Genomic DNA, 56482 nt, shown 5'->3' on the forward strand with positions numbered 1-56482 from the left:
TCGACGGGATTGACCGCCTCGGTTCCACGGCGGATCTCGAAATGCAATTGCGGCGAGGTGACCGAACCGCTGGCGCCCACGGTGGCGATGGCCTGGCCGCGTCTGACCTGATCGCCGCGCTTGACCATCAGCTTCTCGTTATGGGCATAGGCGGTCATCCAGTTGTCGGCATGCTTGACCAGCAGCAGGTTGCCGAATCCCTTCAACTCGTTGCCCACATAGGCCACCACGCCGTTCTCGGCGGCGCGCACCGCCGTTCCCTTGGCGGCCACGATGTTGATGCCGTCGTTGTGCTGGCCCTTGCCGGGCAGCGGGCCGAACTCGGCCACCACCTCGCCCTTGACCGGCCACAGGAAGCTGGACCCGGCCCGGGCCGGCGGCGCGGCGGGTACCGCCATCGCCGGGGGCGGCGGCGGCACCGGGGACGGCGCCTGGACATAGGCGGGCGGCGGGTCGGACCGGGAGGCCGGGGCGGCCCGGCCCTCGCCTGCCGGCGCATTGGGCGAGGCCACCACGATGGAGCCGGTATTGCCCGGCGCCGCCGGGTTCACGGCCACCCGCCCGGCGGGAGCGTCAATGCCCTTGGCGCCGGGAATGGTCAGACGCTCGCCCACATGCAGCACATAGGGCGCCCGCTTGCCGTTGGTGGCGGCCAGGGTGTTGAAGTCCACCTTGAAGCGACGCGCCAGCACCGACAGGGTATCACCTTTCTGCACCACATGGCTCGAACCGACGCCCGGCAGGCGCAGCACCGTGCCGGGCTGCAACTGGTAGGGCGGCTGCAGGCTGTTGGCCTCGATCAGGTCGCGGACCGCCAGGGAATAACGCCGGGCGATGCCGTAGACGGTATCGCCGGCATAGACGGTCACCGTGGCCGGCCGCTGTACCTGCAGCGGGCCGTCGCCGCCGCGCGACACCGGCACCCGCGAGTCGTAGCCGGGCGAGCATGCCGCCAGCAAAGCGGCAAGGCCGAGAACCATAACCAGATGATGTGGCGCATGCCTCATACCCGCACTATAAGCGCGGGAGACAGGCTCGGCAATCATTCACAAGCCATTTATTCTTCCGGCATTCCCTCGACCAGCGGCACGAAGCGCACCGGCAGGAAGGGCTGGATGTCGATGCCGCGGTCGGTCCTGGTGATCCGCACCAGTTCCTGGTCGATGCCGCCCACGTCGCCGAGCGGCAGCACCATGATGCCGTCGGGCTTCAACTGCTCCACCAAAGCGGGGGGGATGTCGGGGGCGGCGGCGGTGACCATGATGCGGTCGAAGGGCGCCTGTTCGGGCCAGCCGCGCGAACCATCGCCGGCCCGGCAGGTGATGTTGTGCAGGCGCAGGTGCCTGAAGCGGGCCTCGGCCTCGGCCAGCAGCGGCTTGTGACGCTCGACGGAATAGAGGCGGCGGCACAGCTTGGCCAGGATGGCCGCCTGATAGCCGGACCCCGTCCCCACTTCCAGCACCTTCATGCGCTCGCCCACCTCGAGCGCCTGGCTCATCAGGCCGACCACCAGGGGCTGGCTGATGGTCTGGGCGCAGGCGATGGGCAGGGCGGTGTTCTCGTAGGCCTGGTCGAGGAAGGGCTCGGCGACGAACAGGGCGCGGGGGATGCGCTCGATGGCCGACAGCACGCGGGTATCGGCAACCCCCATCCGCCGCAACTCCATCAGCAGCCGGATGACGCGGGGTTCGGCCTTCTTCATCAGAAGGCGGACTCCAGCGCCGCCATGTCGCCCCGGTGGGTGAGGTCGAAACACAGCGGCGTCACCGAAATGGCGCCACGGCAGACGGCCTCGATATCGGTGCCGGGGGTCGAGCGTTCCTCGGCCCGCTGGGCGCCGATCCACACATAGGGTTCACCGCGCGGGTCCTGGCGCTCCATGATGTCGTCGCCGATCTTGCGCTTGCCCTGGCGGGTGATCTCCACGCCGCTCACCGACGCGGCGATCACGTCGGGGAAGTTGATGTTGATCAGCACGTTGCGGCTCCAGCCCTTGGCCAGCAGGCGGCGGATGATGCCGGGTGCCCAATGCTCGGCGGTCCCCCACTTCACCGGATGGGGATGGGAGACGTATTGGGAGAGCGCGATGGCGGGAATCCCCAGGATGGTGCCCTCCATGGCCGCCGCCACCGTGCCGGAATAGGTGACGTCCTCGCCCAGATTGGCGCCCCGGTTGATGCCCGACAGCACCAGATCGGGCTTTCGGCCGTTCATCACATGGTTGACGCCCAGCAGCACCGCATCCGTGGGAGTGCCGTCCACGGCGTAGCGGCGGCTTGACACCTTCCTCACCCGCAGGGGGCGGCGGATGGTCAGCGAATGGCCGGCCGCGCTCTGCTCGGTTTCCGGCGCCACCACCCAGACGTCCCTGGACAGCGTCCGGGCGATGCGTTCCAGCACCTTGATGCCCGGGGCAAGGATGCCGTCGTCGTTGGAGATCAGGATGCGCAAGCCCGAGGGGTCGGAAACCGGTTCGAACATCTTAAGAAATGACCTCCAGCCCACCCATATAGGGGCGCAGGGCCTCGGGCACCTGGATGGTGCCGTCTTCCAACTGGTAGTTCTCCATCACGGCGATCAGGGTGCGGCCCACGGCGAGGCCCGAGCCGTTCAGGGTGTGGACGAAGCGGGTGCCCTTCTCGCTCTCGGGGCGGAAGCGGGCCTTCATGCGCCGCGCCTGGAAGTCGCCGCAGTTCGAGCACGACGAAATCTCGCGGTAGCGCTGCTGGCCCGGCAGCCAGACCTCGATGTCGTAGGTCTTCTGGGCGGAAAAGCCCATGTCGCCGGTGCACAGCACGATGGTGCGATAGGCCAGCCCCAGACGCTGCAGCACCGTCTCGGCGCATTTGGTCATGCGCTCGTGCTCCTCGTCCGAGCTGTCCGGATGGGCGATGGAGACCATTTCCACCTTGTGGAACTGGTGCTGGCGGATCATGCCGCGGGTATCCTTGCCCGCCGCCCCGGCTTCCGAGCGGAAACAGGGAGTCAGCGCCGTCATGCGGATGGGAAGCGCCTTGTCGTCGAGAATTTCGTCGCCGACCAGATTGGTCAGCGGCACCTCGGCGGTGGGGATCAGCCAATGGCCGGTATTGGTCTTGAACAGGTCCTCGCCGAACTTGGGCAGCTGGCCGGTGCCGAAGGCAGCGCCGTCCTTGACCATCAGCGGCGGGTCCATCTCGGTATAGCCGTGCTCGCCGGTCTGCAGGTCGAGCATGAACTGGCCGATGGCGCGCTGCAGCCGGGCCAGCGGGCCTTTCAGCACCACGAAACGGGCACCCGACAGCTTGGCGGCGCCGTCGAAATCCATCAGTCCCAGTCTGGCGCCGATGGAATCGTGGTCCAGCGGGGGGAAGGCGAATTCCTTGGGCGTGCCCCACTTGCGCAGTTCGACATTATGCTCCTCGTCGGGGCCGTCCGGCACGTCCGATGCGGGCAGATTGGGGATGGAGGCCAGGATGGCCTCGATCTCGGCGCCCAGCGCCTTGTCCTCTTCCTCGGCCGCCGGCATGCGCTCCTTCAGCGCCGCCACCTCGTCCATCAACCCTTGCGCGTCGCCGCCCTGCTTCTTGAGGGCACCGATCTGCTTGGAGGCGTCGTTGCGCCGCGCCTGCATCTCCTGGAAGGCGGTTTGCGCCGCGCGGCGGCGCGTGTCCAGCTCCAGGATGGCGGCGGCCCTGGGCTCCAGGCCCCGGCGGGCGAGGCCTGCATCGAATCCGTCCGGATTGTCGCGAATGGACTTCAGGTCATGCATGGGGAAAACTTCCGGTTACGCGTTGAAATCGGTCTCGTCGGGGGTGTCATCGCCGTCGTCATCCTGGCCCTCGTCCCGCTTCTTCTCGGCCCAGCGGGCGGAGAAGATGGAAATCTCGTAGAGCCCGACCATGGGGATGGCCAGGGAGAGCTGGCTGACCACGTCGGGCGGGGTGACGATGGCGGCGAAGACGAAATTGCCGACGATGGCGAAGCGGCGCTTCTCGGCCAATCCTTGGGCGGTGACCAGCCCGACCCGGGCCAGCAGGGTCAGCAGCACCGGCATCTGGAAGGCCAGCCCGAAGGCGAAGATCAGGGTCATGATCAGCGACAGCGATTCGTTGACCTTGGCCTCCATCTGGATGGGCAGGGTGCTGGGACCGCCGATCAGGTTCTCGAAACCCAGCAGGTAGGTATAGAGATTGGGCAGCACCAGATAATAGACCATGGCGGCGCCCAGGGCGAACAGGATGGGCGTCGCCGCCAGAAAGGGCAGGAAGGCCTGCTTCTCGTGCTTGTAGAGGCCGGGCGCCACGAAGGCCCACAATTGCCCCGCCCAGATGGGAAAGCACAGCGCGGCGCCGGCGAAGGCCGACACCTTCATGAAGGTGAAGAACGCCTCGGTCGGCGCGGTGTAGATCAGCCGGCGGTTGCCGCCCTTGGCCAGGGCCGCCTTGGAATAGGGCTCCAGCAGGAATTCGTAGATCTCGTTGGAGAAGTAGTAGCAAACCCCGAACGCCACGATGAACGAGACGGCCGACCAGATCAGCCGCCGGCGCAGCTCGATCAGATGCTCGAGCAGCGGCATGGTCTTGTCGTCGTGGGACTCGCTCAAGATGCTTCCTCTAGGGTTCCGGCGGACGGCTCGGGGCCTCGGCGGGCTTGATCTCTTCGGGGACCGGGTCGCTGACCGGGGCCAAAGCCGGCGGAGCCGGTTCGGAAACCGAGGCAAGCACCGGCGGCGCCACGTCCTCTCCACCCTTCAGGTCGAGGACGGGAAGCTCCATGGCCTTGGCCATCTCGCCGGTGGGGTCGATGGCCTTGTCAACTTCCTGGCGCAGCAGGTTGACGTCGGAAACCTTGGACACCTGCTTCTTCAACTCGTCCAGTTCGGATTCGCGTACCATGTCGTCGATACCGCGATGAAACTCCGAGGCCATTTCCCGCGCCTTGCGGGTCCAACGCCCCATCTGGCGCAGAACCACCGGCAGATCCTTTGGTCCGATGACGATCAGGCTGATCACCGCGATCAGCGCCATCTCGTCCCAGCCGATGTCGAACATGCGGCGTTCCGCCCCTTGGCTTAAGGCTTGGGAGCGGAATCGGGGGCGGCGGCCGGCTTGGCGGCCTGGGCTTCCGTAACCTGGGACGGGGGCACCTGGGGCTGGGGAGCGGCGGCGGCCTGGGCCTGCTGCTCGTCCTCGTCCTTCAAGCCGTGCTTGAAGGCCTTCACGCCCTTGGCCATGTCGCCCATCAGCTTCGGAATCTTGTTGGCGCCGAACAGCAGCAGCACGATGACCAGAACGATGAGCCAATGACCGATACTCATGCTACCCATGCCACAACACTCCTCGTACGTCACATTGCCGCCGAATCCGGCCGGCGGCGGATCATCGCAAAAGAATAGGAACACCGCAATGGCGGGATTGCCTAGGAACCCGGCTTGCGGCTGGGTTTCGAGAGGATGAACACCGCCCCCGCCGTGCAGGTGGCGCCCATGGTGACCATGGCCCACCAGGGGGCCTCGGTGAAGCCCGTCACGTAGACGATGCTGACCACCATGCTGCCCAGGGCGAAGACCTTGGCGTAGAGGGGAATCACCCGGTTGATCTCCCAGTCGCGCAAGGGCGGCCCGAACACCGGATGGTGGAACAGCCAGGCGTGGAAACGGTCGGAAGACTTGGCGAAACACCACAGCGCCACCAGCATGAACGGGGTGGTCGGCATCACCGGCAGCACGGCGCCGACCACGCCCAGGCCGACGAAGGCCCAGCCGAAGATGATCAGCGCGATCTTGCGGCCCTTGTCCAAGCTCCCCTACTCCCCGATGCCCAGCAAGCTCTCGTCGTCGAGCAGATCCAACTGGGGCTCGTCCTCCTCGGCGGTGTCCACCAGCCGCGTATCCTCGGCGGCGCGGTTGCCGTAGGCGCCGGCGGCGGCCCTGGCATCCAGCAGGCCGGCGGCCTCCAGTTCCTTGACGCCGGGCAGGTCGCTTAAGGATTCCAGGCCGAAATGATCGAGGAAGCCGTCGGAGGTCGCCCAGGTCAGCGGCCGGCCCGGCGTGCGCCGGCGGCCCTTGGGCCTGATCCAGCCGGCGGCGAACAGGATGTCGATGGTGCCCTTGGACAGGGCGACGCCGCGGATTTCCTCGATCTCGGCCCGCGTCACCGGCTGGTGGTAGGCGATGATCGCCAGGGTCTCGATGGCGGCGCGCGACAGCCGGCGTTCCTGGGTGCGCTCCACCTTCAGGGATTCGGCCAGATCGGCGGCGGTGCGGAAGGCCCAGCCATCGCCGCGCCGCACCAGAGTGAAGCCGCGCGCCGCGTAATGGGTCTCCAGTTCCGCCAGCAGTTGAGGGATATCGGCGCCCTCGGGCAGGCGCTCGGCGATGGCCCGCTCCGAAACCGGCTCGGCGGAGGCGAAGATCAGCGCCTCGACGATGCGTAAGCTTTGCGGGTCGATGGTCATTCCTCCCTCCCCTCGCCCTGGCCGGCCCGGATGTAGATGGGCGAATAGGCGGCACCGTCCTGGCGCAGCACCAGCTTGCCCTGCTTGGCCAGTTCCAGGGCGGCGACGAAGGTGGAGGCCACCGCCGATTTCATCTTCAATTCGTCGCCCTCGATGGCCGGAAGATAGGCCATCAGCACCGACCAGTCGGGCAGGCTGCCGATGCCCAGCATGGCCTCCAGCCGGGCCAGGGCATGCTCCACCGACCACAGATCGGGGGCCTCGACGGTGAGCGTCCGCACCGAATTGCGCACCACGTGGTCGGCATAGGCCTTGAGCAGGTCGTAGAGATCGAGATCGAAGATGGAGCGGCTGATCACCTCGATATCCTCGGGCGCGCCCCGGGCGAAGACATCGCGGTTCAGCAGGCGACGGGTAAACAGATGCGCCCCGGCCTTCTGCATGGCCTCCAGCCGCTGGAGACGGAAGGCCAGGGCGGCGGCCATCTCGGCCGGCGACAATTCCTCGCCGGGATCGGGCTCCGGCTCGGGCAGCAGCAGGCGGCTCTTGAGATAGGCCAGCCACGCCGCCATCACCAGATATTCGGCGGCGAGATCGATCTGCTCGCGCCCGACCTTCTGAACGAAATAAAGGTATTGGTCGGCGAGCTTCAGAATCGAGATCTTGGCCAGATCGACCTTCTGGTCCCGCGCCAGCTGCAGCAGGACGTCCAGCGGGCCTTCCCAGCCGTCGAGGTCGAGCAGCAGCCGTTCGGCCGGGGCGCGGCCGGGACGGTCGTCATCTTCAAAGGTAAAGGGCAGCCCGCCACTCACGGCCCCAGGACCTCGACCAGGAAGCGGCCGATGGTATCCACCGGACCCTGGACCAACCAGCGGAAGACATCGAGATCCATGCCGATCTGGCGGCCCAACAGGGGAAACAGGAACAAGGCGGCGATGAGGATCAGCATCCCGGCCTTTTCCAGACGTGCCAGATGCCAGGCCAGAAAGCGCGGCAGAATGCCCACCGCCACCCGGCCGCCGTCCAGGGGCGGAATAGGGATCATGTTGAACACCGCCAGCAACAGGTTGAAATAGATGGCGTTGTCCAGGTTGAGGAAGTACCAGCCGCGCACCGCCTCGGGTATGACGGGGACCAGACGCACCGCCAGCACCGCCAGGACGGCGAGACCGAGGTTCATGGCCGGACCGGCGGCGGCGACGATCACCATATCGCGGCGGGGATGGCGCAGGCGGTTGAAATTGACCGGTACCGGCTTGGCCCAGCCGAACATCACGCCGCCGATGGCCAGCAGCAGGCCGGGCAGGATGATGGTGCCGAACGGGTCGATGTGGCGCAGCGGATTGAGCGAGATGCGGCCCTGGCGCTGGGCGGTGTCGTCGCCGCAGGCCAGGGCGGCATAGCCGTGGGCCGCCTCGTGCAGGGTGACGGCGAAGATCAGCGGGATCGCCCAGATGGTGATGCCGAACAGCAGCCCACCCAGATCGCCCATCATGGGGACCAGCCGAGGAGACTTTTGACCCGTTCCTCGGCCGCCTTGCGGTCAAAGGGCGTCCGCTGGCGTTTCTGCGCCAGACCATGGGCTACCCGCACCTCGGCCGCCGCGCTCAAGGCGCGCAGTTCGGAAGCGATGGCCGTCATCTCCGCCATGTCGCCGTTACAGTGAAGCACCACGTCGCAACCCGCCTCCAGACTGGCGCGGGTGCGGTCCTCGAAACTGCCGCCCAACGCCTTCATGGACAGATCGTCGGAAATGAGCAGGCCGTCGAAACCGATGGCGCCGCGAATCACCTTGTCGATCACCACCCTGGAGGTGGTGGCGGGATGGGCCGCGTCAAGGGCGGCATAGACCACATGGGCGGTCATGGCCCAGGGGGCGTGGCGATAGGCGTGGAAGGGCGGGAAGTCCTGCATCTCCAGTTCGGCCAGCGGCGTCTCCACCACCGGCAGGTCGAGATGGCTGTCCACCATGGCGCGGCCGTGGCCGGGAATGTGCTTGATCACCGGCAGCACGCCCTCGTCCAGCAGGCCGTCGATCACCGCGCCGGCCAGGGAGATCACCGATTCGGCGGTACGGCCATAGGCGCGGTCGCCGATGACGTCATGGGCGCCGGGAATGGGCACGTCCAGCACCGGGGCGCAATCCACGTCGATGCCCAGATCGGCCAGTTCGGCGCCGATCAGGCGGAAATTGAGGCGCAGAGCTTGGCGGGCGGCGTCGGGGTCGCGGGCGGCCAGGGCGGCGAAGGGCTCGCCCGGCGGCGCGCTTCGCCAGTGGGGCGGCTTCAGGCGCTGCACCCTGCCCCCCTCCTGGTCGATCAGCACCGGCGCGTCGGGGCGGCCCACCGTCTCGCGCAAGGATTGGACCAGCGCCCTGACCTGGGCCGGGTCGGCGACATTGCGGGCGAACAGGATGAAGCCCAGCGGATCGGTCCGCCGGAAGAAGTCGCGTTCCGCCCCGGTCAGGACCAGGCCGGAACAGCCGAAAATGGCGGCGGCGGGGGGAGTCTTAGCGGCGGGCAACGATGCACCCCTGGGACCGGGCGGTAAGTTCGGCGCAGAGCTGGCGGGCGGCCTGTTCCGACAGGGGCGCGGCGCGCACCCGCCAGAAGGTGCCCTTGCCTTCCAGTTCGACGCGGACGATATCGGGCTTCAGCGCCCCCAGCAGGTCGGCATTGGCCTTCTGGATGCGGGTCCATTCCTTGTCGGCCTGATCGGCGGCGCGCACCGCCCCCAGTTGCACCACGAACTCGCCGGAAGCCGGGGCCTTGGCCGCGGCGACCGGGGCCGGAGCGGGCGGCGGAGTCGTGCGCGGCGCCTGGGCCACCACGGCGGGGGCCATGTGCTCAGGCTGGGCGGGCGCGGCGGCGGCCCGCTCCTGCACCGGCTGGTAGGCCGGGGGAATGGGCGCATGGGCCGGCGGGATGGGCGAGGCCTCCATGGGCTGGGCCGCCACCTTGGCCTGGGGCGCGGTCTTGGGGGCCGGCGGCTCGCCGGGCTTGGCCGGAATGGGGGCCGGGCGCTGGGCCACGGGAGCGGGCGGCGGCGGCTCGGCCGACAGCGGCGGCACGGAAATGGTCTTGGGCGGCGCCTTGGCGGATTCGGGCTGGGGCATCAGGCGCTCCACCTTGGGCTCGCCCTCCCCGGCCGAATCCATGCGCTCGTAGACCAGCTTGTCCTGGTTGGGCACCTGCATGCCGCCCCGGTCGTCGGGGCGGGTCTTGATGGGGCGGTCGTCGGCCTTGATCACCGGCACGCCCAGCCCGCCGCCCTTGCGGCCGCCGACGAAATGCAGGCCGGCGGCGACGATGGCGCCTACCGCGATCACCGCGCCGCCGATCAGCACCCAGCTGCGCAGGCGATGGCCGGCCCGGGCCTGATGGGAATCGGCGTCGGCGTCGTAACGCTCAGGGATAATGTCCAGCAGGTCGCGTTCGTAATCGTCGCCGGGACGTTTGGCCATGTCAGCGCATCTCCCCTGTTCAGCGCATCTCTTCCACGGGCGTGACACCGAAGATGCCAAGACCCGAGGCGATCACCCCCACCACCGCGCGCAGCAGGCCCAGGCGGGCCAGCGACAGTTCGCGGTCGTCCTCGATCAGGAAGCGCAGCCTCGTCTCGTCCTTGCCCTTGTTCCACAGCCCGTGGAAGGCGGCGGCCAGATCGTAGAGGTAGAACGCGACGCGGTGCGGCTCGTGGGCCTCGGCGGCGCTTTCCACCAAGCGCGGCCAGCCGGCCAGCAGCCTGATCAAACCAAGCTCGGCCGGGTCGGTCAAGCGGGCCAGCACCTGCACGCCGGGAACCGGCCCCACCGCCTCGGGCCACATGCCGGCGGCGTGGCGCATCACCGAGTGGCAACGGGCATGGGCGTACTGGACGTAGAACACCGGATTGTCCCGGCTCTGCTCCAGCACCTTGTCCAGGTCGAAGTCCAGATGGGCGTCGTTCTTGCGGGTCAGCATGATGAAGCGGACCACATCCTTGCCCACCGCCTCGACCAGATCGCGGAGCGTGACGAAGGTGCCGGCCCGCTTGCTCATCTTGTAGGGCTGGCCGCCCTTCAAGAGGTTGACCATCTGGCACAGCTTGACGTCGAGATCGCCGCCGCCCTCGCTCACCGCCTTGACTGCCGCCTGCATGCGCTTGACATAGCCGCCATGGTCGGCGCCCCACACGTCGATCATCGAGCCGAAACCGCGCCGGTACTTGTCCAGGTGGTAGGCGATGTCCGAAGCGAAATAGGTCCACGACCCATCCGACTTGCGCAACGGACGGTCCACGTCGTCGCCGAATTGGGTGGCCTTGAACAGGGTCTGCGGCCGCGCCTCCCAATCGTCGGGCAGCTTGCCCTTGGGGGGCTCCAGCACGCCTTCGTAGATCAGCCCCTTGGCCGACAGGTAATCCAGCGAATCCTGGACCTTGCCGGCCTCGACCAGCCCACGCTCGGAGACGAACACGTCGTGCTTGACCCCCAGTCCGGCCAGATCGTCCTTGATCATCTCCAGCATGGCGTCGACGGCGAAGCCGCGCAGCTCGGGCAGCCACTCGTCTTCGGGCTTGTCCTTGAGCGCCGGGCCGTACTTCTTCGCCAGGGCCTCGCCAGCCGGCTTGAGGTATTCGCCGGGATAGAGGCCCTCGGGGATCTCACCGATCGCCTCGCCTAGGGCTTCGCGGTAGCGCAGGAAGGCCGAGCGGGCCAGCACGTCCACCTGGGAACCGGCATCGTTGACGTAGTACTCGCGGGTCACGTCGTAGCCGGCCTTGACCAGCAGCGAGGCCAGGGCGTCGCCGAACACCGCGCCGCGGGCGTGGCCGATATGCATGGGGCCGGTGGGATTGGCCGAGACGTATTCCACGTTGACCTTGGCCCCCTTGCCCATGTCCGACTGGCCATAGGAAACCCCGGCGTCCAGTACCTCGGCCAGACGGTCGAACCAGAAGGCATCCGACAGGCGCAGGTTGATGAAGCCGGGACCGGCCACCTCCACCTCGGATACCGCCGGATGGGCGCGCAAGGCGACGGCGATCTTCTCGGCCAGGTCGCGGGGCTTGATGCCCGCCGCCTTGGTCAGCACCATGGCGGCATTGGTGGCCACGTCGCCGTGGCTGGTCTCGCGCGGCGGCTCGGCGGTGACCTTGGAGGTGTCGAGGCCGGGAGCGATGGCTTCAACAGATTTGATGATTTCTTCGCGGAAGTATTTGAACAGGTTCATTTTTCTCAAGGCTTCTCTTGCAGGTCGAACAGCCGGCGATGTTCGTCGAGCGCAAAGCGGTCGGTCATGCCGGCGATGTAATCGGCCACCACGCGGGCGGTCTTGGCGGTGCCCTTGCCGTCGGCCAGCCGCCGCCATTCGGGGGGCAGACATTCGGGCTCGGCGAACAGCAGGCGGAACAGGTCCTTCACCACGCGGCGTCCCTTGCTGGTCATGCGGTTGACGCTGAAGTGGCGGTACATGTTGGTGAACAGGAACTGGCGCAGCGCCGCGTCGTTGGCGCGCATCTCGGCGGAAAACGACGCCAGCGGCCGGCCGAGGCCGCGCACCTCGTCGGCGCTCTGGGGCTTCAGTTCCTCGATGCGGCGTTTCGTTTCCTCGATGAGGTCGAAGATCATGATGCCGATCATCCGCCGCACCACCTCGTGGATGTGAAGCGAGGGGTCGGCGTCGGGATATTCCCTGGCCACCTGATGGAACAGCGGCCCGACCAGGGGCACGTCCCGGAGGTCGGCGATGGTGAACAGCCCGGCCCGCAACCCGTCGTCGATGTCGTGGTTGTTGTAGGCGATATCGTCGGACAGGGCCGCCACCTGGGCCTCCATGCCGGCAAAGCTGTCCAGGCGCAGGTCGTGCAACTGGGCGTATTCGGCGATGGCCCCGGGCAGCACCCGGCCGGGCTTGACCGCCAGGGGGCCGGTCAGCGGGCCGTTGTGCTTGACCAGGCCTTCCAGGGTCTCCCAGGTGAGATTGAGGCCCTCGAACTCCACATAGCGGCGTTCCAGCTTGGTGACGATGCGCAAGGACTGGGCATTGTGGTCGAAGCCGCCGTACTCGGCCAACACCTCCTGCAACGCGTCCTCGCCCGCATGGCCGAAAGGCGTATGGCCCAGATCGTGGGCCAGGGCCAGGGCCTCGGCCAGATCCTCGTCCAGGCCCAGCACCCGGGCGATGGAGCGCGCGATCTGCGACACCTCCAGGGAATGGGTCAGCCGCGTGCGGAAATTGTCGCCCTCGTGATAGACGAACACCTGGGTCTTGTATTGCAGGCGGCGGAAGGCGGCGGAATGGATGATGCGGTCGCGGTCGCGCTGGAACGGCGAGCGGGTCGGGCTGTCCGCCTCCTCATGCAGGCGGCCACGCGATTCCTCGGGCCGGCAGGCATAGGGCGCCAGGGTATGAAAGCGGGACTCGGTCATGTCCGGGACACTACCGCCCAAGCCGGGGGAACGCAACTGCCGGGCGGATGGAAGCGTCGAGGCTTGAATTCGGTATCGGAATACCTAAATTGCGGTAACGATGCTTCCCCCGGGGTGGGGAGAGTGCTACCCTTCGAACAATTCCAATCCTTGCCGCAGAGGACAAGATGGCCGAGGTCGAACACAATTACGCCGCCCGCGTCAGCGTCACCGAAAGCGCCGCCGAGCGCGTCCATACCCTGATCAAGATGGAGGGCAAGCCCAACATGATGCTGCGCCTGGGTGTGTCGGGCGGCGGCTGCTCGGGCTTCTCCTACGGCATCTCCCTCGACGACAAGGTCGGCGACGACGACCGGATGTTCAGCGAATTCGGCGTCACGTTGGTGATCGACCAGACCTCGCTGGACATGCTGGACGGCTCGGTGGTGGATTACGTCGAGGATCTGGCCGGTTCGTCCTTCCAGATCAAGAATCCCAACGCCACCTCCACCTGCGGCTGCGGCAGTTCGTTCTCGGTCTGACGCTCGTCGCTGTCCGGCGCTACCAGCTCGGACACTGCCCGTTGACCCGGCGGTAATTGCCCGGCGTGTCGATGGCGGCGTTGCGGGTCTTCAGCTCGGCGGCGAAGGCCTCGAAGGTCGGCTTCATGGCCGCCGTCAGCTGATCCTTGAACTCGGCGGTGACCGCATCGGGACTGGCCGTGGTGATGCGCGGCAGAATCCGCGCCGCCACCCGATGCAGCACCGTCTCCGCCTGGGGCGTCCAGTGGCGGAAGGCGTCGCGGCTGATGGCCACGTGCTCGTCCTCGTGGGTGCGGATCACCCGGTACTGGCAGCCGCCCGGCGGGTATTCCCGCGCGATGTCCACCTTGATCTCGGTGATCTTCCACACCCCCTCGACGCGGGCCAGCCCCATGCAGCGCCGGCCCTGCCCCAGATCGATCTGCCAGCCCTGGACCCGAAGCTCCAGATTGGTGGTGGTGCGGGTCAGGCCGGTGGTGAAGTCCTTGGAATCGGCACGGCTCAGGCCCGACAGGGCGGTGATGCGCGCCCGGCTTTCAGCGCTGCTGTAGGTGGGTTCGGCCATCCAGGTGGAAAAGGTCACCGTGCGGGCCGGCACATAGGCCCCACCCGGCGGGCAGGCCTGGGCGAAGGCGGCGGAGGCAAGCAGGGTCAGCAGGGCGGCGAGCAGACTAACCCTTCCCCCCCGGTTTGGCCGGCAGGGTGAAGTGGAACGTGCTCCCCTGCCCCGGCACGGACTCCACCCAGATGTGGCCGCCGTGGCGCTCGACGATCTTCTTGGCCACCGCCAGGCCGATGCCGGTGCCGTCATACTCGGTCCGGGTGTGCAGGCGCTGGAAGATGACGAACACCCGCTCGAAATACTTGGGATCGATACCGATTCCGTTGTCGCTGACCGAAAACCGCCAGAAGTCGCCATCACGCACAGCCCCGACATGCACGCGCGGAACCGTCCCGGGCGCCCTGTATTTTATGGCGTTCCCCACCAGGTTCTGCAACAGGCTGACCATCTGGACCTCGTCGCAGTCCAGTTCGGGCAGCGGGTCGCGGGTCAGTTCGGCCCCGGCCTCCTGGATGGCGGCGCCCAGATTGGTCAGAACCGTGTCCAGCACCGCCTCCATGCGCACCGGCTGGAAGGTGCCGCCGTGGGTGGTGACCCGCGAGAACACCAGTAGGTCGGTGATCAAACGGTGCATACGCACCGCGCCGTCGGTGGCGAAGCGGATGTATTCCCGGGCGGCGTCGTCCAGCGTCGCGTCGTAGCGGCGCTGGAGCAGTTGCAGGAAACTGGTCACCGTGCGCAGCGGTTCCTGCAGGTCGTGGGAGGCCGCATAGGCGAATTGCTGCAGTTCGGTGTTGGAGCGCTCCAGTTCGGCGCTGCGCTCGGCCAGTTCCCGCTCGGCCTTCTTGCGGTCGGTGATGTCGTGGATGCTCCAGCGGGTGCCGATGATCGCCCCGCTGTCGGCGAAGATGGGCTGGAAGCTGGCCGTCACCCATTTGACCAGACCGTTGCGGCAGATCAGGCGGAACTCGATGCCGCTCTCGAACGTGCCGGCCAGCGCCGCCTCGCGCAGCCGGCGGATGGTCTCGCGGTCGTCCTGGTGGACCATGGGCAGCGGATAATCCTCCATGGCCAGGCACTGGTCGATGGAATAGCCGGCCAGACGCTCCACCGCCGGATTGACCCATTGCAGCCTTCCGTCCTGGTCCAGCCAGGATTCCCAGTCGAAGGTGTAGTCGGCGATGGCGCGGAAGCGTTCCTCCTTGGCCTGCAACGTCTCGCGGGCCCGCTCCACCTGTTCATGCTGGAGATGGATGATCCTGTCGGCGCGGCGCACGATCAGGAACAGAACCAGATAGAGGCCGGCCAGGATGGCCGCCACCAGCCCGCCCAGCCGCCACACATTGGCCCGCAGGCGCTCCATGGACGGGCTGGTGTCGGAATAGAGCTCCAGCCCGCCGATCACCCGGCCCGACTCGCCGGCCACCGGCATGATGGTCTGCACCACCCAGCGGTCGGCCACCGAGCCGTCCAGGGCCGGCATGCCCGGCTGGAAGGTCATCCTGGTCCAGGCCCGCCCCGTCCCCATGGCCGCCATCGCCCCGGGATTGCCCGCGAAGCTTTCCCCCACCTCGCCGCGGACGGAGGAATAGACCGCGCGGCCTTGGCCGTCGTAGACGCGGATCTTCAGGATGGGCAGCCCGGCCGACAGGCTGTCGAAGGCGATGTCCAGGGCGCGCAGTTCGCCGCGGCGGCGCAGCACCTCGGCCGGAACCGCCGACGTCGAAAGGAAGAACGGCTGGAACTGGCGCCAGAAGGTGTTGCTGAAGCTGGTGGCGAGCCGGGTGTTCTCCTCCTCGGCCGATTGCAGGAATTCCTCCATCTGGTCGTGGCGGTAAAGGGCCGCCAGGACCGATGTGGTGATGATCAGCGCCACCGCGCTGGCAATGGAGTAATAGCGCAGCAGCCTGAACCTGGGGTTGATTCCGTTTTCGCCTGCCACCAGATCCCCCACCCCGCACCACCTGGATTTAGTATGCATGTTCCGCATTTATCCTTATAGCCCGATTCATGCCGGGCTGCCTTGTGGAAACCGCCGGGTCCTGTATCCTCGGGCGCCGTCACAACCCAGCCGGAACGGATGAAACCATGGGCCTGCGCATCGCCACCTGGAACGTCAATTCGGTGCGGGCCCGCCTGGGCAACGTTCTCGACTGGCTGGGCGGCTTCGCCCCCGACGTGGTGCTGCTGCAGGAGATCAAGTGCCAGGACCACGACTTCCCGCGCCTGGAGATCGAGGCCGCCGGCTATCACGCCGCCGTGCACGGCCAGAAGAGCTATAACGGCGTCGCCATCCTGTCGCGCCACCCCATGAGCGACATCAGCCTCGGCCTGCCCGGCGACGCCGCCGACGAGCAGGCCCGCTATATGGAGGCCACCATCGCCGGTTGGCGCCTCGCCTCCCTTTACCTGCCCAACGGCAATCCGGCCCCCGGCGACAAGTTCGACTACAAGCTGGCGTGGATGGCGCGCCTCGAGCGCCATGCCCGGACCCTGCTGGCCGGCGGCGTGCCGTTCGTCCTGGGCGGCGATTTCAACATCTGCCCCACCGACGACGACGTCTATGATCCGCCCAGCTGGCGGGGAGACGCCCTGTGCCGCCCCGACAGCCGCGCCGCCTGGCGGGCCATCGTCAACCTGGGGCTGACGGAGGCCTTCCGCGCCCTGCATCCCGGCGAAAAGGGCCGCTATTCCTTCTGGGATTATCAGGCGGGCGCCTGGCCGCGCGACGAGGGCCTGCGCATCGACCACTTCCTGCTGTCGCCCCAGGCCGCCGACCGCCTGCATTCCTGCGACATCGACAAGGGGCCGCGGGGCAGGGAAAAAGCCTCGGACCACACGCCGGTGTGGATCGAACTGGATTAAAGGGGCAGCGGACAGGCCGGGCCGCTCATGCGGCCTTCCCTACCAGCCGCGCCATGCCCAGCAACAGATTGCGGGCCGAGATCGGCTTTTCCATGAACTCGTCCGCCCCGGCCAGCAAGGCCAGATCGCGGTTGGCCATGCGTTCGTGCCCGGAGAGGATCAGCACCGGCAGACGCGCCTGATCGGGTGGCCCGCGCCGCAGCCACTTGACCAGATCGAGGCCGCTTTCCTGGCCCACGTGCCAATCGGACAGCAGGATATCCAGGGGATCGTGACCGATCACCGCCTTGGCCGAATCCAGGTCGTGGACGGCCGTGACGTTCACCACCCCGACGCTGAGCAGGATGGTCCGCAGGATCTCGGAGAAATTGACATTGTCATCAACCAGCAGGACGCGGAGACGCGCCCAGTCCACCTGAACCGCCTTCGGCCCGCCGCCGCCGGTCATGGTCACCCGCTGGGCCGCCGCCTCGGCCCCCGGATGGCCGATCACCCACGAGCGGTAGTTCATGTCGGTGGTGCAGATGTGATCGATCAGCCAGGAATTGAGGAAGGCCAGGCATTCCCTGGCCCGCACCCCCGACTTGTCCTCGTTGTAGCGGGCCTTCAGCGCCGTCACCTTGTCGGCGAAACTGGCATGGGTGGCGTGGTGCTGGGTCAATAGAGGGTAGCGGCAGGCCTCCATCATCTTCTCCTCGCGGGCGAAATGATGGGCGGCGTACTCCTCCAGGGCCTGCAGCACGCTGCCGACCGCCGAATATTCCTCCTCGTCGCCGATGGAGCGATGCAGATTGTTGATCAGGCCGATGAGGGTCTTGTGGTCGGAATCGAGCAACGGCACGCCGACGCTCATCCGTTCGCTCCACGTCACCCCCATCGTCCGGTCCTTTCCTCAGCGATCGAGCTGGGAGACGTCGCGCACCGCGCCGCGCGCCGCGCTGGTGGTCATGGCGGCATAGGCCTTCAGCGCCGCCGAAACCTGACGGTCGCGCTCCACCGGCTTCCACGCCTTGGCGCCCAAGGCCAGCATGGCCTGACGCCGCTTTTCCAGTTCGGCATCGGACACCCGGATTGCAATGCTGCGGTTCGGGATATGGATGTCGATGATGTCGCCCGCCTGGATCAGGCCGATGGCGCCGCCCTCGGCCGCCTCGGGCGAGACGTGGCCGATGGACAGGCCCGAGGTGCCGCCCGAGAAGCGGCCGTCGGTGATCAGGGCGCATTCCTTGCCCAGCCCCATGCTCTTCAGGTAGCTGGTGGGGTAGAGCATCTCCTGCATGCCCGGCCCGCCGCGCGGGCCTTCGTAGCGGACGATGACCACGTCGCCGGCCTTGACCTGCCCGCCCAGGATCTTGGCCACCGCCTCGTCCTGGCTTTCACAGATCACCGCCGGGCCCGAGAAGACCAGATTGTCGTCGTCCACCCCGGCGGTCTTGACGATGCAGCCGTCGAGCGCCAGGTTGCCGAACAGCACCGCCAGGCCGCCATCCTTGGAAAAGGCGTTGTCAACCGAACGGGTGACGCCCTTGGCGCGGTCCTTGTCCACCTCGGCCCAGCGCTTGCTTTGTCCGAACGCCTCGGTGGTGCGCACCCCGCCGGGGGCGGCCTTGTAGAACTCCACCACCTTGGGATCGTCGGAGCGCGAGATGTCCCAGGTGTCCAGGGCCTCGGCCAGGGTGCGGGCATGGACGGTGCCGCACGCGCGGTTGATCAGCCCGCCGCGGTCCAACTGGCCCAGAATGCCCATGATGCCGCCGGCCCGGTGCACGTCCTCGATATGGACGTCGGGCACGTTGGGCGCCACCTTGCACAGGCAGGGCACCCGGCGGGACAGGCGGTCGATGTCATTCATGCCGAAGGCGACACCGGCCTCCTGCGCCGCCGCCAGCAGATGCAGCACGGTGTTGGTGGAGCCGCCCATGGCGATGTCCAGCGTCATGGCGTTCTCGAAGGCCTGGAAGGTGGCGATGGAGCGCGGCAGCACCGAAGCGTCGTCGCCCTCATAGGCCCGCTTGGCCAGGTCGACGATGCGGCGCCCGGCCTCGAGGAACAGCTCCTTGCGGTCGGAATGGGTGGCGACCACCGTGCCGTTGCCGGGCAGGCCGAGGCCCAGGGCCTCGATCAGGCAGTTCATGGAATTGGCGGTGAACATGCCAGAGCACGAGCCGCAGGTCGGGCAGCTTTCCTTTTCGAAGGCCAGGGCCTCCTCGTCCGAGACGTTCTGGTCGGCGCCCTTGATCATGGCGTCGATCAGGTCCACCGCGTGGGTCTCGCCCTGATAGGTGACCTTGCCGGCCTCCATGGGGCCGCCCGAGATGAAGATGGTCGGGATGTTGAGGCGAAGCGACGCCATCAGCATGCCGGGGGTGATCTTGTCGCAATTGGAGATGCAGACCATGGCGTCGGCGCAATGGGCGTTGACCATGTACTCGACGCTGTCGGCGATCAGTTCGCGCGACGGCAGCGAGTACAGCATGCCCGCATGGCCCATGGCGATGCCGTCGTCGATGGCGATGGTGTCGAATTCCTTGGCGACACCGCCCGCCTTCTCGATCTCGCGCGCCACCATCTGGCCCAGGTCCTTGAGGTGCACGTGGCCGGGCACGAACTGGGTGAAGGAATTGGCGATGGCGATGATCGGCTTGCCGAAATCGGCGTCGGTCATGCCGGTGGCGCGCCACAGGCCGCGGGCGCCGGACATGTTGCGGCCGTGGGTCGAGGTACGGGAACGATAAGCGGGCATGGTTGTCAACCTTCGTTTACAGAGTCGCTGCCGGGTCAGCCCCGGACCTTCTCGGGATTGGCGATGCCCAGGCGCTCGGCCTCGGCGTCGAAAGCCTCGCGGTAGAGCGGGAAGGCGCGGGTCTTGACCACCTCCTCCCCGGTGCGGGCGTGGGTGTATGTCTCGCGCACCAGCAGCGGATGGGCGGCCTTGTCGGGGCAGGCATCGCCCTCGGCGATCAGCGCCTTGATCTGGGCGGTCAGCCCGGCGATGTGACAGGAATCGATATCGGCGTCGCCATGCAGTTCCTCCAGTTCGGCGCGAAGCTCCTCGAGCTCGGCGCGCAGGGCCTCGTTCTCGGCCCGCAATTCTTCCAGTTCGTCCATGGCTCAACCTCCCAGAATGGCCGGCAACCCGGCCAGATCGGCCGCCGTCGCCCTTGTCCCCTGCGGCGTTTTCTCCGCCGGGGTATTGTCACGGTTGATCCACACCACCTGGAAGCCGAAGGCGGCGGCGCCGCTGACGTCCCAGGCATTGGCCGAGACAAAGCATACGCTTTCCGGCGCCAGGCCGAAATGGGTGGCCGCCAGATTGTAGACCAGGGGATCGGGCTTGAAGCGTCCGACCGCTTCCGCCGACAGCACCGCGTCGAGACTGTCCGCCATGCCGGCCGCCGCCACCGCGCCTCCGATCATGCGGGCCGATCCGTTGGACAGGATGGCGGTGGAACAGCCCATGGCCCGCAGGCGGGCCAGAGTCTCCACCACCTCGGGATAGGGGGACGGGGTCAGCCAGCCCTCCATCAGCCGCAGCCGCAACCGGGGATCGTCCAGGCCGATGGAGTTCATGGCGAAGTCCAGGGCCTCGTCGGTCACCCGCCAGAAATCGGCGCCGGCCCCCGGCCGCAACGGCAGCCAGCTGATCTCCAGCTGCCGGCGGCGCCAGACCCGCATCAGGGTGTCGGCCCGCTCGCCCAGTTCCGCCCGTACAGACCGGGAGATGCCGCTCAGGTCGAACAGGGTGCCGTAGGCGTCGAAGACGCACACCCTGGCAGGCGCGAGTATCACGGCGCGGCCTCCGCCGTGCGCCGCGCCCAGCGCTTCAGATCGGCTTCCAGGGTGGGCCCCACGGGCTTGCCCAGGCGGCGGCGGTAGACGGCGACGCTTTCCATTACCCGCTGTACGTAGTTGCGGGTCTCGCTGAACGGAATCATCTCCACCCAGTCCACCACGTCCACATTGGGGTCGCGGGGATCGCCGTATTCGCGGATCCAGCGGCGCGCCCGCCCCGGCCCGGCATTGTAGGAGGCCAGGGCCAGGATGTAGGAGCCCTCGAAACTGCTCACCAGATCGCGCAGATAGGCCGAGCCCACCGCCACGTTGAAGTTGGGCTCGTCCAGCTTGTTGACGTGATATTTCAGCCCCAGCGACTTGGCCACCTTGGAGGCGGTGGACGGCAGCAGTTGCATCAGGCCCTTGGCCCCGGCCGGCGATTCGATGTCGGCGACGAAGCCGCTTTCCTGACGGATCAAAGCGAGGACCAGGGCTTTTTCCGGGTTGCTCTCGTCGGCCGCCAGCGCAGGAACCGGCCAGCCGGCCTGCACCAGGGTGACGCCCTCGCGGTCGGAACGGCGCGCCACGGTCAGCCCCAGGTCATGGCGGCCGGTGCGGCTGGCCAGGCCCGCCACCAGGGTGCGTTCGCCCGGGGTCTGGACAGTGTCGTTGAGGCGGATGAAGAACGAGCGCAGCAGCTCGCTTTCCCCCGCCTGCATCAGCAGGCGGGCGGCGGCGACCACGTCGCGGGCCTCGAAGCGGGCCAGATCCTCGGGGGTCGGCTGCGGCTCGTCGGGCAGCGGCCAATGATGCTCGCCCAGCCGGGACGCCCCCAGCTGGCCGTAATAGGTGGTGGAATAACGCGCCGCCCGGGTGAACCAGTCCCGCGCCTTGGCGTCGCCCGCCGCCTCGAAGGCGCGCCCCGCCCAATAGGCGGCGCGGGCCCGCGAGATGGGATGGCTGGCCCATTCGTGCAGGCGGGTGAAGTGGTGGACTGCCGTGGTCTTGTCGTCGAGGAAGCGCAGCGCCACCCAGCCGGCCAGGAACTCGGCGTCCACGTACTGGACGCCGCCCTCCAGCCCATGGTCGGCCGCCGCCTGATAGGCCCTGGACACCAACCCCTTCTGCAGCGCCCGGCGGGCCAGGATGGCGCGCTCCTGCCACCACAAATCGGGGCGGACCTTGTTGCGCGACGGATGGGCCAGCAGATCCAGGGCGTCCTCGTCCATGTCCTTCTGGCGGCGCCAGCGCACCCGCTCGTAGATCAGGCCGGGATCGTCGCGCAAGGTGGCGGGGACGGCGTTGATCAACGGCTCGGGATTGGCCTTGCCCGATTGCAGGGCGAGGCGGGCTTGGGCCACGGCACGGTGGCCGGGATCGACCTTCATGATCATCCGCTGGACCGAGGTCTCCTGGCGGTCCCACAGCAGCCGGTCGAGGCGGCGCCAATGGTCCTCGTAGCGCAGATGCTCGCCGAAGAGGTTGAGGTACTGCTTTTCCTGCAAGGCGCCGAAGCTCAAGGTGACCCAGGTGTCGCGGATCACCTGCACCGCCTGCTCGCCCCGCCCGGCGGCGAACAGGGCCCGCGCATAGGCTTGGCCGCCGTCGGCGGTGGTCGGCGGGTGCGAGTCGAACCAGGCCAGTACCTGGGCGGCAGGGGTGGCGGCGGTGATGGATTCCTCGGCCCGCCGGGTCATCTGGCTCATCATCGGCCATTCGGGATTGGCATGGATGAAAGTGGACAGCTGGGCGAACTCGGCCCCCGACCGTCCGGAGACATAGGCCATCCAGGTGATCAGGCGGGGCAGCACCTTGGATTGCGACTGGCGCGCCAGCCGGGCGGCCTCGTCGAAATGGTCGCGCTTGGCGGCGGCGATAGCCTGCCGGGTCAGGGCCGGATCGGCCGCGGCCGTGCCCGACATCGGGCCCAGGCTGAGGAAAGCGGCGAGGACAAGGGTAACGGGGAAAAACTTCAACGGCTGGAATCCTGGCCGACGGTCAAGGGGGAGGTATTCTAGAGGCCTCTCCCAAGCGCTTTCAAGCCGAACCGCTTTCAAGAACGCCGTCGCGCACCCGGACCATGCGGTCGAAGCGGTCGTAGATCTTCTCGTCGTGGCTGACCACCAGCACCGCCGCGTCCTGTTCCCGCGCCACCTTGATCAGCAGATCCATGACGATGGCCGCCCGCTGGGAATCCAGGGCGGCGGTGGGTTCGTCGGCCAGAATCAGGCGGGGATGGTTGGCCAGGGCGCGGGCGATGGCCACCCGCTGGGCCTCGCCGCCCGACAGTTGCCCGGGCGACGCCTCGGCCCGGCCGCCCACCTCCAGGTAGTCGAGCAATTCGTCGGCGCGGTTCTGCGCCGCCCGCCGGTCGCGGCCCGCCAGTTCCAGCACCACGGCGACGTTGTCGCGGCTGTTGAGGAAGGGCAGCAGGTTGTGGAACTGGAAGATGAAGCCGATCTTGTCCAGGCGCAGCCGGCGCAGATCGCCGCCGGCCCAGGCGCCGTCATAAACCACCGCCCCGTCCAGCACCATCCGCCCGGCATTGGGCTCGACGACGCAGCCGATGATGTTGAGCAGGGTGCTCTTGCCCGAACCGCTGGGTCCCAGCAGCCCCACCACCTCGCCGGGATGGAGCGACAGGTCGACACCGCGCAGGGCGTCGACCCGCGAGCTTCCCTCGCCGAAATGCTTGGCGATTCCCGTCAGTTCGGCCAGGGCGCCCACACCGTTCATCCTCACCCCCCCAACGCCGCCGCCGGCTCGATGCGCAGCGCCAGCCGCACTCCCAATCCGCTGGACAGCACGCAGACCATCAGCACCAGCCCGCCCAGCATCAAGGCGTCTTCGGCCTGCAGAACCACCCGGCGGGGAAATCTGTCAGCCACGAGGCTGACAAGGGTCAGTCCCATGGAAAAGCCGATCAGTCCCATGGCCAGGGCCTGCTGCAGGATCAGCCCGACGATGGTGCGGTCGGGGGCGCCGATCAGCTTCAGGGTGGCGATCTCGCGGGTCTTGTCCATGGTCATGGTATAGATGATCAGCGCGATCACCACCGCCGACACCACCATCAGGATGGCGGTGAACAGGCCGATCTGGCGCCGCGCCTTTTCCACCACGGATTCCACCAGGATGGCTTCCTGCTGCGCCTGGGTGGCGGTCCCCAGATGCTTCCAGCGCCCGATCTCGCGGGCCACCCGGTCGGCCGGGGCGTCCGGCCCCAGCCGGGCCACCACCGCGTTGACGGTGTCCAGCGCCGGCGGCGGCGCGCCCCGGGCCTGATCGCGGCGGTAGGTGGAGGGCTTGGGCAGGAACTGCAGGTCCTGGGCGTCGCGCAGGCTGAGGAACAGCACCGGATCGCCGCCGGTCGACAGGTGATTGCGGGTCAGCCCGACGATCAGGTACTCGTCGCGGCCCAGGCGGACCCTGCCGCCCAGCCCGATGCCGGCCCGCTGGTCGATCACCGCCTCGCCGTGCCGGACGGCGATGGCCCGGCCCGTCTCGATGGCGGCGGGGCCGCCCATGCGGCCGGGCTCGTAGCCGACCACCTGAAGGCGCAGCTTGCGGTCCTGATGGATGGTCTCGACGGTCTGGTAGGTGACGGCGCCGGCCTCGAGAATTCCGGGAACCCGGGCCACCATCTCGCGGGTATCGCCCGGCATGCGCGACGCCTCGGCGAACGGCCCCCGCGAGCCCGCCTCCACCACCCACAGATCGGCGGCGGGGGCGCGCACCAGGGACAGGGCGTCCTCGACCAGACCGCGATAGATGCCGATCATGGACAGCACCACGCCGAGCAGCAGGGCCAGCCCCAGGCAGGTCAGCAGGAAGCGCCCCAGCTTGTGGCGGATATCGCGCAGGGCCAGATTCATGGCGGCGCGTCTTTGGTGCGGACCGAACGCCCTTCCGCCAAGCCGGACACCAGCCGGGTCACCACCCGGGCGCCGTCAGGCAGGCCGCCGGCCACCTCGAGGCGGCCGTCCAGGGTGCGGTGCCCGAAGGACAGAGGCCGGCGGGCCAGCCGCCCGTTTTCCACCACCCAGGCCACGCCCTGGCGGCCGTCGAAGCCCTCGACGGCCGTACCGGGCACCAGGATGGCGCCGTCGATGCGGGCGGTATCGATCACCACCTCGGCCTGCTCGCCCAGATGCTGCGGGCACTCGGCACAGGCCACGTAGATCTTCCGCTCCTCGGTGGTGCGGTCGCTCTCGATATCGATGCGCACCACCCGGCCGGCGAAGCGCTTGGCCGGGGCGGAGCGCAGCCGCACCTCGGCCCCCTGCCCCACCGCCACGCCGCCGGCCAGGGTCTCGTCCACATAGGACAGGACCCAGACGGTGGCGGGATCGAACAGGGTGAAGATGCCCTCGCCCGGCGCCACCACGCTGCCCAATTCCCGCGAACGCAACGAAATCCGCCCGTCATAGGGCGCGGTCAGGGTATGGCGGGCCAACAGAACCTCGTTCAGCTCCAGCTGGGCGCGGGCATCGGCCAGAGTCGCCAGGGCCAGGGCCACCTCGGCATTGGCGGCCTGGGCATCGGCGCCGGCACTGACCGCCGCCGCATGGGCGTCGCCGAAGGTCTCCTCGCTGACCGTTCCCGAGGCCACCAGGGACTTGCGGCGCTGGCTGACCTTCTCCTTCTGGGCGCGGTTGACGGCGGTCTTGGCGACGATGGCCCGCGCCGAGGTGGACTGGGCCAGGGCCTTGTCGTACAGGGCGCGGGCGGCGGCCACCTTGGCCCGCTGCTCGGCCTCGTCCAGCCGCGCCAGCACCTGCCCCCTGACCACCTGATCGCCGGCATCGGCCCGCAGGTCGATCAGGGTGCCGGCCACGGCGAAGCCCAGCCTGGAGGAAACCTTGGCCTCGATGGTACCCAGGCCGTAGACCCGGATGGGAACGTCGCCGGAGGGGACCGCCACCTCCACCGCGAGACCGCCCAGCGCCATCCACCCGGCCACCAGACCCACCAGCACTACCGCCAGCAACGAGGCCAATCGCGGGTGGGAACGCAGCGCGGCGACAACCTTCATGGGCGAGTCCCTTGGGCTAAAGATGGAAATTCAGGCATTATTTAGGCACATCTAATTTACATTGCCAATCCACGTTTGGCTCATGACTGTCATGAGTCGCGCATGGTCGTCTTGCCCCCGGATGCGGTTGCGGCTAATGTCCCTAGCTCTTTTCGACCAACCCATCTGGGATGACCGCCATGTTCAAGGGATCCATCACCGCTCTCATCACGCCCTTCCTCAATGGAAAGGTGAATGAGAAAGCGTTCCAGGATCTGGTCGCCTGGCAGATCGCCGAGGGCACCCATGGGGTCGTCCCCTGCGGCACCACCGGCGAATCGCCCACCCTGTCCCATGACGAGCACCACCGCGTGGTGGAGCTGTGCCTGGAAGTGGCCAAGGGCAAGGTCCCGGTCATCGCCGGCACCGGCTCCAACTCCACCGACGAGGCCATCGCGCTGACCCGCCATGCCAAGCAGGCCGGGGCGGACGCCGCGCTGGTGGTGGCGCCCTATTACAACAAGCCGACCCAGGAAGGCCTGTTCCGCCACTTCGAGGCCATCGCCAAGGCGGTGGATATTCCGATCATCGTCTACAACATCCCCGGCCGCTCGGTGATCGACATCGGCGTCGAAACCTTCGTGCGGCTGTCGGCGCTGCCCAACATCGCCGGCATCAAGGACGCCACCGCCGACCTGGCCCGGCCCTTGCGCATCCGCGCCGCGCTGGGTGACCGGCTGTGCCAGCTGTCGGGCGAGGACGCCACCGCCATCGCCTTCAACGCCCAGGGCGGCGCGGGCTGCATCTCGGTGACCTCCAACATCGCGCCCAAGCTGTGCGCCCAGATGCAGAACGCCTGGGCGGCCGGCGATCTGGCCACCTGCAACGAGCTGAACAAGAAGCTCATGCCGCTGCATGACGCCCTATTCTGCGAGACCAGCCCGGCACCGGTGAAGTACGCCGCCAGCCTGCTGGGCAAGTCCACCCCCGACGTGCGCCTGCCGCTGGTTCCCGCCAGCGACAACGCCCGCCACCGGGTCGAGGCGGCCATGAAGGCCGCCGGCCTGATCTAAAGGAAACAGGGGTCATGGTGCTTCCCGGCCACATCGCCGCACAAAACCGCCGGGCGCGCCACGAGTACTTCATCGTGAGCGAGGTCGAGGCCGGCATCATGCTGGTCGGGACCGAGGTCAAATCCCTGCGGGTCGGCAAAGGCAACATCAACGAGGCCTTTGCCGGCCCCATGCAGGGCGAGCTGTACCTGTTCAACGCCTATATCCCCGAATACCAGTCCAAGATGCCCTTCCCGCACGAGACGCGGCGGCCCCGGAAGCTGCTGCTGCACAAGCGCGAGATGGCCAAGCTGATGAGCGCCCTCGCCAAGGACGGCATGACCCTGGTGCCGCTGGACATCCATTTCGCCCAGCGGGGCATCGCCAAGGTCCAGCTGGGACTGGCCAAGGGCAAAAAGCTGCACGACAAGCGCGAAGCCATCAAGGAGCGGGACTGGAACCGCGACAAGGCCCGCCTGATGCGCGACAAGGGCTGAGCCCCCATCTCTTCGGCAGGCAGCCCGGAGACCGACATGACCGACAAGGACAAGCTGATCGCCGCCAAGGAGAAATGGGCGCGCGAGGGTCGCGCCCTGACGGGCGAATCGTCCGCGCCCACGGCCCGGCGCCTGCCGCCCGGCCAGCGCGAGACCTTCGACTTCCCCGTCCTCGACCTGGGCGACCAGCCCAATCTCTCGACCCGCGACTGGTCCTTGAGCGTCGGCGGCATGGTGGACAATCCCATCCGCTGGGACTGGCAGAGCTTCATGGCCCAGCCGCAGACCGAACTGGTCAGCGACATCCACTGCGTCACCACCTGGTCGCGCTACGACAATTCCTGGGCGGGCGTGTCGGCCAGGCATCTGCTGGCGGTGGTCAGGCCGCGCAGGGAGGCGCGCTTCCTGTTGCTGCGCAGCTTCGACGGCTATACCACCAACATTCCGCTGGCCCGCTTCGCCGACCACGACGTGCTGCTGGCCCATTCCTGGCAGGGCCAGCCGCTTTCCCGCGAGCATGGCGGACCGGTCCGCGCGGTGATTCCCAAGCTGTATTTCTGGAAGAGCGCCAAGTGGCTGCGCCACATCACCTTTTCCGACCGCGACACCCCGGGCTACTGGGAATTGCGCGGCTATCACGGCGAGGGGGACCCGTGGAAGGAAGAGCGGTACAGCTGAAGGGATGTTATTCCCCGGCGTTCTGGAACTGCCCGGCCCGCTCGGGATAGGGACCCAGCGGCAGGCGCACCGTGACCTTGGTGCCGGCCCCCTTGGTGCTGGCAATGTCGAGATGGCCGCCATGCAGTTCGACGAAGGCGCGGACCAGCGGCAGGCCTAGGCCGGTGCCGTCGTAGCGGCGCGACAGGCTGCCGTCCACCTGGCGGAAGGGCAGCATGGCCACCACCACCTCGTCGTCGCTCATGCCGATACCGGTATCGGCGACGGTGAAGCCCACCTCGTCGCCCATCATCTCCACTGAGACCTCGACGCTGCCGCCCTCGGGGGTGAACTTCACGGCGTTGGACAGCAGGTTGACCAGAATCTGCAACAGCCGGCGACGGTCGGCCCACAGGGTGGGAACGTCCTCGGCCACCCGGGTTCCCAGGAACAGGCCGCCGGCATCGGCGCGGCTTTCCACGATGCGCACCGCGGCGCCGACCACTTCCGCCGGCTCCACCGGCGCCATGTCGAACTCCATCTGGCCGGCCTCGATCTTGGCGATATCGAGGATGTCGTTGATCACCGCCAGCAGATGGCGGCCCGAGGCCAGGATATCGTTGACGTAGCCGGCATAGCGGGCCGAGCCCAGGGGGCCGAACATCTCGGCGGCCATCACCTCGGAAAAGCCGATGACGGCGTTCAGCGGGGTGCGCAGCTCGTGGCTGACATTGGCCAGGAATTCGGTCTTGGCACGGTTGGCCAGATCGGCCTGCTCCTTGGCGGCGACCAGTTCGCGCTCGGCGCGGATGTGCTCGGCGATCTCGGCCTTCAGGGCCTCGGTCCGCTGGTGGACGCGGCGCTCCAGGCTTTCATTGACCATGTGCAGCAGGCGCTCGGCGGCGATACGGCCGGTGATGTCGCTGCCATAGACGTTGACCACCCCCACGCCCGGCAGGGGCACCAGCACCAGCGACAGGATGCGGTCGCGCACCGTGACCTCGATCTCCGACTGCGAGCGGGAGTCCAGGGTCTCGGTAATGCTGCCCTTCCAGTCCTCGGGCAGCAAGCCGCCCAGGTCGATGCCCCAGAATTCCAACAGCCGCGACGCGGCCTGATTGGCATGGGTCACCACGCCGTCGCTGTTGACCCGCAGCACCGGATTGGGGTCCTGGGACGGAAACTGGGCGAAGATGGCGATGGATTCCTCGGCCTTGCGCCGCGCGGTGGCATCCTCCACCAGGATCAGGCCGGCATCGACGGTACGGGCCAGCATGGTCTCGAAGATGCGGCCCTCCTCGCCCTCGCCCACCTGCACCACGTCCGTGCCGCTGATGCGGGCCTGCAGGAAGGGTTCCAGCCCCCCGGCGGCCTCGGCGAAGCCCTGCATGACACTGTTCTCGGCCCGCGGCCCGGCATCGGTGACGCGGATGACGCCGATCCCCATGACCTCGGTGACCGAGTGCAGCAGCCGCAGCCGTTCGTTCTCGGTGGAAAGGGTCATCTGCTCGGTCAGCAGGCCGATGCGCGCCTCCTCCTCCTCGCGCAGGGCCTGACGCGAGCGCCGGACCTCGGACACCAGGGTTTCCACCTCGCTCTCCAGATGGGTCAGCTCGTCGATGCCGGGCTCCTTGCTCTCGGCCCCGAACACCTGATGGGTCATGGCGGCGACCCGCCGGGCCGACTTGCGGATTCTCCACGCCACGTAGACCAGGGCGGCGAAGAACAGCGAACTGAGGCCGGCGCCCATGATGGTCCGGCTGGAGCGCTCCATGGCGATCAGCGGCTCGCTCATCACCCGCTGGCGGTCGCGCGGCAAGGCGGTCGCGAACGCCAGGCCGGCATGCCCCTCTCCCGCCCCCAGCACCTTGGGCCCGGCGATCAGGAAGGCCTCGCCCCACCCGCTCAGGCTGGACCGGGCGGCATGGTTGCCGACCTCCCCGGCATGGGCGACCACCCGTCCCCCCGCCGGCTCGCTCGCTACCAGGACGAAACCGCGGTCGAGGAAATGCCCCATGGTCGTCTGCAGGAAACCGTCGTCGATCACCGAGACCACCGCCACCCGGCGCTCGTCCCCGCCGGCCAGGGGTGCCGCCGAAATCAGGACGGCTCCGGACTCGAGGGGAACAATGCGCTGAACCCGTCCGGGCGGCAGGCCGGCGAGCACCGCCGCCAGTCCGGCGGGGATGGTCCGCCCCCCCAGCGCCCACAGCCGGGGCTCGCCCGATGCCAGGGTGGCGAGGATGTCAACAGGGGGAAACGCGCCGCTTTCGTCCCGGCCCGGCAGCCAGTTCGGCTCACCGTCGGCGCCGACGCCCTCCAGCCGGCCGACCAGACCGGCCAGGGCCTGATGGGAACGCAGCATGCCCTCGAGACGCAAGACGTCGCGCCCGGCCTTCTGCTCCAGGCGCTCCACCAGGAGGCGGTCGACCAGAGCGGCCAGGTTGCGCTGATGCACCAGTTCGAGAATCGCCCACAGCGCCACGCAAACGGCCATGCCGAGAAGCACCAGCCTCACCATGAGGCCGTGCCGGTTCATCAACCCTGCTCCCCGAGGCCCGCTCATTCTCGCCTCTGCGATGCCACGCCAGATTAAACCAAAGAATATGACACATCCCTATGTATTAGGGAGGCGCCTCGAAACGGCTTTGAAACAATTGATCGACCGATGACATGAAGAAGCCCGATATTGTTAAGGATTCTCACACACTCACCAGACTCTGTCTAGTCCCGCACGAGTTGAATATTGTAACGAACTCATTGCTCTAGATGACATTTATCACCCCCGGATGCAATCCATCACCGCCTATTGACATATATCATTAGAATTGGGTTTGTCGCCGCAGGTGCCGATGGTATGGTGGGACCGCTCCATGGAGGCCCTCCTTTGCCCTATCGCCGCCCCGGCATTTCCGCCCTGCATCCCGCCACCCTGGTTTCCACCTGGTTCGGCGCCGGCCTGCTGCCCAAGGGGCCGGGAACCTGGGGCTCGGCCGCCGCCCTGCCCTTCGCCTGGGGGCTGACGGCGGTGGGAGGACGGGGCCTGCTGCTCGCCGCCGTGCTGGCCTGTTTCGTCATCGGCTGGTGGTCGTCCTCGCTCTATGTCCGCCTGACCGGCGCCGAGGACCCCGGCGAGGTGGTCATCGACGAGGTGGCCGGGCAATGGCTGGTGCTGCTGGCCGCGCCGCTCGATCCCCTGTCCTATCTGGCCGGCTTCGCCCTGTTCCGGGCCTTCGACATCTGGAAGCCCTGGCCGGTAGACTGGGCCGACCGGCGGATCGGCGGCGGATTGGGCATCATGCTCGACGACATCCTGGCCGGGCTGTACGGAATGGGATTGCTGATCCTCTTCAACCACGTGCGGAGTTGAGCATGCTGCCCTCCCGCCTGACCGAACTGGCCGCCCTGGTGCTGCGGAGCGCCGGACAGCGGGGCGAGCGCCTCGCCACCGCCGAATCCTGCACCGGCGGGCTGGTGGCGGCGGCGCTGACCGCCATTCCCGGCTCGTCCTCGGTGGTGGACAGGGGCTTCGTCACCTATTCCAACCAGGCCAAGACGGAAATGCTGGGCGTTCCGCCCGAGTTGATCGCCGCCCATGGCGCGGTCAGCCGTCCGGTGGCCATCGCCATGGCCGAAGGCGCCCTCGGCCATTCCCATGCCGACATGGCGGTTTCCATCACCGGCATCGCCGGCCCCCAGGCCGACGGAACGGACAAGCCGGTGGGGCTGGTGCATTTCGCCCTGGCCCGGCGCGGCGCGGCAACGCGGCACGCCGAACACCGCTTCGACGGCGACCGGGACGCGGTCAGGCTGCAGGCGGCGCTGACCGCTCTTGGGCTGTTCTTGCCGCCACCAGCGACCTGAGAATGGCCAGCGGCACGGTGGGCGCCTCCGAGACGATGTGCAGCCCCTCGCCCGACAGCAAGGCGTAGGGGAACATTCCATTGGCGCCGTATCCCAGGTGCAGCCTCATGCCGGGCACCACCGTTTCCACCAGGGCGCGGCAATCGGGAACCGAGGCGGTGAACGGCGCCGGGGCGACGCCGAAGGCCGCCGCCAGATCGCCGTCGAGCCCGCTCTCGGCCCCGGTCGCCTGCATCAGCCGCCGCTCCAGTCCGCGCCAGTCGCTTGCCATTATTCCTCCAAGCGGTCCATGGACGAACCCGCGCCTCCCAGCCTATCTTGTCCGCCAGCCCCGTCACAGCCACTTTCACAGATAGTGGGAGAGTTCCACCATGTCCCTGTCCGGCCCCGCATCCCGTACCGGCGGCGAGATTCTCGCCGATGCCCTGATCGGCCAGGGGGCCGATACCGTGACCTGCGTGCCGGGCGAGAGCTTCCTGCCCTTCCTCGACGCCGCCTGGGACCGCCGCGACCGCCTCAAGGTGCTGGCCTTCCGCCACGAAGGCGGCGCCGCCTATGCCGCCGAGGCCCACGGCAAGCTGACCGGCCGCCCCGGCGTGTGCTTCGTCGGGCGCGGCCCCGGCGCCACCCATGCCTCGGTGGGAGTGCACACCGCCTTCCAGGATTCCACCCCGATGGTCCTGCTGATCGGCCAGGTGGATCGGCCGTTCCGGGGGCGCGAGGCGTTCCAGGAGGTGGAACTGGCCCAGATGTTCCGGCCCCTGGCCAAGCGGGTCGAGGAGATCACCTCGCCCGACCGCCTGCCCGAGGCGGTGGCCCGCGCCTTCGCCGCCGCCCTGGGCGGGCGCCCCGGCCCGACGGTGCTGATCCTGCCCGAGGACATGCTGGCCGAGCGCGCCGTCGTCGCCGACGTCGGGCGCCTGCCCCCCGCCCTGCCCCATCCCGGCCCCTGCCGCCTGGACAAGATGGTGGAGTTGCTGGGCCGGGCCGAGCGCCCGCTGATGCTGGTGGGCGGCGGCGGCTGGAACGCCGAAGCCGCCGGCCTGATCACCCGCTTCGCCGAGGGCTGGAGCCTGCCGGTGGCCGCCTGCTTCCGCCGCCAGGACATCGTCGACAACGATTCGCCCGCCTATGGCGGCGAGCTGGGCTATTCCATGGCCCCCAGCCTGGGAGCACGGGTGCGGGAAGCCGATCTGATCCTGGCGGTGGGCACCCGCCTGGGCGACATCGACACCCATGGCTACAGCCTGATCGAAGCCCCGAACCCCAGGCAAATCCTGATCCACGTCTTCCCCGAGGCCGAGGAACTGGGCCGGGTCTACCGCCCCCATCTCGCCATCGTTTCCGCCATGCTGCCCTTCGCGCGGCGCGCCGCCGAACTGGAAGCGCCCCCCGCCCCCCGCTGGGCAAGCTGGGCGCAAGCGGTGCGCGCCGACCATCTGGCCAACCGGGTGCCCCATCCCTGCCCCGGCACGCTGGACATGGGGCTTGTGATGGCCGAGATCGAGTCCCGCCTGCCCGACGACGCCATAATCTGCACCGGCGCCGGCAACTATACCGGCTGGCCGCAGCGTTTCCACCGCTTCCGCCGCTATCCCGGCCAGCTGGCCCCGGCCAACGGCTCCATGGGCTACGGCCTGCCCGCCGCCCTGGCCGCCAAGGCGCTGTACCCTGAGCGCATGGTGCTGGCCTTCGCCGGCGACGGCTGTTTCCTGATGACCGCCCAGGAACTGGCCACCGCCAAGCTGCACAATCTCGCCCCGGTCATCCTGGTCATCGACAACGGCATGTACGGCACCATCCGCATGCATCAGGAGGCCAGCCATCCCGGTCGCGCCCTGGCCACCGATCTGGCCAATCCCGACTTCGCCGCCCTGGCCGCCTCCTACGGCGCCTGGACGGCACGGGTGGAGCGTACCGAGGATTTCACCGCCGCCTTCGATCAAGCCCTGGCCGCCGGGCGCCTCGCCCTGCTGCATCTGGTCCTCGATCCCGAGGCCATCACCACCCGCACCACGCTCACGGCCATCCGAGAAAAGGCCGCGAAAACGTAAGGGAGGCACCATGGACGTCTCCGGCCTGCTGGCCCGCCTGGGCCTTTCCCCGCCGAACGGCCCGCTGGAGGTCCGCTCACCCATCCATGGCCAGGTCATCGCCTCGGTCCCCGTCACCACCGATCCCGCCCGCGCGGTCCAGGCGGCGGCCGAGGCGTTCGCCGCCTGGCGTGTCGTTCCGGCCCCGAAACGTGGTGAACTGGTCCGCCTGCTGGGCGAGGAACTGCGCCGCGCCAAGCCCGACCTCAGCCTGCTGATCACCCTGGAAAGCGGCAAGATCCTCCAGGAGGGCCTGGGCGAGGTGCAGGAGATGATCGACATCTGCGACTTCGCGGTCGGCCTGTCGCGCCAGCTCTACGGCCTGACCATGGCCACCGAGCGCCCCCGCCACCGTATGATGGAGACCTGGCATCCGCTGGGGCCGGTGGCGGTGATCACCGCCTTCAACTTCCCCGCCGCCGTATGGGCATGGAACGCCGCCCTGGCCCTGGTCTGCGGCGATCCGGTGATCTGGAAGCCGTCGGAAAAGACCCCGCTCACCGCCCTGGCCGTCAACGCCCTATTGACGCGGGCCGCCGAGCGTTTCGGCGGGGTGCCGAACGGCCTGTCACAGGTGGTGATCGGCGGGATCGAGGCGGCGCGCACCCTGGCCGACCACAAGGGGATACCGCTGGTCTCGGCCACCGGCTCCACCGCCATGGGCAAGGCGCTGGCGCCGCGCATCGCCCGGCGCCTGGGCCGCTCGCTGCTGGAACTGGGCGGCAACAACGCCGCCATAATCTGTCCCTCGGCCGACCTGGATCTGGTGGAGCGCGCCGTGCTGTTCGCCGCAGCCGGCACCGCCGGCCAGCGCTGCACCAGCCTCCGCCGCCTGATCGTCCATCACTCGGTCCGCGACCGGCTGGCGGAGCGGCTGAAGGCCGCCTATGGCCGCATCCGGGTGGGCGATCCCCGCGATCCCGCCACCCTGGTGGGGCCGCTGATCGGGGCCAAGGCCTATCAGGCCATGCGCCACGCTTTGGCCAAGGCCGGCGCGGCCGGCGCCACCGTCACCGGCGGCGAGCGGCTGGCGGTGGGCGGCTGGAACCAGGCCTTCTACGTCCGCCCGGCTTTGGTGGAGGTCCGGCGGCAGACGGAACTGGTACGGTCGGAGACCTTCGCCCCCATCCTCTACGTCATGGGCTATGAGCGGCTGGAACAGGCCATCGCGCTGAACAACGGCGTCCCCCAGGGGCTGGCGTCGTCCATCTTCACCCGCGACCTGGGCGAGGCCGAGGCCTTCCTGGCCGCCTCGGGCAGCGATTGCGGCATCGCCAACGTCAATATCGGCCCCTCGGGCGCCGAGATCGGCGGGGCATTCGGCGGCGAGAAGGACACCGGCGGCGGCCGCGAATCCGGGTCGGATGCCTGGAAGGCCTATATGCGCCGCGCCACCAACACCATCAATTACGGTCGCGACCTGCCGCTTGCCCAGGGAATCGTCTTCACCACCGAGTAATGCCAAACTGCGATGAGCCCGACTTATCGCAGTTTGGTTAGGCGCAAAGCGCCGCGCGCCTTATGGCGCGGAAGGCCCGCCCGGCGATTGAGGGCGTTGCGGTGAGCGGTTTCGATCACCGCAACTTGGTATAACGTCACACTTTGTCGCGGCTCGCCCGTTGCGGAACGGCGGAAAATCCAGCACATTCGCCGTCATGAACGAGATCAGCGCCCCCCTCGCCCCCTTGCCCAAAACGGGTGAACCCAAGATGGAGAAACTCGCCGTCGCCGCCGGAGCCGTGCTGTTCCGCCAGGGCGATACCGGCGACGCCGCCTATATCCTGGAAAAGGGCAAGGTGATGATCTTCCAGCAGGTGGAAGGTCAGCGGGTGGAACTGGACACCATCCGGCCGGGCGAAATCTTCGGCGAAATGGCGGTGATCGACAGTTCCGAGCGCATGGCCACAGCGGTCGCCGCCAGCGATTGCAGCGTGACCCGCGTGCCGCAGGCGATCTTCAACCGCAAGCTGGAAGCCACCGACAAGTTCGTCCGCGCCCTGGTCAACATGTTCATCAAGAACATCCGCACCTCGCACCGCATCTTCGTGCGGCGGCCGCGCAGTTTCCGCGATAACATCAAGCTGATCCGCTACTTCGCCTTCAACGTCGAGCGCTACGCCAACCTGATCGACGACCGCCCGCTGGGCGACGAGATGCTGGCGGCGCTGGAAAAGGTGGAGAAGGCGGTGGCCGAACTGGCCGAAATCGGCAACCGCGCCAAGGACAAGCGCCACGACCACATCATGGAAGACGGCGACGCCCACAATGTCGGCCTCAAGACCGTGATGAGCACCGAGGGTCAGCGGAAGCTGTAGCCTCCCCCCTACCGCGCCGGCAGTTCCTCGACGGTCACCGACGAGCGGCCCGAAGGCGAAGCCGGGGCGCGGACCGGCGGCGGGGGTTCCTCCTCGGCGCGGGCCTGGGGCTGGGATTGCGGCTGAGCCTCGGCTTGGGCCGCCTGCTCCCCGCCGCGATTGCGCTTGTCCCACTCCTTGACGCCGTGGGCCGCCAGTTCGGCGACGGCGCAGCCCGACAGTCCCGCCATCAGCGATAGGGCCATCGCCACCCGCATCATGCGCAGGATCGCCATCGATCCTACTCCGCAACCGCCGCTTCGATGCGGACCAGGGCACCCGCCTCGATGCCGGCGAGGAAGGCCAGCGGATCGGCGGTACGGCCGAAAATATTGGCGGGAACCGCCAGGCGGATCTCGTCGCCCTCGGAACAGGGCGTCGGGCCATAGCCGATGACGATGGACTCGCCCTCGTGGCGGAAGGCCAGTTCCCCGGCCTCGACCACGTCGCGGGCGTCGTCCTCGCGGTCGGCGTGGACCGGCGCCTGGAAATAGACCTCGCCCTGCCAGGTGGCGGCGCGGGCATCGAACGGCACCGCCGCCAGGACGGCGTCGGCCGTCGCGGTGTCGTAGAGATCGACGTGCAGGACATGGTGTCCGATGGAAATCTTCAGCTTACGCATGCCTTGGCGGTCCCGGATGGTTCCTGTCATGGCTCCAATGTGCCATTTCCCAAGGGAATTGACCAGAAGCACAATAGCCATACCATATGTAGTGGCTTCGACCTAGTCGCGCAAGCTCCACAGCACCTCGCGGGTATGCTCGGCGATCATCATTTCCTCGTCGGTGGGAATCACCCAGACCGCCACCTTGCTGTCCAGCGCGCTGATCAACTCGGCATCGCCGTCGGCGTTGGCGGCCTCGTCCAGGCGGATTCCCAGCCATTCCGACAGATGGCAGACCCTGGCGCGCACCGGCGGCGAGTGCTCGCCGATGCCGGCGGTGAACACCAGGGCGTCCAGACCGCCCATGGCGGCGGCCAGCGAGCCCAGCTCGCGGGCGATGCGGTAGGTGAACAGCTCGACCGCCTCGGCGGCATGGGGCTCGGAGCTTTCCAGCAGCACCCGCATGTCGTTGTTGAGCCCCGACACACCCAGCAGGCCCGACTGCTTGTACAGCAGGGTCTCGATTTCCTTGGCGGTCATGCCCTTCTGCTGCAGCAGATAGAGCACTACGCCGGCGTCCAGCGTGCCGGTGCGGGTCCCCATGGGCAGACCGTCCAGGGCGGTGAAGCCCATGGTGGACGCCACGCTCTTGCCGCCCTTGATGGCGCACATGGAGGCGCCGGAGCCCAGATGGGCCACCGCCACCCGGCCGCGCGCCTGGGCCGGGGCCAGCTTGGCCAGCCGGCGCGAGATGTATTCGTAGGACAGGCCGTGGAAGCCGTAGCGCTTGACGCCTTCGCCGGTCAGGGCGCGCGGTAGGGCGAAGGTCTGGGACACCCAGGGATTGGAGCGATGGAAGGCGGTGTCGAAGCACGCCACCTGCGGCAGGCCGGGATGGACCTTGGCCAGGGCGCGGATGGGCGCCAGATTGTGGGGCTGGTGCAGGGGTGCCAGGGGAACCAACTGCTCCAGCTCGACCATCAGGTCGTCGTTGATCAGCATGGGGTGGGAATATTGCGAGCCGCCATGGACGACGCGGTGGCCGGCCACCTTCAACTCGGCGCCGTCCAGATGGGACTCGATCCAGCCGATCATGTGCTTGAACAGCGCCTCGTGGCTGAGACCGGGCTCGTCCGGCCAGCGGTCCTCGGCCAGCACCGCTCCGTCGGGCGACTTGGCGATGAAATGGGGGGCGACGTTGATGCCCTCCACCTGACCCTTGGACGACAGCAGCGGCGAATCGTCGCCGTTGGAGACGTAAAGCGAGAACTTGATGCTGGACGAGCCGGCATTGATGACCAGGATGCCTTCACGCATGAAAAATCCTCGATTCCGTTGTGACCGGCTCACCGATTCCAGCCGCCATTGCGGCGGCGGCCAAGGGCGCGGAGGCGCCCGCCCGGCGAGGGGCTTTTATTACTGAGCGGCGACACCGCCCTTGGCGCGCCGCGCGTGGGCGAACAGCACGGCGACGGCGCACGACGCCAGGCGGGCCTTGGCGCTGTCGGCGCGGCTGGTCAGCACGATGGGCACCCGGGCGCCCAACACGATGCCGGCGGCATCGGCGTCGGCCAGATAGGACAGCTGCTTGGCCAGCATGTTGCCGGCCTCCAGGTCGGGCACCAGCAGGATGTCGGCGCGCCCGGCGACGGCCGAGTTGATCTTCTTGATCTTGGCCGCTTCCTCGCTGATGGCGTTGTCGAAGGCCAGCGGGCCGTCCAGCAGGGCGCCGGTGATCTGGCCACGATCGGCCATCTTGCAGAGCGCCGCCGCCTCGATGGTCGAGTTGATCTTGGGATACACCGTCTCCACCGCCGACAGGATGGCCACCTTGGGCAACTCGACGCCCAGCACGTGCGCCAGCTCGATGGAATTCTGCAGGATGTCGGCCTTGTCTTCGAGCGTCGGGTAAATGTTGATGGCCGCATCGGTGATCAGCAGGGTGCGGGGATAGGTGGGCACGTCCATGACGAAGACGTGGCTGATGCGCCGGGCGGTGCGCAGGCCCTTATCCCGGGACGCCACCTCGTGCATCATCTCGTCGGTGTGCAAGGACCCCTTCATCAGGGCCTCGGCCTCGCCCGAGCGGCACATGGCCACCGCCTTCTCGGCGGATTCGTGGGAATGCTGGGTATCGACGATGCGCAGGCCGGCGATGTCCAGGTTGAACTCCTTGGCCACCGAGCGGATCTTGGCCTCCGGCCCGATGAGGATCGGGTCGATCAGGCCGAGCTTGGCCGCCTCCACGGGGCCTTCCAACGACACCTGATCGCAGGGGTGGCACACCGCCACCGAGATGGGCGCCAACACCGCGCAGCGGGCGATGATATCCTCGAACACGTGATGACGGCGACGCAGCGATACTTCGTTGAGTTCCAGGCGGGGCAGCACCAGCTTCTCGGTGGGGGCGGCGACGCGGGCCTGGCCGCTGAAGACCGTCTCGCCCCGCTGGTTGACACCCATGCAGTCGAGCACGATGTCGAGCGGAGCGATCTTCTCCACCACCCGAACGCTGACGGTCAGGGTGTCGCCCACCTCGACGGCGCCGGAGAACGCCAGATTCTGGCTGCGGTAGACGGTGCCCGGCCCCGGCAGTTCGTTGCCCAGCAGCGCCGACAGCAGCGAGCCGCCCCACATGGAATGGGCCACCACCTTGCGGTGATTGGCGAACTTCTCGGCGCTTTCCACGCTGTAGTGGGTGGGGTTGAGATCGCCGGTGGCCACACCGAACAGCTCCACGTCCTTCATGGAACAGGTGCGCGTCAGGCTTGCCGTGTCGCCGACCTTGATCTCGGCGAACGTGCGGTTCTCCATCATCTCAACCATGCCCGACCCCCTAATACCGACGAAATATTGTTGCAGCGCGGAATTATAGTCCCGATCCGCCGCGCCGCACAATGACCGCTTGATGACTAAGGTCAAGACCGGATGGATTTGGGGGATATGCGCAACAGCCCTTACAAGATGTTGCGGCGCACCATGGAAGAGGACTAATCTCCCGTCTGCGTCGGATATTCACCGCCATATCGGGATTCCCATGAGCACGCGCAACCTCAAGTCCCTGTTCCGTCCCCAATCCATCGCCGTGGTCGGCGCCTCCATCAAGCCGAAGAGCATCGGATCGGTGGTGATGCGCAACCTGCTGAAGGGCGAATTCGCCGGACCGGTGATGCCGGTGACCTCCGAGCATGCCTCGGTGGGCGGCGTCCTGGCCTATCCCGACGTGGCCTGCCTGCCCAAGGCGCCCGACCTGGCGCTGATCTGCACGCCGCCCTCGACCATTCCCGGCATTCTCCGCACCCTGGGCGAGCGCGGCACCAAGGCGGCCTGCATCATGACCAGCGGGCTGCATCTCGAGCAGGACGCCGGCGGCGCCACCATGCTCGAACTCTCCCTGGCGGTGGCGCGCCAGCACGGTATGCGGCTGCTGGGTCCCAATTCCATGGGCATCCTGGTGCCGGGCATCGGACTCAACGCCAGTTCGTCCCACGAGAACGTCCTGCCCGGCAAGCTGGCCTTCGTCTCCCAGTCGGGAGCCCTGTGCACGGCGGTGCTGGACTGGGCGCGAGCCCGCGAGATCGGCTTTTCCCACTTCATCCATCTGGGCGACACCGAGGGCGTGGATTTCGGCGACGTGCTCGACTACCTGGGCAGCGATCCCGGCACGCGCGCCATCCTGATCTACATGGAATCCATCCACGAGCGCCGCAATTTCATGTCGGCGGCCCGCGCCGCGTCGCGCAACAAGCCGGTGTTGGCCATCAAGGCCGGGCGCTCGCGGGAAGGCGCCCGGGCGGCGGCCTCGCACACCGGGGCGCTGGCCGGCTCGGATCTGGTGTTCGACGCCGCCATGCGCCGCGCCGGCATGCTGCGCGTCCAGGACATCGAGGAGATCTTCGGCGCGGTGGAGACCCTGGCCCGCTCCAAACCCATGAAGGGCCGGCGGCTGGCCATCCTGACCAATGGCGGCGGCATCGGGGTGATCGCCGCCGACGACCTGGCCGAGATGGGCGGCGAACTGGCCCAGCTGCCCGACGAGGTCATCGACAAGCTGAAGGCGGTGCTGCCCCCCGGCTGGTCCCAGGGCAACCCGGTTGACATCTCCGCCGACGCCGACGGCGAACGCTACGTCAAGACGCTGAACATCCTGTCGGAAAGCAAGGCGGTGGATGCCGTGCTGGTGATGCTCGCCCCCTCCGCCGTCTCGGACCCCACCGACGTGGCGGCCGCCATCATCAAGACCGCCAAGGACCGGCCGCGCGCCAACGTCATGACCTGCTGGGTGGGCAACGAGGCGGTGGCCCGGGGCCGCCACCTGTTCAGCGGCGCCGGCATCCCCACCTACGACACGCCGCGCGCCGCCATCCAGGCCTTCATGCACCTGCTGCAATACCGCAGGAACCAGGAATTGCTGATGGAAGTCCCGGCTTCGGCGCCGACCGACTTCGTGCCCGACACGCGCCGCGCCCGCTTCCTGATCGACGAAGCCTTGGCCAAGGGCGGCGGCACCCTCAACGAGCCCGAGGCCAAGGCGGTGCTGGAAGCCTACGGCATTCCCACCGTCGAGACCCATGTGGCGCGCAGCCCCTCGCTGGCCGGCAAGATCGCCATGGCCATGAAGGAATCGGTGGCGCTGAAGATTCTGTCGCCCGACATCTTGCACAAATCCGACGTGGGCGGCGTCATGCTCAACCTGCAGGGCGCCTTCGAGGTGGAAAAGGCCGCCCATGCCATGCTGGAGCGGGTCAAGGCGGTCTACCCCGAGGCCCGCATCGACGGCTTCACCGTCCAGAGCATGGCGCGCCGCCCCGGCGCCCAGGAGCTGATCTGCGGCGTCGCCACCGACCCGGTGTTCGGACCGGTGATCATGTTCGGCCAGGGCGGCATCGCCGTCGAGGTCATCGCCGACCGGGCCATGGCCCTGCCGCCGCTCAACATGAACCTGGCGGCCGAGCTGATCTCGCGCACCCGGGTGGCCCGCCTGCTGGAAGGATATCGCGGCCGCCCGCCCGCCAACAAGGAAGCCATCCAGCTGGCCCTGGTGCAGCTGTCCCAGTTGGTGGTCGATTTCCCCGAGATCGTCGAGCTGGACATCAATCCGCTGTTCGCCGATTCCCAGGGCGTGCTGGCACTCGATGCCCGCATGGTGGTGGCGCCGGCCAAGCCCGGCACCGAGCATCTGGCCATCCGCCCCTACCCCAAGGAGCTGGAGGAATGGTTCACCATGACCGACGGGCGCAAGACCCTGCTGCGCCCCATCCGGCCCGAGGATGAGCCCAACCATCACATCCTGGTGTCCAAGCTGACACCCGAGGACATCCGCTTCCGCTTCTTCGGCCTGGTGCACGAACTGCCCCATTCGGAAATGGCCCGCCTGACCCAGATCGACTACGCCCGCGAGATGGCCTTCATCGGCGAGATCGAGAAGGAAGGAGGCGGCAAGGAGACGCTGGGCGTGGTGCGCACCGTCACCGACCCCGACAACGACGCCGCCGAATTCGCCATCGTGGTGCGCTCGGACCTCAAGGGCTCGGGCCTGGGCAAGCGCCTGCTGGTCAAGATGATCGAGTATTGCCGCTCGCGCGGCACCCGGACCATCGTCGGCCAGGTGCTGAAGGACAACCCGCGCATGCTGGCCTTCGTCCAGCACCTGGGCTTCCTGCCCATCCGCACCATCGACGGCGACATCGTCGAGGTGGAACTGGAACTGCAGAAGGAACACGAACTCGGCCCCGACCCGACCGACTAACCGGCCGGCATAGGCCTAAGCTGTTGCCGGGACAGTCAAGTTGCCGCAAGATGCGGCGGGGGAATTGAGGCGTTTGGGGATCTTGCCGTCATGTCGCTGTCAACGGTCATCGGTTTTTCGCTGAGCCTGCTGCTGATCATCGTCTCGATCATCGAACTGACGACCAATTTCAAGATCTTCCTGCACCTGTCCGGCCTGCTCATGGTGGTGGGCGGCACCCTGGCCGCCGCGCATGTGGGCTTCGAGATGCGCTACGTCAAGCAGGCGCTGGGCAACATCAAGGCGATCTTCTTCTCGCCCAAGATGGCGCGCGGCATGCTGACCAACGAGGTGGCCCGCGTCATCCGCTGGGGCTACCTGCTGCAGAAGAGCGGCATCCAGGCCCTGGAATCCGACGTGAAGAGCCTGAAGAGCCAGGACGCCTTCCTGGCCTATGGGGTCGGCTTGGTGGTCTCGGGCTATACCGGCGAGGAAGTGCGCCACATGCTGGACAATCAGGTGGAAACCGCCTTCCAGCGCCATACCGTCTCGGTGGAAATCCTCAAATACATGGCCAGCAACGCCCCGGCCTTCGGCATGATGGCCACCCTGGTCGGCCTCGTGGTCATGCTCGACAACATGGACGACCCGGCCAAGCTGGGTCCCGGCATGGCGGTGGGCCTGCTGGGAACCCTCTACGGCGTGCTGTTCGCCCGCCTGGTCCTCATGCCGGCGGCGGAAAAGGCCCACCAGCGCGAATCCATCATCCGCTTCCGCAACATGCTGGTGGCGGAAGGACTGGTCATGCTGGCCGAGCGGCGCAGCCCCCGCTTCATCCAGGATGCCATGAACTCCTATCTCGACCCCGCCATCCACTTCGACATCGACAAGGCGCCGAAGAAGTAGCCGGGAGGCCCTGGGCCATGAGCAAGAGCAAGTTCCATAAGGAAAACAAGGAGGCGGCCGAGGACTGGCTGCTGTCCTACGCCGACATGATCACCCTTTTGATGGCTTTCTTCATCGTCCTGGTGTCCATGTCGACCATCGACAAGAACAAGTACGAGCAGGTGTCCCAGGGCATGGCCAAGGACATCGGCTACCGCGAGGTGACCACGCCCTTGCAGGACATGCGCTCGGAACTGCTGGGTCAGGTGACCGGAGCCGGCGTCGAGGACACCGTGGACGTGGGCAAGGACGACAAGGGCATCGTCCTCAACCTGGCCAGCGGCACCATGTTCAAGCCCGGCTCGGCCGACGTGCGCCCCGAGATCATGCCGCTGATGAAGGAGATCACCGGCACCTTGAAGCAGGAGCGCTTCAAGAACTACCAGGTGGAAATCCAGGGCCACACCGACGACACGCCGATCCGCACGCCGCAATTCGCCAGCAACTGGGACCTGTCCTCGGCCCGCGCCCTGTCGACCCTGAAGCTGATGAACGAGTTGGGCATCCCCACCGGGCGCATGAAGATTTCCGCCCTGGCCGACAACGCGCCGCGCGTTCCCAACCGCAGCGAAACCGGCAAGGCCTACCCGGAAAACCAGGCCATCAACCGCCGGGTCGAGATCCACATCTACCCGCGGTAACTCACAATTCGCCGCGCCGCTGCTTGGCCAGCACGTATTCCAGCCGCTTGAGGCCCAGCAGCTTCAGATGGGCCTCGCTGGCCCCCCGGGCGCCGACGATGGAGATCTCGGTCAGGGTCGGGACGTGAAAGGCCGTCACCTTGACGGCGTTGCCAAGGCGGATGAACTCGAACAAGACCTCGGCCGCGTTGATATCCGGTTTCATCCCCAAACCCTTACGGCCGCCACTTACGGCAACGGCAGTTCATTGTCGCCCAGCGGCTGGAAATAGGCCGCCACCGCCAATTCGTCCACCTCGGCCAGGCTGGAGGGAGTCCAGGCCGGCCGGCGATCCTTATCTACGACTTGGGCACGAATTCCCTCAAGAAAATCCTGTCCCTGCAAAAAATGCCAGGCGAGGCGGAACTCGCGCCTTAGGGCCTCGTCGAAATCCAGTCCCCGCCCCTCGCGCAATTGCCGGTTGGTCACCGCCAGGCTGAACGGGGCGCGGCCCGACAGCTCGGCCAGGGTATCCCAGGCCCATTGCCCTCCGTCCAGGCGCAGTTCCTCGACCACGTCGCCCAGGCGGCGATGGGCGAAGCAGCGCTCCAGCCCATCCAGCTGGCGGAGCAGCGGCCCATCGCCCGGCTCCTCGTGGAACCGCGCCAGAACGCTCGCCACCGCCTCGCCGGAATCGGCGGCCAGGGCGGCCCCGGCCAGGGCGAGACGCAGCTCGCCCAGCCGGTCCGCCGGAACGAAATGGGTGGCGATCCCCGCCCACAGGCAATCGGCCGGCCCCAGCTGGCGGCCGGTCAGGCCGAGGTAAAGCCCCACATGGCCGGGGCAGCGGTTGAGGAAATGGGTGGCACCCACGTCGGGAAAGAAGCCGATGCCGGTCTCCGGCATGGCGAAGCGGGTACGTTCGGTGGCGATGCGGAAATCCCCGTTGACCGACAGCCCCGCCCCGCCGCCCATGCAGATGCCGTCCAGCAGCGAGACATAGGGCTTGGGGTAGCGGTGGATGCGGCGGTTCAGCCGGTATTCCGTGCGGAAGACGTCGCGGTTGAAGCCGTGGTTACCGCGTCTGGCCGCATCCCACACCATGCGGATGTCGCCGCCGGCGCAGAAGGCCCGCTCGCCCTCCCCCTCGATCAGGACTACGCCGATCTCGGGATCGTCCTCCCACCCGGCCAGACAGCGGGTGATGTCGTGGTACTGCGCCGCAGACAGGGCGTTCAGCACCTTGGGCCGGTTGAGCCGGATGCGCCCCAGGCGCCCATCCCGGGTGACCACCGTTTCCCCGTCCATCCATCCCCCCTAATAGTCATCAAACCTAATGTGCGGCCGCCGGGCGGCCGGCATGATTTTTCCCATTGCCAAAGGCGGCGTCCTTGCCGACCCTTGCGGGCTGAATTTCACGCCACCCCGCCCATGCGGACGAAGACAGGAATCCGACGCCCATGACCGTCACCAGCGCCAATCCCGAGACGATCGTTCTCCATGCCGGCTACCGCGCCGATCCTACCACCGGTGCCGTCGCGGTTCCCATCTACCAGACCACCTCGTACCAGTTCCGCGACACCGAGCACGCCGCCAACCTGTTCGCGCTGAAGGAACTGGGCAACATCTACACCCGCCTGATGAACCCGACCACCGACGTGCTGGAACAGCGCCTGGCCGCCCTGGAGGGCGGCATCGCGGCGCTGGCGCTGTCGTCGGGCCAGGCGGCCTCGACCTTCGCCATTCTGAACCTTGCCCAGGCCGGTGACAACTTCGTCACCTCCACCGACCTCTACGGCGGCACCTGGAACCTGTTCGCCAACACCTTCAAGCAGATGGGCATCGAGGCCCGCTTCGTCGATCCCGCCGACCCGGAAGCCTTCGTCCGCGCCACCGACGACAAGACGCGGGCCTGGTACGCCGAGACCCTGCCCAACCCCAAGCTGCAGGTGTTCCCCATCAATGAGGTGGCCAAGCTGGCCAATCAGGTGGGCGTGCCGCTGATCGTCGACAATACCGCCTCGCCGGTGATCGCCAAGCCGCTCAGTCTGGGCGCCCACATCGTGGTCTATTCCTGCACCAAGTATATCGGCGGCCACGGCACCTCCATCGGCGGCGCCATCGTCGATGGCGGCACCTTCGACTGGGAGAAGCACGCCAAGCGCTTCCCGCTCTTGAACGAGCCTGATCCCAGCTATCACGGCGCCGTGTGGACTCAGGCGGTCAAGCCGCTGGGCCCCATCGCCTACATCATCCGCGCCCGCGTCACCCTGCTGCGCGACATCGGCGCCGCCATCAGCCCGTTCAACGCCTTCCAGGCGCTGCAGGGCATGGAGACCCTGCCGCTGCGCATGCGCGAGCATTGCCGCAATGCCAACGCGGTGGCCGAATTCATCGCCAAGCATCACAAGGTGGCCCACGTCATCCATCCGTCGCTCCAGGCCGGCGAGTACCGCCGCCGCGCCGATGCGGTGCTCAAGGGCGGCTATGGCGGCCTGCTGGGCTTCGAGCTGAAGGGCGGAGCCGAGGCCGGCCGCCGCTTCATCGACGCGCTGAAGATGATCTACCATGTGGCCAATATCGGCGACGCCCGCACCCTGGCCATCCACCCGGCCAGCACCACTCACTCGCAGTTGTCGGCCGACGACCAGCTGGCCTCGGGCGTCACCCCGGGCTATGTGCGGCTGTCCATCGGCATCGAGCATATCGACGACATCCTGGCCGACCTCCGCCAGGCTCTCGACGCCGCCTGAGGCCGTTTCCACGCGAAATGGGGGCCGGCTCCGCGAGGGGCCGGCTCTTTCCTTTCATGGACCATTGTTCACTGGCATGCGGGCGGGCATTATGCTAAACCCCGTTTGCCGCCATCTGCTGGAGACCTGGACCGTGCCGTCCTTCCTGCCCGCCGCCCAATTCCCGCTGACCCGCATGCGCCGCAACCGCCGCGACGACTGGTCCCGCCGCCTGATCTCCGAAACCAAACTGTCGGTGGACGACCTGATCTGGCCGCTGTTCGTAGTGGAAGGCAGCGGCGTGCGCCAGCCGGTGGCCTCCATGCCCGGCGTCGAGCGCCTGTCCATCGACCTGCTGGCGGAGGAGGCGCGCCGCGCCGCCGATCTCGGCATTCCCGCCATCGCCGTGTTCCCCTCGGTCGATCCCGCGCTGAAGACTCCCGATGCGGCCGAGGCCGTCAACCCCGACAACCTGGTCTGCCGGGCGGTGCGCGCCGTCAAGAAGGCGGTGCCCAAGCTGGGCATCATCTGCGACGTGGCGCTCGACCCCTACAACAGCGACGGCCATGACGGGCTGGTGGTCGACAACTACGTGCAGAACGATTCGACGATCGAGGTGCTGTGCCGCCAGGCGGTGGTGCAGGCCGAGGCCGGCTGCGACGTGGCGGCGCCGTCGGACATGATGGACGGCCGCATCAGGGCCATCCGCGAGGCCCTGGATCAGGCGAATTGCGACCATGTGCGCCTGCTGTCCTACGCCGCCAAGTACGCCTCGGCCTTCTACGGCCCGTTCCGCGACGCTGTGGGTTCCAAGTCGGCGCTGAAGGGCGGCGACAAGAAGACCTACCAGATGGACCCGGCCAACACCGACGAGGCGCTGCGCGAAGTGGCGCTGGACCTATCGGAGGGCGCCGACATGGTGATGGTCAAGCCCGGCCTGCCCTATCTCGACATCGTGCGCCGGGTCAAGGAAGCCTTCGCCGTTCCCACCCTGGCCTACCAGGTGTCGGGCGAATACGCCATGATGAAGGCCGCCGCGCTGAACGGCTGGCTGGACTGGGACAAGGTCATGCTGGAAAGCCTGATGGCCTTCCGCCGGGCCGGCGCCGACGCCATCCTCACCTACACCGCCCCCGAGGCGGCGCGCCTGCTGGCCAAGTAAGCCCGTTTCGCGGCATCGCCATTCCAGCAAGGCCGTGCCTCGCGGCAATTGAACACCAATAAAAAGTAATTAACCAAAGTCAATAGCCACTCCCGCCGGGGTATCGTATCATTCGAAAGAAACACCACATCACCCATGTGTTGAACCCCCGGTTTTCCGGGCAGCGGGAAGGATCGAGACGATGACCAGACTCTCCACCACCGGCCTCCTGCTGCTGGCCCTGGCCGTGGCGCCCCCCGCCGCGTCCGCCCAGTCCGCCGCCCCGGACAAGAGCTTCAAGGATTGCCCCTTCTGCCCCGAGATGGTGGTGATCCCCGCCGGCTCGGTCACCGCCGGCAATCCCAAGGATTACGAAGACCCCGAACCCGACGCCCCCAAGCGCCCGAGCATCACCATCGCCAAGCCCTACGCCATCGGCAAGTACGAGGTGACGCAGGCCGAGTGGGAAGCGGTGATGGGCTCCAATCCCAGCGGAACCAAGGCGCCGAACAATCCCGTCGAGCATGTGGACTGGAAGATCATCCAGGAGTTCATCGCCAAGCTGAACGCCAAGTCCGGCCACACCTACCGCCTGCCCACCGAGCAGGAATGGGAATACGCCGCCCGCGCCGGCTCGTCGGCCAGCTATTCCTTCGGCGAGGACGAGAAGAAGCTGGGCGAGCACGCCTGGTACACCGCCAATTCCGGCAACGTCACCCATCCGGTGGGCAAGCTGAAGCCCAACGCCTTCGGCCTGTACGACATGCACGGCAACGTCTGGGAATGGACCGCCGACTGCTACCTGGAAAAGTTCATCGCCGGGCTGAAGGACCAGAAATTCTCCAAGGACTGGGAAACCGGCTGCTACCGCGTGACGCGCGGCGGATCGGCGCTGAACCTGCCCATGGCGGTGACCAGCTGGTACCGCGCCTCGCTGAAGCAGCCGCTGCACAACGCCAATCTCGGCTTCCGGCTGGCCAAGAGCCTGCCCTGATCAGAATGGCGGCGGCGCGTCGGGAGACAGGATTTCGACGCCGTCGCCGAAGGCCATGCCGCTCTCGCGCGGCAAACAGGCCATGTTGAGCGACGCGACGTTGCCGAATACGTTCCCGGCGTTGCCCCGGTGGTTGCCGGGGGAAAAAAGCGGCACTACGTGCCACCACAGCCGGTAGCCCAGATCGAGGATGCGCTTGATCAGCGCCGCCGACTTCTCCTTGCGGTCGTTCTCCACGTAAAGGACGGGGCGCAGGCGGAGAATGGTGTCGCGGGCACCGTCGATGACCTCGGATTCCGCCCCCTCCACGTCGATCTTGATCAGTTTCAGCGCCGGCAGCCCATAGGAATCGAGCGTCGCCACCGGGCAATCGTCGCCGTTCTCGCCGCCCAGGGACAGGCCGCCGAAATTCTCGACGCGGGAAAGATCGAGGCGGGGAACCTTGATGCTGCCGGCCTGGGCGCCCAGCGCCACCCGCTCGGCCCACACCTGCTGCAGGCCGTTGAGCAACAGGTTGGCGGTCAGCACCGCGTGGATGGGGCGCTGCGCCTCGAAGGCCAGCACCCGCCCGGCCGCCCCCACCAGCCCGGCCAGGGGCAGGGTCAGGCCGCCGATATTGGCCCCGGCTTCCACCACCGTGTCGCCGGGGCGGACGAACTGGCGGAACAGGGCGGTTTCGCCCTCGGAATACTCGCCATAGGCGGCGATGGAACGCCCCACCCAGACATCGCCCACCGGATAGAGCATGGTTCCGTAACGGGTGGCGGCCGTCCCCAGATAGGGGGGCAGAGCCAGGACGCCGCCGTTCACGGCCGGCCCAAGCGGGCGCGCAGGCGCATTTCCGCCCAGAACGGCAGGATCATCACCGCCACCATGGCGGCCCAGGCCACCATCTCGTGGTTCTCCCACAGGGCGCGGACCAGCAACGGAATACGGTCGGACCATTGGGGATGCGAGGTGATGAAGTCGTCGCCCCTGGACAGCGCCCAGGCCTCGGACAGCGGCGCCGCCAGGGCCGAAAGAGCCAGCCCGGCGGCGAAGCGCCGGGCGGCGCCGAAACCGTCGCCGCCGAACAGCCGGCCAACGGCGAAGGCCTCATCCCAGGCCTTGCCCTGCACCGCCATGCGACCCAAGGCATAGAGGGAGAGGCCGAAACACGGCATCAGGAACTCGACGGAGGGAATGTCGCGGTAACGGCCGTGCAGCAGCAAGGTGGCGCCGACCACGATGGCGGCGAAGCCGTAGATGGGCATCAGCTTCTCGGCCCATGGCCAGTGGAACGGCCTGGGCTCGCGCGCGAAGCCCTCGCCCGCCGCCCGGACGATCACCAGGGCCAGGATGGTATGCAGGATGATGCGGGCATTGGCCCAGGCGTCCTCCAGCCCATCATAGGCCATGGCGAAGGCGTTGACGGCCTGCCAGACGATGAACAGCCCGGCCACCTGCCCCAGCGCCGCCACCAGCAGGCCGCCCCGGAGGCCGTAGCGCTCGGGACGCCGTCCCAGGAAGGCCAGCGACAGGGCCGAGCCGATCAGCACCGCGGCCGTGGCGTGGCGCGCCCAGAACGGGCTGGGCTCCACCGGACCCGACATGGCGTACTTGACCCGGCGGTTCTCGTCGATCACCCCCCACTTGGCGCCGACCGTGCCCTCCAGATAAGCCTTCCATGGCTGGTCGAAGGCCTCCACCACGTTATAGTCGAAACCGTTTTCCTTGGAGACCAGGGCCAGCGTGCGCACGAAGCGCGCCGCGTTCTCCATGTCGGCCACCGCCGGCCCGCGCGAGCGGCCCCGGGTCGGCCAGCCGGCCTCGCCGATCAGGATGGGCTTGCCGAACTCCCTGGCCATGCGCTGGTAGATGGCGACCAGATGCTGGGCGGCGCCCTCGACGCCCACCGGCTCGTCCTCCCAATAGGGCAGGATGTGGATGGTGAGGAAATCCACCTCCTTGGCCACCTCCGGATATTTCAGCCAGAAGGCCCAGACGTCGGCATAGGACACCGGCTGCCTGACCGCCGCCTTGACCTTGCGGATGTACTGAATCAATTGCTCGGGGGGCAAGTCCTGGCGCAGCAGCACCTCGTTGCCGACGATGACGCGCTTGATCACGTCGGGATAGGAATTGGCCGCCTTGATCAGGGCGTCCACCTCGGCATCGTTGATGGCGGTCTTCTTGCCCAGCCACGCCGAATGCGTCACCTCGATGCCGTATTTGCGGCCCAGTTCCGGCACCACGTCGAGGCCTTCCCGCGAGGTATAGGTGCGCACCCCCTTTGCCACCCCCACCAGACTCTTCATGTCCTGGGCGATCTGCTCCGAGGTGGGATAGACCTGGGTGATGGGTCCCTGGCCGCGCCTAAACGGCGCGAAGGATACCGAGGGGAAGGGCTCGTCGAACGACAGTTCCACCGGCACCGGCCGGTTGAACCACCACCAGCCGGCGGCATTGAGGCTGGCCAGGACCAGGACGGCGAGAACGGCGAGGATACGGTTCATGGAAGACTCATGCTGTTGGCGGGCGGAACGCCCACGCTCCGGATGACGCCTGGGAGCGCGGGCATCCTGCCCGCCCTGCCCGGATCGCGTCAATTCCTCTTGCCGGCGCCGCCCAGGGCCGAGGCGAAGTCGAAATCGCCGTCGCTCTCGAAGCCGACACTGCGCCCGCCCGTGCCGGCCAGGAACAGGGTTCCCGACATGCGGTAGGCCAGACCCGACAGGGTCGAGGTGCCCAAAACCTGCCGCATCAGATCGGTGGTGGAGACATGGGCGGTGCCGGCCAGTTCGGCCTCGCCCAGGCGCGGCACGGTCACCGCCTTGTCGCTGGTGCCCTTGGCGAAGGTCTTGCCGTTGACGTCGATGGCGAAGCGCAGGCCGTCGACGCTCATGGGCGCGTTGTTGGGGTTGCGCACCCGCAGCGTCACCGCCAGGCGTTGCTCCATCAGGGACACGTCCACCGGCACCATGGAAACCAGCACCACCTCGGGCGGCTCGGCGAATTCCGAGGGGGTGCAGGCGGCAAGGCCGAGAAAGACCGCCAGGACCGTTAACCATCTCGTTGACATCAGATTTCCTCCACTTCGGCGATGCCGGAAATGCTGCGCAGCGCGCCCATGAATTTGGGCGAAAGGGTGATGGTGGATTTGAGGCCCAGTTCCACCTCGCGGTTGCCGGCCCGCGCCACGATGGCGACGCGGTTGCGGCCCCGGGCCTCTGCGTTGATCAGGTCGGCCAGTTGCCGGATGGCGCTGTCGTCGGAAATGATCACCCGGATGCCGGCGGCGGCCTTGGCCGCTTCCTGATCCAGCGAGGCGATACGCTGGCAGGTCATGCGCAGTTGGTCGTCCTCGAGCTTGGCATCCACGTCGATAAGCAGCGGCCCGCCGGCGTCGAGCAAGTCCCGCGAGGTGGCGAGGATTTCCGAAAAGCAGGTGACCTCGAACATGCCCGAGGCGTCGGAGAATTGCAGGAAGGCGTAGCGCGAGCCCTTGGCCGACACCCGTTCCTGCTTGGACAGCAGCGATCCGGCAAGGCGCACCCGACCCTTGCCGCCGGCCTGCAGGTGGCGGGTCAGCTCGGCGATCTTCAGGACGTTGAGCCGCTTCATGCTCTTGGCGTAGGCGTCCAGCGGATGGGCGGACAGATAGAAGCCCACCGCCTCGAATTCCTGGTTGAGCTTCTCATGCGGCGACCAGTCGGGGCCGGGCTCGAGCTTGAGCGTCGGGGCGTTGGAGCCGCCCAGCAGGCTCATCTGGCTGGATTCCCGGTCCTCGGCGGCGCTGGCGGCGTAGCGGCAGAGCGTATCGGCGTTCTTGAACAGCCTTCCGCGGTTCTTGTCCAGGCTGTCGAACACCCCGGCCTTGACCATGTTCTCCAGTTGGCGGCGGTTCAGCACCTTGGAATCCATCCGGGCCGCGAAGTCGCCGATATCCTTGAAGCGCCCGCCGCGCTCGCGCTCCTCGACCAGCGATTTCATGGCCGCCTCGCCCACGTTCTTCAGCGCCGCCAGGGCGTAGCGCACGGCGGAACCGCCGTCGGGCAGCAGTTCCACCGAGAAGGCGGGCTGCGAGGCGTTGATATCGGGGGGCAGCAGCTTGATGCCGAGGCGGTCCAGTTCCTGCCTGAACGAATTGAGCTTGTCGGTATTGCTCATTTCGTAGGTCATGGTCGCCGCCATGAACTCGGCCGGGTGGTTGGCCTTCAGCCACGCCGTCTGGTAGGCGATCAGGGCATAGGCGGCGGCGTGCGACTTGTTGAAGCCGTATTCGGCGAACTTGGCCACCTTGTCGAAGATCATCGAGGCCTGGGCGCCGTCCACGGCGCGCGCCGTGGCGCCCTCGACGAACTTGGCCCGCTGGCGGTCCATCTCGTCCCGGTCCTTCTTGCCCATGGCGCGGCGTAGCAGGTCGGCGCCGCCGAGCGAGTAGCCCGACAGCACCTGGGCGATCTGCATCACCTGCTCCTGATAGACCATGATCCCGAAGGTCTCCTTCAGGATGGGCTCCAGCAGCGGATGCATGTAGTCCGGCTCTTCCTTGCCGTGCTTGCAGGCGATGTAGCGCGGAATCTGGTCCATGGGGCCGGGACGATAGAGCGCCACCACGGCGATCAGGTCTTCCAGCCGGTTGGGGCCCATCTTGCGCAGCACGTCGCGCATGCCCGAACTTTCCAGCTGGAACACGCCGGCCGCATCACCTCTGGACAAAAGCTCGTAGGATTTCTGGTCGTCGAGCGGAATGGCCGACAGGTCGATGTCGACGCCCTTGGTCTTCTTGACGTGCTTCACCGCCGTGACCATCACGGTCAGCGTCTTGAGCCCCAGGAAGTCGAACTTCACCAGACCGGCGGATTCCACCCATTTCATGTTGAACTGGGTGACCGGCATGTCGGAGCGCGGATCGCGGTAGAGCGGCACCAGTTCGTCCAGGGGCCGGTCGCCGATCACCACGCCGGCGGCGTGGGTCGAGGCGTGGCGGTAGAGGCCCTCCAGCTTCATGGCCAGGTCGATCAGGTGGGAAACCGCCTCGTCCCTGTCCTTCTGCTCTTTCAGCAGCGGCTCGCTCTCCAGCGCCTGTTCCAGGGTCATGGGATTGGCGGGATTGTTGGGCACCAGCTTGCAGATGCGGTCCACCTGGCCGTAGGGCATCTGCAGCACGCGGCCCACGTCCCTGAGCACGGCGCGGGCCTGCAGCTTTCCGAAGGTGATGATCTGCGCCACCTGGGAATAGCCGTACTTGCCCTGGACGTAGCGGATGGTCTCTTCCCGGCGGTCCTGGCAGAAATCGATATCGAAGTCGGGCATGGAGACGCGTTCGGGATTGAGGAAGCGCTCGAACAGCAACCCCCAGCGCAACGGATCCAAATCGGTGATGGTCAGCGCCCAGGCCACCGCCGAACCGGCACCCGAGCCGCGGCCCGGCCCGACGGGAATGTCCTGGGCCTTGGACCACTGGATGAAGTCGGAGACGATCAGGAAGTAGCCGGGAAAGCCCATCTGCTCGATGACGTTCAGCTCGAACTCGACGCGCTCGCGGTAGGGCTTGGCGGCGTGCTCCTTCTCGTCGTCGGTCATGCCGTGCCGGAAGACGTGCTTTTCCAGCCGTTCCTCCAGGCCTTCCTGGGTCTTCTTGCGCAGCACCTCGGCCTCGGTCAGGCCGTCCATGCGGTAGGGCGGCAGGATGGGCTTGCGCTTGGCGACGCCGAAGGCGCAGCGCCGGGCGATGACCAGGGTGTTGTCGCAAGCCTCGGGCAGGTCGGCGAACAGGGCGCGCATCTCTTCCGGCGACTTGAAATAGTGCTCGGGGGTCAGGCGGCGGCGCTCGTCCTGGGAGATGTAGGCGCCCTCGGCGATGCAGACCAGCGCGTCGTGGGCCTCGTACATGCCCCGGTCGGCGAAGAACGGCTCGTTGGTGGCCACCAGGGGCAGATCGTGCTTGTAGGCCAGGCCGACCAGGGCCGGCTCGATGCGGTCCTCGACCTCCAGGCCGTGGCGCATCAGCTCCACGTAGCAGCGCCCGGCGAAGGCCCGCGCCAGCCGGGCCAGGACGATCTCGGCCTTTTCCCCCTGCCCGTCGGCCAGCAGGCGGCCCACCGGCCCGGCCGGGCCGCCGGTCAGCACGATCAGCCCGTCCGAGCGGGTCTCGATGTCGTGCAGCGTCACCTGCGGCGTCTCGCCGGCATCGGTTTCCAGGAAGGCCTTGGACACCAGCTTCAGCAGGTTGAGATAGCCGGCCTCGTCCTGGCACAGCAGCACCAGGGGATCGGGCTCGGGCTTGCGGCCGTCCTTGGAGGGACCGCCATCCTCCCGCCGGATGGCGATCTGGGCGCCGACCACCGGCTGGATGCCGGCATCGGCGCAGGCGGTGGAGAATTCCAGGGCGCCGAACAGGTTGGCGGTATCGGCGATGCCGATGGCCGGCATAGCCATCTTCTCGCACAGCTTGATCAACTGCTTCAGCTTGATGGCGCCTTCCGCCAGGGAATAGGCGGTGTGGACACGGAGATGGACGAAATCGGCATGAGCGGGCATGGCGGCGAGAGTACCCTATCGGCGGCGGGCCGTCACCCGCCCGTGGCCATATTCCAGCATTCGCCCATGCGCTCCTTGCAGGCGGCCACCACTTGCGCATCCAGCTTGCCGGCGAACACCATGCCGTCCATCAGGGCGGCGATCTCGTCGGTGGTGAGCGGCGCACGGTAGGGCCGATACTGGGCCAGGGCCTGGAAGACGTCGGCCACCGCCACGATGCGCGCCTCCAGGCACAAATCGCCTTCCCGCAGGTGGAAGGGATAGCCGTTGCCCGACAGGCATTCGTGGTGGAAGGACGCCCAATCGGCAACACCGCCCGGCCCGAAGGCATGGGTGAGGATCACCCTTGTGTCGAAGGCGTGCCGCGCCATGCGCAGGCGTTCTGCGGCGTCCAGCGCCCCCTGGCGGTTGAGCAACTCGTCGGGAATGCGCAGCTTGCCGATATCGTGGAGATAACCGGCGATCTCCAGGCCCCGCAGGGTCGCCTCACCCAGGCCCAGGGCCTTGCCCAGCAGCACCGACACCTTGGCCACGCCGCCGCTGTGGCACTCGGTGTAGGGACTCTTGCGGTCGATGATGCCGCCCACCACCGCCGCCAGCCGCACCACCGCCTTGGTATCGAGCAGCACGGGCTCCCCCGCCGCCATCAGGCGGGCCAGGGCTTCCGACAGGACCGGCTCGTCCAGGGCGAACCAGAACGCCTCGCAGCGGGCCAGGCGGTCGAGCGCCGCCAGGGCCTGGGGAGCGAAGAAGCCGCCATGGCCCCGCAGCGCCGCCACCAGCTCGCGCCCGGCGGTGGCGCCGCCCTGCAGCAGCGCGTCGGTGCGGTCGGCCAGACAGATCAGGTTGGCAGCCAGGGCCACGTCCCCGGCGACGCCCCGGTGGCACAGATTGGTCCAGGCGGTGTGATGCTCGGCCACCAGGGGGGCGAGCGGCGCCAGTTCCGGAACGGCCGCCAGATAGCCGGCGCCGCGCGCCGCATGCTCGACGGAATCGGCCCAGCGCAAGGCCCCCATCAGGTCGTGATGCTCGCCGGTGGTGGAGACGCCGCAATCATGCAGCAGGGCGGCCCGCAGCAGCGAGCGGACCTCGC

General features: G+C 67.7%; 54 protein-coding genes (1 of these 54 cut by a window edge). 16 read left to right on the forward strand and 38 right to left on the reverse strand.

The window, feature by feature from the left end; translation table 11 throughout:
* The 15 genes from H261_RS00805 to H261_RS00875 form a co-directional block, all read right to left on the reverse strand.
* Positions 1-980, reverse strand: a 980-nt coding sequence (locus H261_RS00805; RefSeq protein ID WP_008613232.1) for a M23 family metallopeptidase, incomplete at its 3' end; no start/stop codon positions are given.
* Positions 981-1057: 77 nt separating this feature from the next.
* Entirely contained in the window at positions 1058-1702 is a 645-nt protein-coding gene (locus H261_RS00810) for a protein-L-isoaspartate(D-aspartate) O-methyltransferase (RefSeq protein ID WP_008613240.1), read from the reverse strand.
* The gene (gene surE, locus H261_RS00815) at positions 1702-2481 is read right to left on the reverse strand and encodes a 5'/3'-nucleotidase SurE (protein WP_008613242.1); all 780 of its coding nucleotides are present in this window, start codon (positions 2479-2481) and stop codon (positions 1702-1704) included. Before surE ends, H261_RS00810 begins: the two co-directional genes overlap by 1 nt.
* A gap of 1 nt (position 2482) precedes the next feature.
* Complete coding sequence (serS, locus tag H261_RS00820; protein WP_008613244.1) at positions 2483-3751, reverse strand: serine--tRNA ligase; 1269 nt, start codon at positions 3749-3751, stop codon at positions 2483-2485.
* Positions 3752-3766: 15 nt separating this feature from the next.
* Entirely contained in the window at positions 3767-4585 is an 819-nt protein-coding gene (gene tatC, locus H261_RS00825) for a twin-arginine translocase subunit TatC (RefSeq protein WP_008613247.1), read from the reverse strand.
* Positions 4586-4595: 10 nt separating this feature from the next.
* On the reverse strand, positions 4596-5033 hold the full coding sequence (gene tatB / locus H261_RS00830; protein ID WP_008613250.1) for a Sec-independent protein translocase protein TatB: 438 nt from the start codon (positions 5031-5033) through the stop codon (positions 4596-4598).
* A 20-nt stretch (positions 5034-5053) separates the two neighbouring features.
* A complete protein-coding gene (locus H261_RS00835) occupies positions 5054-5308 on the reverse strand; it encodes a twin-arginine translocase TatA/TatE family subunit (RefSeq protein WP_040475559.1) in 255 nt (84 codons plus the stop codon).
* Positions 5309-5400: 92 nt separating this feature from the next.
* Complete coding sequence (locus tag H261_RS00840; protein ID WP_008613254.1) at positions 5401-5781, reverse strand: YbaN family protein; 381 nt, start codon at positions 5779-5781, stop codon at positions 5401-5403.
* Between the two features lie 6 nt (positions 5782-5787).
* On the reverse strand, positions 5788-6438 hold the full coding sequence (gene scpB / locus H261_RS00845; RefSeq protein ID WP_008613256.1) for an SMC-Scp complex subunit ScpB: 651 nt from the start codon (positions 6436-6438) through the stop codon (positions 5788-5790).
* Positions 6435-7250, reverse strand: coding sequence for a segregation and condensation protein A (locus H261_RS00850; protein ID WP_008613257.1), 816 nt, complete (start codon positions 7248-7250; stop codon positions 6435-6437). The genes scpB and H261_RS00850 overlap by 4 nt, the downstream gene beginning before the upstream one ends.
* The gene (locus H261_RS00855; RefSeq protein ID WP_008613258.1) at positions 7247-7933 is read right to left on the reverse strand and encodes a site-2 protease family protein; all 687 of its coding nucleotides are present in this window, start codon (positions 7931-7933) and stop codon (positions 7247-7249) included. Before H261_RS00855 ends, H261_RS00850 begins: the two co-directional genes overlap by 4 nt.
* A complete protein-coding gene (nagZ, locus tag H261_RS00860) occupies positions 7930-8961 on the reverse strand; it encodes a beta-N-acetylhexosaminidase (protein ID WP_008613259.1) in 1032 nt (343 codons plus the stop codon). Before nagZ ends, H261_RS00855 begins: the two co-directional genes overlap by 4 nt.
* The gene (locus H261_RS00865) at positions 8948-9901 is read right to left on the reverse strand and encodes an SPOR domain-containing protein (protein ID WP_008613260.1); all 954 of its coding nucleotides are present in this window, start codon (positions 9899-9901) and stop codon (positions 8948-8950) included. Before H261_RS00865 ends, nagZ begins: the two co-directional genes overlap by 14 nt.
* A gap of 19 nt (positions 9902-9920) precedes the next feature.
* Positions 9921-11651 carry an arginine--tRNA ligase gene (argS, locus tag H261_RS00870; RefSeq protein WP_008613261.1) on the reverse strand — a complete coding sequence of 577 codons (1731 nt, stop codon included), beginning with the start codon at positions 11649-11651 and terminating at the stop codon, positions 9921-9923.
* A 5-nt stretch (positions 11652-11656) separates the two neighbouring features.
* Positions 11657-12850 (reverse strand): deoxyguanosinetriphosphate triphosphohydrolase, encoded by a 1194-nt coding sequence (locus H261_RS00875; RefSeq protein ID WP_008613262.1) that lies wholly within the window; start codon positions 12848-12850, stop codon positions 11657-11659.
* A gap of 167 nt (positions 12851-13017) precedes the next feature.
* On the opposite strand from H261_RS00875, the gene erpA reads away from it, so the two are divergent.
* Positions 13018-13371, forward strand: a complete 354-nt coding sequence (erpA, locus tag H261_RS00880; protein WP_008613263.1) for an iron-sulfur cluster insertion protein ErpA — start codon at positions 13018-13020, stop codon at positions 13369-13371.
* A 19-nt stretch (positions 13372-13390) separates the two neighbouring features.
* Here erpA and H261_RS00885 read toward each other — a convergent pair whose 3' ends face one another.
* Together H261_RS00885 and H261_RS23150 are read right to left on the reverse strand one after the other, a co-directional pair.
* Entirely contained in the window at positions 13391-13969 is a 579-nt protein-coding gene (locus H261_RS00885) for a hypothetical protein (RefSeq protein ID WP_008613264.1), read from the reverse strand.
* Positions 13970-14042: 73 nt separating this feature from the next.
* Positions 14043-15875: a sensor histidine kinase gene (locus H261_RS23150; protein WP_161624994.1), complete on the reverse strand. Its 1833-nt coding sequence runs from the start codon at positions 15873-15875 to the stop codon at positions 14043-14045.
* A gap of 146 nt (positions 15876-16021) precedes the next feature.
* On the opposite strand from H261_RS23150, the gene xth reads away from it, so the two are divergent.
* Complete coding sequence (gene xth, locus H261_RS00895; RefSeq protein ID WP_008613266.1) at positions 16022-16798, forward strand: exodeoxyribonuclease III; 777 nt, start codon at positions 16022-16024, stop codon at positions 16796-16798.
* A gap of 25 nt (positions 16799-16823) precedes the next feature.
* On the opposite strand, the gene H261_RS00900 is transcribed toward xth, so the two are convergent.
* The 8 genes from H261_RS00900 to H261_RS00935 all read right to left on the reverse strand — a co-directional run bounded on the left by H261_RS00900 (position 16824) and on the right by H261_RS00935 (position 25604).
* Positions 16824-17675 carry a bacteriohemerythrin gene (locus H261_RS00900; RefSeq protein WP_152426632.1) on the reverse strand — a complete coding sequence of 284 codons (852 nt, stop codon included), beginning with the start codon at positions 17673-17675 and terminating at the stop codon, positions 16824-16826.
* 15 nt (positions 17676-17690) lie between these two features.
* Complete coding sequence (ilvD, locus tag H261_RS00905) at positions 17691-19541, reverse strand: dihydroxy-acid dehydratase (RefSeq protein ID WP_008613276.1); 1851 nt, start codon at positions 19539-19541, stop codon at positions 17691-17693.
* Between the two features lie 35 nt (positions 19542-19576).
* The gene (locus H261_RS00910; protein WP_008613278.1) at positions 19577-19906 is read right to left on the reverse strand and encodes a hypothetical protein; all 330 of its coding nucleotides are present in this window, start codon (positions 19904-19906) and stop codon (positions 19577-19579) included.
* A gap of 3 nt (positions 19907-19909) precedes the next feature.
* Positions 19910-20587, reverse strand: a complete 678-nt coding sequence (locus H261_RS00915) for a haloacid dehalogenase type II (RefSeq protein ID WP_040475560.1) — start codon at positions 20585-20587, stop codon at positions 19910-19912.
* A complete protein-coding gene (locus H261_RS00920; RefSeq protein ID WP_008613281.1) occupies positions 20584-22548 on the reverse strand; it encodes a lytic transglycosylase domain-containing protein in 1965 nt (654 codons plus the stop codon). The genes H261_RS00915 and H261_RS00920 overlap by 4 nt, the downstream gene beginning before the upstream one ends.
* 61 nt (positions 22549-22609) lie before the next feature.
* Positions 22610-23308 (reverse strand): ABC transporter ATP-binding protein, encoded by a 699-nt coding sequence (locus H261_RS00925; RefSeq protein ID WP_040475561.1) that lies wholly within the window; start codon positions 23306-23308, stop codon positions 22610-22612.
* Between the two features lie 2 nt (positions 23309-23310).
* Positions 23311-24444: an ABC transporter permease gene (locus H261_RS00930; protein ID WP_008613283.1), complete on the reverse strand. Its 1134-nt coding sequence runs from the start codon at positions 24442-24444 to the stop codon at positions 23311-23313.
* A complete protein-coding gene (locus tag H261_RS00935) occupies positions 24441-25604 on the reverse strand; it encodes an efflux RND transporter periplasmic adaptor subunit (protein WP_008613284.1) in 1164 nt (387 codons plus the stop codon). The genes H261_RS00930 and H261_RS00935 overlap by 4 nt, the downstream gene beginning before the upstream one ends.
* A 179-nt stretch (positions 25605-25783) precedes the next feature.
* On the opposite strand from H261_RS00935, the gene dapA reads away from it, so the two are divergent.
* The 3 genes from dapA to H261_RS00950 are packed head-to-tail and all read left to right on the forward strand — an operon-like array spanning position 25784 to position 27810.
* Positions 25784-26656 (forward strand): 4-hydroxy-tetrahydrodipicolinate synthase, encoded by an 873-nt coding sequence (gene dapA, locus H261_RS00940; protein ID WP_008613285.1) that lies wholly within the window; start codon positions 25784-25786, stop codon positions 26654-26656.
* Between the two features lie 14 nt (positions 26657-26670).
* Complete coding sequence (smpB, locus tag H261_RS00945) at positions 26671-27132, forward strand: SsrA-binding protein SmpB (RefSeq protein WP_008613293.1); 462 nt, start codon at positions 26671-26673, stop codon at positions 27130-27132.
* Positions 27133-27168: 36 nt separating this feature from the next.
* Positions 27169-27810, forward strand: coding sequence for a sulfite oxidase-like oxidoreductase (locus H261_RS00950; protein ID WP_008613296.1), 642 nt, complete (start codon positions 27169-27171; stop codon positions 27808-27810).
* A gap of 7 nt (positions 27811-27817) precedes the next feature.
* Here the strand turns inward: H261_RS00950 and H261_RS00955 are convergent, their stop codons facing one another.
* Positions 27818-30328 (reverse strand): PAS domain-containing sensor histidine kinase, encoded by a 2511-nt coding sequence (locus tag H261_RS00955; protein WP_008613298.1) that lies wholly within the window; start codon positions 30326-30328, stop codon positions 27818-27820.
* A 348-nt stretch (positions 30329-30676) separates the two neighbouring features.
* Here H261_RS00955 and H261_RS00960 point away from each other — a divergent pair, with 348 nt between their 5' ends.
* Entirely contained in the window at positions 30677-31159 is a 483-nt protein-coding gene (locus H261_RS00960) for a phosphatidylglycerophosphatase A family protein (protein ID WP_008613300.1), read from the forward strand.
* Positions 31160-31161: 2 nt separating this feature from the next.
* On the forward strand, positions 31162-31653 hold the full coding sequence (locus H261_RS00965) for a CinA family protein (RefSeq protein ID WP_008613302.1): 492 nt from the start codon (positions 31162-31164) through the stop codon (positions 31651-31653).
* Here H261_RS00965 and H261_RS00970 read toward each other — a convergent pair.
* Positions 31595-31924 (reverse strand): hypothetical protein, encoded by a 330-nt coding sequence (locus H261_RS00970; RefSeq protein WP_235062838.1) that lies wholly within the window; start codon positions 31922-31924, stop codon positions 31595-31597. The two genes, H261_RS00965 and H261_RS00970, sit on opposite strands and share 59 nt — an antisense overlap.
* A 100-nt stretch (positions 31925-32024) precedes the next feature.
* On the opposite strand from H261_RS00970, the gene H261_RS00975 reads away from it, so the two are divergent.
* The 3 genes from H261_RS00975 (at position 32025) to H261_RS23155 (ending at position 36061) form a co-directional block, all read left to right on the forward strand.
* Complete coding sequence (locus tag H261_RS00975; RefSeq protein WP_008613307.1) at positions 32025-33707, forward strand: thiamine pyrophosphate-dependent enzyme; 1683 nt, start codon at positions 32025-32027, stop codon at positions 33705-33707.
* A 10-nt stretch (positions 33708-33717) separates the two neighbouring features.
* Positions 33718-35205: an L-piperidine-6-carboxylate dehydrogenase gene (gene amaB / locus H261_RS00980; protein ID WP_008613309.1), complete on the forward strand. Its 1488-nt coding sequence runs from the start codon at positions 33718-33720 to the stop codon at positions 35203-35205.
* A 196-nt stretch (positions 35206-35401) separates the two neighbouring features.
* Positions 35402-36061, forward strand: a complete 660-nt coding sequence (locus H261_RS23155; RefSeq protein WP_008613310.1) for a Crp/Fnr family transcriptional regulator — start codon at positions 35402-35404, stop codon at positions 36059-36061.
* An 8-nt stretch (positions 36062-36069) separates the two neighbouring features.
* Here H261_RS23155 and H261_RS00990 read toward each other — a convergent pair whose 3' ends face one another.
* The 4 genes from H261_RS00990 to H261_RS01005 all read right to left on the reverse strand — a co-directional run bounded on the left by H261_RS00990 (position 36070) and on the right by H261_RS01005 (position 39530).
* Positions 36070-36336, reverse strand: a complete 267-nt coding sequence (locus H261_RS00990) for a hypothetical protein (RefSeq protein ID WP_008613311.1) — start codon at positions 36334-36336, stop codon at positions 36070-36072.
* 5 nt (positions 36337-36341) lie between these two features.
* Positions 36342-36722: a cyclophilin-like fold protein gene (locus tag H261_RS00995; protein WP_008613312.1), complete on the reverse strand. Its 381-nt coding sequence runs from the start codon at positions 36720-36722 to the stop codon at positions 36342-36344.
* A 102-nt stretch (positions 36723-36824) separates the two neighbouring features.
* A complete protein-coding gene (locus tag H261_RS01000; protein ID WP_008613313.1) occupies positions 36825-38021 on the reverse strand; it encodes an acetate/propionate family kinase in 1197 nt (398 codons plus the stop codon).
* Positions 38022-38120: 99 nt separating this feature from the next.
* A complete protein-coding gene (locus H261_RS01005) occupies positions 38121-39530 on the reverse strand; it encodes a bifunctional enoyl-CoA hydratase/phosphate acetyltransferase (RefSeq protein ID WP_040475563.1) in 1410 nt (469 codons plus the stop codon).
* A gap of 211 nt (positions 39531-39741) precedes the next feature.
* Here H261_RS01005 and H261_RS01010 point away from each other — a divergent pair, with 211 nt between their 5' ends.
* The 3 genes from H261_RS01010 to H261_RS01020 all read left to right on the forward strand — a co-directional run bounded on the left by H261_RS01010 (position 39742) and on the right by H261_RS01020 (position 44018).
* Complete coding sequence (locus H261_RS01010; protein WP_008613317.1) at positions 39742-42453, forward strand: bifunctional acetate--CoA ligase family protein/GNAT family N-acetyltransferase; 2712 nt, start codon at positions 39742-39744, stop codon at positions 42451-42453.
* Between the two features lie 90 nt (positions 42454-42543).
* Entirely contained in the window at positions 42544-43338 is a 795-nt protein-coding gene (locus H261_RS01015; RefSeq protein WP_008613318.1) for a motility protein A, read from the forward strand.
* A 17-nt stretch (positions 43339-43355) separates the two neighbouring features.
* Entirely contained in the window at positions 43356-44018 is a 663-nt protein-coding gene (locus tag H261_RS01020) for an OmpA/MotB family protein (RefSeq protein WP_008613321.1), read from the forward strand.
* A gap of 1 nt (position 44019) precedes the next feature.
* Here the strand turns inward: H261_RS01020 and H261_RS01025 are convergent, their stop codons facing one another.
* Both H261_RS01025 and H261_RS01030 read right to left on the reverse strand, forming a co-directional pair.
* A complete protein-coding gene (locus H261_RS01025) occupies positions 44020-44223 on the reverse strand; it encodes a DUF6898 family protein (protein WP_008613323.1) in 204 nt (67 codons plus the stop codon).
* Positions 44224-44246: 23 nt separating this feature from the next.
* On the reverse strand, positions 44247-45305 hold the full coding sequence (locus H261_RS01030; RefSeq protein ID WP_008613326.1) for an enoyl-CoA hydratase/isomerase family protein: 1059 nt from the start codon (positions 45303-45305) through the stop codon (positions 44247-44249).
* A gap of 152 nt (positions 45306-45457) precedes the next feature.
* On the opposite strand from H261_RS01030, the gene H261_RS01035 reads away from it, so the two are divergent.
* The 3 genes from H261_RS01035 to H261_RS01045 all read left to right on the forward strand — a co-directional run bounded on the left by H261_RS01035 (position 45458) and on the right by H261_RS01045 (position 48864).
* Positions 45458-46750 carry an O-acetylhomoserine aminocarboxypropyltransferase/cysteine synthase family protein gene (locus H261_RS01035; RefSeq protein ID WP_008613328.1) on the forward strand — a complete coding sequence of 431 codons (1293 nt, stop codon included), beginning with the start codon at positions 45458-45460 and terminating at the stop codon, positions 46748-46750.
* Positions 46751-46925: 175 nt separating this feature from the next.
* Positions 46926-47891: a porphobilinogen synthase gene (gene hemB, locus H261_RS01040; protein ID WP_152426640.1), complete on the forward strand. Its 966-nt coding sequence runs from the start codon at positions 46926-46928 to the stop codon at positions 47889-47891.
* A 181-nt stretch (positions 47892-48072) separates the two neighbouring features.
* Positions 48073-48864: a formylglycine-generating enzyme family protein gene (locus H261_RS01045; protein WP_008613334.1), complete on the forward strand. Its 792-nt coding sequence runs from the start codon at positions 48073-48075 to the stop codon at positions 48862-48864.
* Here the strand turns inward: H261_RS01045 and H261_RS01050 are convergent, their stop codons facing one another.
* The 5 genes from H261_RS01050 to H261_RS01070 form a co-directional block, all read right to left on the reverse strand.
* On the reverse strand, positions 48865-49674 hold the full coding sequence (locus H261_RS01050; RefSeq protein WP_008613335.1) for an FkbM family methyltransferase: 810 nt from the start codon (positions 49672-49674) through the stop codon (positions 48865-48867).
* On the reverse strand, positions 49671-51359 hold the full coding sequence (locus H261_RS01055; RefSeq protein ID WP_008613336.1) for a glycoside hydrolase family 17 protein: 1689 nt from the start codon (positions 51357-51359) through the stop codon (positions 49671-49673). The genes H261_RS01050 and H261_RS01055 overlap by 4 nt, the downstream gene beginning before the upstream one ends.
* Positions 51360-51448: 89 nt before the next feature.
* On the reverse strand, positions 51449-51925 hold the full coding sequence (locus H261_RS01060) for an LEA type 2 family protein (RefSeq protein ID WP_008613337.1): 477 nt from the start codon (positions 51923-51925) through the stop codon (positions 51449-51451).
* Entirely contained in the window at positions 51925-55389 is a 3465-nt protein-coding gene (dnaE, locus tag H261_RS01065) for a DNA polymerase III subunit alpha (protein WP_008613338.1), read from the reverse strand. The genes H261_RS01060 and dnaE overlap by 1 nt, the downstream gene beginning before the upstream one ends.
* Positions 55390-55421: 32 nt before the next feature.
* On the reverse strand, positions 55422-56482 hold the 3' portion of the coding sequence (locus H261_RS01070; protein WP_040475564.1) for an HD-GYP domain-containing protein. It continues 151 nt past the right edge of the window; 1061 of the gene's 1212 nt are visible here — the last part of the coding sequence; its start codon lies beyond the right edge, outside the window; its stop codon occupies positions 55422-55424.

The sequence above is a fragment of the Paramagnetospirillum caucaseum genome (assembly GCF_000342045.1).
GTDB classification, from domain to species: domain Bacteria; phylum Pseudomonadota; class Alphaproteobacteria; order Rhodospirillales; family Magnetospirillaceae; genus Phaeospirillum; species Phaeospirillum caucaseum.

What these genes read in the sequence shown, in the direction of transcription:
- H261_RS00810 (WP_008613240.1), bottom strand. Translation starts at nt 1,702, where the DNA reads ATGAAGAAGGCCGAACCCCGCGTCATCCGGCTGCTGATGGAGTTGCGG.
- surE (WP_008613242.1), bottom strand. Translation starts at nt 2,481, where the DNA reads ATGTTCGAACCGGTTTCCGACCCCTCGGGCTTGCGCATCCTGATCTCC.
- serS (WP_008613244.1), bottom strand. Translation starts at nt 3,751, where the DNA reads ATGCATGACCTGAAGTCCATTCGCGACAATCCGGACGGATTCGATGCA.
- tatB (WP_008613250.1), bottom strand. Translation starts at nt 5,033, where the DNA reads ATGTTCGACATCGGCTGGGACGAGATGGCGCTGATCGCGGTGATCAGC.
- H261_RS00835 (WP_040475559.1), bottom strand. Translation starts at nt 5,308, where the DNA reads ATGGGTAGCATGAGTATCGGTCATTGGCTCATCGTTCTGGTCATCGTG.
- scpB (WP_008613256.1), bottom strand. Translation starts at nt 6,438, where the DNA reads ATGACCATCGACCCGCAAAGCTTACGCATCGTCGAGGCGCTGATCTTC.
- H261_RS00855 (WP_008613258.1), bottom strand. Translation starts at nt 7,933, where the DNA reads ATGATGGGCGATCTGGGTGGGCTGCTGTTCGGCATCACCATCTGGGCG.
- H261_RS00865 (WP_008613260.1), bottom strand. Translation starts at nt 9,901, where the DNA reads ATGGCCAAACGTCCCGGCGACGATTACGAACGCGACCTGCTGGACATT.
- argS (WP_008613261.1), bottom strand. Translation starts at nt 11,651, where the DNA reads ATGAACCTGTTCAAATACTTCCGCGAAGAAATCATCAAATCTGTTGAA.
- H261_RS00875 (WP_008613262.1), bottom strand. Translation starts at nt 12,850, where the DNA reads ATGACCGAGTCCCGCTTTCATACCCTGGCGCCCTATGCCTGCCGGCCC.
- erpA (WP_008613263.1), top strand. Translation starts at nt 13,018, where the DNA reads ATGGCCGAGGTCGAACACAATTACGCCGCCCGCGTCAGCGTCACCGAA.
- xth (WP_008613266.1), top strand. Translation starts at nt 16,022, where the DNA reads ATGGGCCTGCGCATCGCCACCTGGAACGTCAATTCGGTGCGGGCCCGC.
- H261_RS00900 (WP_152426632.1), bottom strand. Translation starts at nt 17,675, where the DNA reads ATGGGGGTGACGTGGAGCGAACGGATGAGCGTCGGCGTGCCGTTGCTC.
- ilvD (WP_008613276.1), bottom strand. Translation starts at nt 19,541, where the DNA reads ATGCCCGCTTATCGTTCCCGTACCTCGACCCACGGCCGCAACATGTCC.
- H261_RS00910 (WP_008613278.1), bottom strand. Translation starts at nt 19,906, where the DNA reads ATGGACGAACTGGAAGAATTGCGGGCCGAGAACGAGGCCCTGCGCGCC.
- H261_RS00925 (WP_040475561.1), bottom strand. Translation starts at nt 23,308, where the DNA reads ATGAACGGTGTGGGCGCCCTGGCCGAACTGACGGGAATCGCCAAGCAT.
- H261_RS00930 (WP_008613283.1), bottom strand. Translation starts at nt 24,444, where the DNA reads ATGAATCTGGCCCTGCGCGATATCCGCCACAAGCTGGGGCGCTTCCTG.
- H261_RS00935 (WP_008613284.1), bottom strand. Translation starts at nt 25,604, where the DNA reads ATGAAGGTTGTCGCCGCGCTGCGTTCCCACCCGCGATTGGCCTCGTTG.
- dapA (WP_008613285.1), top strand. Translation starts at nt 25,784, where the DNA reads ATGTTCAAGGGATCCATCACCGCTCTCATCACGCCCTTCCTCAATGGA.
- smpB (WP_008613293.1), top strand. Translation starts at nt 26,671, where the DNA reads ATGGTGCTTCCCGGCCACATCGCCGCACAAAACCGCCGGGCGCGCCAC.
- H261_RS00950 (WP_008613296.1), top strand. Translation starts at nt 27,169, where the DNA reads ATGACCGACAAGGACAAGCTGATCGCCGCCAAGGAGAAATGGGCGCGC.
- H261_RS00955 (WP_008613298.1), bottom strand. Translation starts at nt 30,328, where the DNA reads ATGAACCGGCACGGCCTCATGGTGAGGCTGGTGCTTCTCGGCATGGCC.
- H261_RS00965 (WP_008613302.1), top strand. Translation starts at nt 31,162, where the DNA reads ATGCTGCCCTCCCGCCTGACCGAACTGGCCGCCCTGGTGCTGCGGAGC.
- H261_RS00970 (WP_235062838.1), bottom strand. Translation starts at nt 31,924, where the DNA reads ATGGCAAGCGACTGGCGCGGACTGGAGCGGCGGCTGATGCAGGCGACC.
- H261_RS00975 (WP_008613307.1), top strand. Translation starts at nt 32,025, where the DNA reads ATGTCCCTGTCCGGCCCCGCATCCCGTACCGGCGGCGAGATTCTCGCC.
- amaB (WP_008613309.1), top strand. Translation starts at nt 33,718, where the DNA reads ATGGACGTCTCCGGCCTGCTGGCCCGCCTGGGCCTTTCCCCGCCGAAC.
- H261_RS23155 (WP_008613310.1), top strand. Translation starts at nt 35,402, where the DNA reads ATGAACGAGATCAGCGCCCCCCTCGCCCCCTTGCCCAAAACGGGTGAA.
- H261_RS00990 (WP_008613311.1), bottom strand. Translation starts at nt 36,336, where the DNA reads ATGGCGATCCTGCGCATGATGCGGGTGGCGATGGCCCTATCGCTGATG.
- H261_RS00995 (WP_008613312.1), bottom strand. Translation starts at nt 36,722, where the DNA reads ATGCGTAAGCTGAAGATTTCCATCGGACACCATGTCCTGCACGTCGAT.
- H261_RS01000 (WP_008613313.1), bottom strand. Translation starts at nt 38,021, where the DNA reads ATGCGTGAAGGCATCCTGGTCATCAATGCCGGCTCGTCCAGCATCAAG.
- H261_RS01005 (WP_040475563.1), bottom strand. Translation starts at nt 39,530, where the DNA reads ATGGTTGAGATGATGGAGAACCGCACGTTCGCCGAGATCAAGGTCGGC.
- H261_RS01010 (WP_008613317.1), top strand. Translation starts at nt 39,742, where the DNA reads ATGAGCACGCGCAACCTCAAGTCCCTGTTCCGTCCCCAATCCATCGCC.
- H261_RS01015 (WP_008613318.1), top strand. Translation starts at nt 42,544, where the DNA reads ATGTCGCTGTCAACGGTCATCGGTTTTTCGCTGAGCCTGCTGCTGATC.
- H261_RS01020 (WP_008613321.1), top strand. Translation starts at nt 43,356, where the DNA reads ATGAGCAAGAGCAAGTTCCATAAGGAAAACAAGGAGGCGGCCGAGGAC.
- H261_RS01025 (WP_008613323.1), bottom strand. Translation starts at nt 44,223, where the DNA reads ATGAAACCGGATATCAACGCGGCCGAGGTCTTGTTCGAGTTCATCCGC.
- H261_RS01030 (WP_008613326.1), bottom strand. Translation starts at nt 45,305, where the DNA reads ATGGACGGGGAAACGGTGGTCACCCGGGATGGGCGCCTGGGGCGCATC.
- H261_RS01035 (WP_008613328.1), top strand. Translation starts at nt 45,458, where the DNA reads ATGACCGTCACCAGCGCCAATCCCGAGACGATCGTTCTCCATGCCGGC.
- hemB (WP_152426640.1), top strand. Translation starts at nt 46,926, where the DNA reads ATGCGCCGCAACCGCCGCGACGACTGGTCCCGCCGCCTGATCTCCGAA.
- H261_RS01045 (WP_008613334.1), top strand. Translation starts at nt 48,073, where the DNA reads ATGACCAGACTCTCCACCACCGGCCTCCTGCTGCTGGCCCTGGCCGTG.
- H261_RS01055 (WP_008613336.1), bottom strand. Translation starts at nt 51,359, where the DNA reads ATGAACCGTATCCTCGCCGTTCTCGCCGTCCTGGTCCTGGCCAGCCTC.
- H261_RS01060 (WP_008613337.1), bottom strand. Translation starts at nt 51,925, where the DNA reads ATGTCAACGAGATGGTTAACGGTCCTGGCGGTCTTTCTCGGCCTTGCC.
- dnaE (WP_008613338.1), bottom strand. Translation starts at nt 55,389, where the DNA reads ATGCCCGCTCATGCCGATTTCGTCCATCTCCGTGTCCACACCGCCTAT.